Source organism: Streptomyces sp. NPDC053367, assembly GCF_044545925.1.
In the GTDB taxonomy this organism is placed as follows: Bacteria; Actinomycetota; Actinomycetes; order Streptomycetales; family Streptomycetaceae; genus Streptomyces.
Genome location: NZ_JBITYN010000001.1, coordinates 612460 through 666741, shown reverse-complemented (window position 1 = coordinate 666741; position 54282 = coordinate 612460). Strand labels below are relative to the sequence as shown.

At 72.1% G+C, this 54282-nt stretch carries 56 protein-coding genes and 1 tRNA gene (2 of these 57 cut by a window edge); 28 read left to right on the top strand and 29 right to left on the bottom strand.

Annotation, left to right across the window (positions count from 1 at the left end):
• Nucleotides 1-26 carry the 3' end of a DUF3145 domain-containing protein gene (locus ACIGXJ_RS03090; protein WP_399640862.1) on the top strand. It extends 469 nt beyond the left edge of the window, so 26 of the gene's 495 nt are visible here — the last part of the coding sequence; its start codon lies beyond the left edge, outside the window; the stop codon is at nucleotides 24-26.
• A gap of 158 nt (nucleotides 27-184) precedes the next feature.
• On the opposite strand, the gene fabF is transcribed toward ACIGXJ_RS03090, so the two are convergent.
• The 5 genes from fabF to fasR all read right to left on the bottom strand — a co-directional run bounded on the left by fabF (nucleotide 185) and on the right by fasR (nucleotide 5097).
• Nucleotides 185-1456, bottom strand: a complete 1272-nt coding sequence (fabF, locus tag ACIGXJ_RS03085) for a beta-ketoacyl-ACP synthase II (protein WP_399640859.1) — start codon at nucleotides 1454-1456, stop codon at nucleotides 185-187.
• 83 nt (nucleotides 1457-1539) lie between these two features.
• The gene (locus ACIGXJ_RS03080) at nucleotides 1540-1788 is read right to left on the bottom strand and encodes an acyl carrier protein (RefSeq protein ID WP_399640857.1); all 249 of its coding nucleotides are present in this window, start codon (nucleotides 1786-1788) and stop codon (nucleotides 1540-1542) included.
• A 61-nt stretch (nucleotides 1789-1849) separates the two neighbouring features.
• The gene (locus tag ACIGXJ_RS03075; RefSeq protein WP_399640855.1) at nucleotides 1850-2851 is read right to left on the bottom strand and encodes a ketoacyl-ACP synthase III; all 1002 of its coding nucleotides are present in this window, start codon (nucleotides 2849-2851) and stop codon (nucleotides 1850-1852) included.
• A gap of 39 nt (nucleotides 2852-2890) precedes the next feature.
• Entirely contained in the window at nucleotides 2891-3802 is a 912-nt protein-coding gene (locus tag ACIGXJ_RS03070; protein ID WP_399640851.1) for an ACP S-malonyltransferase, read from the bottom strand.
• 89 nt (nucleotides 3803-3891) lie between these two features.
• The gene (gene fasR, locus ACIGXJ_RS03065; protein ID WP_399640849.1) at nucleotides 3892-5097 is read right to left on the bottom strand and encodes a fatty acid biosynthesis transcriptional regulator FasR; all 1206 of its coding nucleotides are present in this window, start codon (nucleotides 5095-5097) and stop codon (nucleotides 3892-3894) included.
• A 62-nt stretch (nucleotides 5098-5159) separates the two neighbouring features.
• On the opposite strand from fasR, the gene ACIGXJ_RS03060 reads away from it, so the two are divergent.
• The gene (locus ACIGXJ_RS03060; protein ID WP_399640847.1) at nucleotides 5160-5828 is read left to right on the top strand and encodes a pirin family protein; all 669 of its coding nucleotides are present in this window, start codon (nucleotides 5160-5162) and stop codon (nucleotides 5826-5828) included.
• A gap of 17 nt (nucleotides 5829-5845) precedes the next feature.
• Here the strand turns inward: ACIGXJ_RS03060 and ACIGXJ_RS03055 are convergent, their stop codons facing one another.
• Together ACIGXJ_RS03055 and ACIGXJ_RS03050 are read right to left on the bottom strand one after the other, a co-directional pair.
• The gene (locus tag ACIGXJ_RS03055; RefSeq protein WP_399640845.1) at nucleotides 5846-6682 is read right to left on the bottom strand and encodes a serine hydrolase domain-containing protein; all 837 of its coding nucleotides are present in this window, start codon (nucleotides 6680-6682) and stop codon (nucleotides 5846-5848) included.
• Nucleotides 6683-6702: 20 nt separating this feature from the next.
• Nucleotides 6703-7176: a GNAT family N-acetyltransferase gene (locus tag ACIGXJ_RS03050; protein WP_399640843.1), complete on the bottom strand. Its 474-nt coding sequence runs from the start codon at nucleotides 7174-7176 to the stop codon at nucleotides 6703-6705.
• Between the two features lie 95 nt (nucleotides 7177-7271).
• Between ACIGXJ_RS03050 and ACIGXJ_RS03045 the strand changes: the two genes are divergently transcribed.
• The gene (locus tag ACIGXJ_RS03045; protein WP_399640840.1) at nucleotides 7272-7760 is read left to right on the top strand and encodes a MerR family transcriptional regulator; all 489 of its coding nucleotides are present in this window, start codon (nucleotides 7272-7274) and stop codon (nucleotides 7758-7760) included.
• Nucleotides 7761-7817: 57 nt separating this feature from the next.
• Here the strand turns inward: ACIGXJ_RS03045 and ACIGXJ_RS03040 are convergent, their stop codons facing one another.
• The 3 genes from ACIGXJ_RS03040 to ACIGXJ_RS03030 all read right to left on the bottom strand — a co-directional run bounded on the left by ACIGXJ_RS03040 (nucleotide 7818) and on the right by ACIGXJ_RS03030 (nucleotide 10652).
• On the bottom strand, nucleotides 7818-8669 hold the full coding sequence (locus ACIGXJ_RS03040; protein WP_399642132.1) for a DUF4429 domain-containing protein: 852 nt from the start codon (nucleotides 8667-8669) through the stop codon (nucleotides 7818-7820).
• 57 nt (nucleotides 8670-8726) lie between these two features.
• Complete coding sequence (locus ACIGXJ_RS03035; protein ID WP_399640837.1) at nucleotides 8727-9944, bottom strand: alpha/beta hydrolase; 1218 nt, start codon at nucleotides 9942-9944, stop codon at nucleotides 8727-8729.
• 81 nt (nucleotides 9945-10025) lie between these two features.
• Nucleotides 10026-10652 (bottom strand): TetR family transcriptional regulator, encoded by a 627-nt coding sequence (locus ACIGXJ_RS03030; RefSeq protein WP_399640834.1) that lies wholly within the window; start codon nucleotides 10650-10652, stop codon nucleotides 10026-10028.
• A 66-nt stretch (nucleotides 10653-10718) separates the two neighbouring features.
• Here ACIGXJ_RS03030 and ACIGXJ_RS03025 point away from each other — a divergent pair, with 66 nt between their 5' ends.
• Both ACIGXJ_RS03025 and ACIGXJ_RS03020 read left to right on the top strand, forming a co-directional pair.
• Nucleotides 10719-12338 carry an MFS transporter gene (locus tag ACIGXJ_RS03025; protein WP_399640832.1) on the top strand — a complete coding sequence of 540 codons (1620 nt, stop codon included), beginning with the start codon at nucleotides 10719-10721 and terminating at the stop codon, nucleotides 12336-12338.
• Between the two features lie 206 nt (nucleotides 12339-12544).
• Nucleotides 12545-12820 (top strand): small hydrophobic protein, encoded by a 276-nt coding sequence (locus ACIGXJ_RS03020; protein ID WP_399640830.1) that lies wholly within the window; start codon nucleotides 12545-12547, stop codon nucleotides 12818-12820.
• Nucleotides 12821-12881: 61 nt separating this feature from the next.
• Here the strand turns inward: ACIGXJ_RS03020 and ACIGXJ_RS03015 are convergent, their stop codons facing one another.
• Nucleotides 12882-13646 carry a potassium channel family protein gene (locus tag ACIGXJ_RS03015; RefSeq protein ID WP_399640828.1) on the bottom strand — a complete coding sequence of 255 codons (765 nt, stop codon included), beginning with the start codon at nucleotides 13644-13646 and terminating at the stop codon, nucleotides 12882-12884.
• Between the two features lie 24 nt (nucleotides 13647-13670).
• Nucleotides 13671-16418, bottom strand: a complete 2748-nt coding sequence (aceE, locus tag ACIGXJ_RS03010) for a pyruvate dehydrogenase (acetyl-transferring), homodimeric type (protein ID WP_399640826.1) — start codon at nucleotides 16416-16418, stop codon at nucleotides 13671-13673.
• A gap of 427 nt (nucleotides 16419-16845) precedes the next feature.
• Here aceE and ACIGXJ_RS03005 point away from each other — a divergent pair, with 427 nt between their 5' ends.
• The 6 genes from ACIGXJ_RS03005 (at nucleotide 16846) to ACIGXJ_RS02980 (ending at nucleotide 21304) form a co-directional block, all read left to right on the top strand.
• The gene (locus ACIGXJ_RS03005) at nucleotides 16846-17283 is read left to right on the top strand and encodes a DUF3052 domain-containing protein (RefSeq protein WP_399640824.1); all 438 of its coding nucleotides are present in this window, start codon (nucleotides 16846-16848) and stop codon (nucleotides 17281-17283) included.
• Nucleotides 17284-17446: 163 nt separating this feature from the next.
• Nucleotides 17447-17905: a peroxiredoxin gene (locus ACIGXJ_RS03000; protein ID WP_399640821.1), complete on the top strand. Its 459-nt coding sequence runs from the start codon at nucleotides 17447-17449 to the stop codon at nucleotides 17903-17905.
• A 111-nt stretch (nucleotides 17906-18016) separates the two neighbouring features.
• On the top strand, nucleotides 18017-18592 hold the full coding sequence (locus ACIGXJ_RS02995) for a calcium homeostasis/redox stress adaptation protein (RefSeq protein WP_399640818.1): 576 nt from the start codon (nucleotides 18017-18019) through the stop codon (nucleotides 18590-18592).
• Between the two features lie 102 nt (nucleotides 18593-18694).
• Nucleotides 18695-19270 carry a TerD family protein gene (locus ACIGXJ_RS02990; RefSeq protein WP_399640815.1) on the top strand — a complete coding sequence of 192 codons (576 nt, stop codon included), beginning with the start codon at nucleotides 18695-18697 and terminating at the stop codon, nucleotides 19268-19270.
• 50 nt (nucleotides 19271-19320) lie between these two features.
• Nucleotides 19321-20463: a DUF475 domain-containing protein gene (locus tag ACIGXJ_RS02985; protein WP_399640812.1), complete on the top strand. Its 1143-nt coding sequence runs from the start codon at nucleotides 19321-19323 to the stop codon at nucleotides 20461-20463.
• A gap of 103 nt (nucleotides 20464-20566) precedes the next feature.
• Nucleotides 20567-21304 (top strand): Tellurium resistance, encoded by a 738-nt coding sequence (locus tag ACIGXJ_RS02980; RefSeq protein ID WP_399640809.1) that lies wholly within the window; start codon nucleotides 20567-20569, stop codon nucleotides 21302-21304.
• A 164-nt stretch (nucleotides 21305-21468) separates the two neighbouring features.
• Here ACIGXJ_RS02980 and ACIGXJ_RS02975 read toward each other — a convergent pair whose 3' ends face one another.
• Nucleotides 21469-22227: a TerD family protein gene (locus tag ACIGXJ_RS02975; protein WP_399640807.1), complete on the bottom strand. Its 759-nt coding sequence runs from the start codon at nucleotides 22225-22227 to the stop codon at nucleotides 21469-21471.
• Nucleotides 22228-22414: 187 nt separating this feature from the next.
• Between ACIGXJ_RS02975 and ACIGXJ_RS02970 the strand changes: the two genes are divergently transcribed.
• From ACIGXJ_RS02970 to ACIGXJ_RS02960, 3 genes are read left to right on the top strand one after another with little or no spacing between them, the layout of a single operon-like run.
• Nucleotides 22415-23587, top strand: coding sequence for an HpcH/HpaI aldolase/citrate lyase family protein (locus ACIGXJ_RS02970; RefSeq protein WP_399640804.1), 1173 nt, complete (start codon nucleotides 22415-22417; stop codon nucleotides 23585-23587).
• A 14-nt stretch (nucleotides 23588-23601) separates the two neighbouring features.
• On the top strand, nucleotides 23602-26148 hold the full coding sequence (locus tag ACIGXJ_RS02965) for a phosphoribosyltransferase (protein WP_399640801.1): 2547 nt from the start codon (nucleotides 23602-23604) through the stop codon (nucleotides 26146-26148).
• Nucleotides 26148-26963, top strand: coding sequence for an HAD family hydrolase (locus ACIGXJ_RS02960; protein WP_399640798.1), 816 nt, complete (start codon nucleotides 26148-26150; stop codon nucleotides 26961-26963). The genes ACIGXJ_RS02965 and ACIGXJ_RS02960 overlap by 1 nt, the downstream gene beginning before the upstream one ends.
• Before the next feature lie 60 nt (nucleotides 26964-27023).
• Here ACIGXJ_RS02960 and ACIGXJ_RS02955 read toward each other — a convergent pair whose 3' ends face one another.
• The 4 genes from ACIGXJ_RS02955 to ACIGXJ_RS02940 all read right to left on the bottom strand — a co-directional run bounded on the left by ACIGXJ_RS02955 (nucleotide 27024) and on the right by ACIGXJ_RS02940 (nucleotide 30235).
• The gene (locus ACIGXJ_RS02955) at nucleotides 27024-27233 is read right to left on the bottom strand and encodes a zinc ribbon domain-containing protein (RefSeq protein ID WP_399640795.1); all 210 of its coding nucleotides are present in this window, start codon (nucleotides 27231-27233) and stop codon (nucleotides 27024-27026) included.
• 9 nt (nucleotides 27234-27242) lie between these two features.
• On the bottom strand, nucleotides 27243-27833 hold the full coding sequence (locus ACIGXJ_RS02950; protein ID WP_399640792.1) for a DUF4383 domain-containing protein: 591 nt from the start codon (nucleotides 27831-27833) through the stop codon (nucleotides 27243-27245).
• 118 nt (nucleotides 27834-27951) lie between these two features.
• Nucleotides 27952-29334 (bottom strand): hypothetical protein, encoded by a 1383-nt coding sequence (locus ACIGXJ_RS02945; protein WP_399640787.1) that lies wholly within the window; start codon nucleotides 29332-29334, stop codon nucleotides 27952-27954.
• Between the two features lie 133 nt (nucleotides 29335-29467).
• On the bottom strand, nucleotides 29468-30235 hold the full coding sequence (locus ACIGXJ_RS02940; protein WP_399640784.1) for a DUF4097 family beta strand repeat-containing protein: 768 nt from the start codon (nucleotides 30233-30235) through the stop codon (nucleotides 29468-29470).
• Nucleotides 30236-30495: 260 nt separating this feature from the next.
• On the opposite strand from ACIGXJ_RS02940, the gene ACIGXJ_RS02935 reads away from it, so the two are divergent.
• A tRNA-Val gene (locus tag ACIGXJ_RS02935) sits at nucleotides 30496-30567 on the top strand.
• A gap of 72 nt (nucleotides 30568-30639) precedes the next feature.
• Here the strand turns inward: ACIGXJ_RS02935 and ACIGXJ_RS02930 are convergent.
• The 3 genes from ACIGXJ_RS02930 to ACIGXJ_RS02920 form a co-directional block, all read right to left on the bottom strand.
• Nucleotides 30640-31557, bottom strand: a complete 918-nt coding sequence (locus ACIGXJ_RS02930) for an RNA polymerase sigma-70 factor (protein ID WP_399640782.1) — start codon at nucleotides 31555-31557, stop codon at nucleotides 30640-30642.
• An 80-nt stretch (nucleotides 31558-31637) separates the two neighbouring features.
• On the bottom strand, nucleotides 31638-31997 hold the full coding sequence (locus ACIGXJ_RS02925; RefSeq protein WP_399640779.1) for a hypothetical protein: 360 nt from the start codon (nucleotides 31995-31997) through the stop codon (nucleotides 31638-31640).
• Nucleotides 31998-32160: 163 nt separating this feature from the next.
• Nucleotides 32161-33063 (bottom strand): ketopantoate reductase family protein, encoded by a 903-nt coding sequence (locus tag ACIGXJ_RS02920; RefSeq protein WP_399640776.1) that lies wholly within the window; start codon nucleotides 33061-33063, stop codon nucleotides 32161-32163.
• A gap of 297 nt (nucleotides 33064-33360) precedes the next feature.
• Here ACIGXJ_RS02920 and ACIGXJ_RS02915 point away from each other — a divergent pair, with 297 nt between their 5' ends.
• Entirely contained in the window at nucleotides 33361-33597 is a 237-nt protein-coding gene (locus ACIGXJ_RS02915; protein ID WP_399640774.1) for a DUF2277 domain-containing protein, read from the top strand.
• Nucleotides 33598-33693: 96 nt separating this feature from the next.
• Here ACIGXJ_RS02915 and ACIGXJ_RS02910 read toward each other — a convergent pair whose 3' ends face one another.
• Nucleotides 33694-34335: a DedA family protein gene (locus ACIGXJ_RS02910; RefSeq protein WP_399640772.1), complete on the bottom strand. Its 642-nt coding sequence runs from the start codon at nucleotides 34333-34335 to the stop codon at nucleotides 33694-33696.
• Nucleotides 34336-34640: 305 nt separating this feature from the next.
• On the opposite strand from ACIGXJ_RS02910, the gene ACIGXJ_RS02905 reads away from it, so the two are divergent.
• Complete coding sequence (locus ACIGXJ_RS02905) at nucleotides 34641-35183, top strand: superoxide dismutase family protein (protein ID WP_399640769.1); 543 nt, start codon at nucleotides 34641-34643, stop codon at nucleotides 35181-35183.
• A gap of 73 nt (nucleotides 35184-35256) precedes the next feature.
• On the opposite strand, the gene ACIGXJ_RS02900 is transcribed toward ACIGXJ_RS02905, so the two are convergent.
• The 3 genes from ACIGXJ_RS02900 to ACIGXJ_RS02890 form a co-directional block, all read right to left on the bottom strand.
• The gene (locus ACIGXJ_RS02900; RefSeq protein WP_399640767.1) at nucleotides 35257-35697 is read right to left on the bottom strand and encodes a DoxX family protein; all 441 of its coding nucleotides are present in this window, start codon (nucleotides 35695-35697) and stop codon (nucleotides 35257-35259) included.
• A gap of 210 nt (nucleotides 35698-35907) precedes the next feature.
• Complete coding sequence (locus ACIGXJ_RS02895) at nucleotides 35908-37554, bottom strand: alkaline phosphatase D family protein (RefSeq protein ID WP_399640764.1); 1647 nt, start codon at nucleotides 37552-37554, stop codon at nucleotides 35908-35910.
• A 91-nt stretch (nucleotides 37555-37645) separates the two neighbouring features.
• Nucleotides 37646-38302 carry an HNH endonuclease family protein gene (locus ACIGXJ_RS02890; protein WP_399640761.1) on the bottom strand — a complete coding sequence of 219 codons (657 nt, stop codon included), beginning with the start codon at nucleotides 38300-38302 and terminating at the stop codon, nucleotides 37646-37648.
• Between the two features lie 390 nt (nucleotides 38303-38692).
• Between ACIGXJ_RS02890 and ACIGXJ_RS02885 the strand changes: the two genes are divergently transcribed.
• On the top strand, nucleotides 38693-39274 hold the full coding sequence (locus tag ACIGXJ_RS02885) for a TMEM165/GDT1 family protein (protein WP_399640758.1): 582 nt from the start codon (nucleotides 38693-38695) through the stop codon (nucleotides 39272-39274).
• A gap of 167 nt (nucleotides 39275-39441) precedes the next feature.
• On the top strand, nucleotides 39442-40110 hold the full coding sequence (locus ACIGXJ_RS02880; protein ID WP_399640756.1) for an HAD family hydrolase: 669 nt from the start codon (nucleotides 39442-39444) through the stop codon (nucleotides 40108-40110).
• 63 nt (nucleotides 40111-40173) lie between these two features.
• Here the strand turns inward: ACIGXJ_RS02880 and ACIGXJ_RS02875 are convergent, their stop codons facing one another.
• Nucleotides 40174-41256 (bottom strand): peptidoglycan-binding protein, encoded by a 1083-nt coding sequence (locus tag ACIGXJ_RS02875; RefSeq protein WP_399640753.1) that lies wholly within the window; start codon nucleotides 41254-41256, stop codon nucleotides 40174-40176.
• A 161-nt stretch (nucleotides 41257-41417) separates the two neighbouring features.
• On the opposite strand from ACIGXJ_RS02875, the gene ACIGXJ_RS02870 reads away from it, so the two are divergent.
• On the top strand, nucleotides 41418-43484 hold the full coding sequence (locus ACIGXJ_RS02870) for a DHA2 family efflux MFS transporter permease subunit (RefSeq protein ID WP_399640751.1): 2067 nt from the start codon (nucleotides 41418-41420) through the stop codon (nucleotides 43482-43484).
• Nucleotides 43485-43493: 9 nt separating this feature from the next.
• Here ACIGXJ_RS02870 and ACIGXJ_RS02865 read toward each other — a convergent pair whose 3' ends face one another.
• Entirely contained in the window at nucleotides 43494-44000 is a 507-nt protein-coding gene (locus tag ACIGXJ_RS02865; protein ID WP_399640747.1) for a GNAT family N-acetyltransferase, read from the bottom strand.
• 178 nt (nucleotides 44001-44178) lie between these two features.
• Between ACIGXJ_RS02865 and ACIGXJ_RS02860 the strand changes: the two genes are divergently transcribed.
• Together ACIGXJ_RS02860 and ACIGXJ_RS02855 are read left to right on the top strand one after the other, a co-directional pair.
• Complete coding sequence (locus ACIGXJ_RS02860; RefSeq protein WP_399640744.1) at nucleotides 44179-44775, top strand: hypothetical protein; 597 nt, start codon at nucleotides 44179-44181, stop codon at nucleotides 44773-44775.
• Nucleotides 44772-45524: a hypothetical protein gene (locus ACIGXJ_RS02855; protein WP_399640741.1), complete on the top strand. Its 753-nt coding sequence runs from the start codon at nucleotides 44772-44774 to the stop codon at nucleotides 45522-45524. The genes ACIGXJ_RS02860 and ACIGXJ_RS02855 overlap by 4 nt, the downstream gene beginning before the upstream one ends.
• A 237-nt stretch (nucleotides 45525-45761) precedes the next feature.
• On the opposite strand, the gene ACIGXJ_RS02850 is transcribed toward ACIGXJ_RS02855, so the two are convergent.
• The gene (locus tag ACIGXJ_RS02850) at nucleotides 45762-46190 is read right to left on the bottom strand and encodes a DUF1992 domain-containing protein (protein WP_399640739.1); all 429 of its coding nucleotides are present in this window, start codon (nucleotides 46188-46190) and stop codon (nucleotides 45762-45764) included.
• Between the two features lie 102 nt (nucleotides 46191-46292).
• Between ACIGXJ_RS02850 and ACIGXJ_RS02845 the strand changes: the two genes are divergently transcribed.
• A complete protein-coding gene (locus ACIGXJ_RS02845; protein WP_399640736.1) occupies nucleotides 46293-46685 on the top strand; it encodes a hypothetical protein in 393 nt (130 codons plus the stop codon).
• A gap of 22 nt (nucleotides 46686-46707) precedes the next feature.
• On the opposite strand, the gene ACIGXJ_RS02840 is transcribed toward ACIGXJ_RS02845, so the two are convergent.
• On the bottom strand, nucleotides 46708-47376 hold the full coding sequence (locus ACIGXJ_RS02840) for an O-methyltransferase (RefSeq protein WP_399640734.1): 669 nt from the start codon (nucleotides 47374-47376) through the stop codon (nucleotides 46708-46710).
• 33 nt (nucleotides 47377-47409) lie between these two features.
• Nucleotides 47410-48651: a DUF2330 domain-containing protein gene (locus ACIGXJ_RS02835; protein WP_399640731.1), complete on the bottom strand. Its 1242-nt coding sequence runs from the start codon at nucleotides 48649-48651 to the stop codon at nucleotides 47410-47412.
• A gap of 275 nt (nucleotides 48652-48926) precedes the next feature.
• On the opposite strand from ACIGXJ_RS02835, the gene ACIGXJ_RS02830 reads away from it, so the two are divergent.
• From ACIGXJ_RS02830 to ACIGXJ_RS02810, 5 genes are all read left to right on the top strand, one after another.
• Nucleotides 48927-50972, top strand: coding sequence for a bifunctional glycosyltransferase 87/phosphatase PAP2 family protein (locus tag ACIGXJ_RS02830; RefSeq protein WP_399640728.1), 2046 nt, complete (start codon nucleotides 48927-48929; stop codon nucleotides 50970-50972).
• 437 nt (nucleotides 50973-51409) lie between these two features.
• Entirely contained in the window at nucleotides 51410-52381 is a 972-nt protein-coding gene (locus ACIGXJ_RS02825; RefSeq protein WP_399640726.1) for a hypothetical protein, read from the top strand.
• The gene (locus tag ACIGXJ_RS02820; protein ID WP_399640723.1) at nucleotides 52374-53051 is read left to right on the top strand and encodes a hypothetical protein; all 678 of its coding nucleotides are present in this window, start codon (nucleotides 52374-52376) and stop codon (nucleotides 53049-53051) included. The genes ACIGXJ_RS02825 and ACIGXJ_RS02820 overlap by 8 nt, the downstream gene beginning before the upstream one ends.
• Entirely contained in the window at nucleotides 53051-53962 is a 912-nt protein-coding gene (locus ACIGXJ_RS02815) for a protein phosphatase 2C domain-containing protein (RefSeq protein WP_399640720.1), read from the top strand. The genes ACIGXJ_RS02820 and ACIGXJ_RS02815 overlap by 1 nt, the downstream gene beginning before the upstream one ends.
• Nucleotides 53959-54282 carry the 5' end (the start) of a hypothetical protein gene (locus ACIGXJ_RS02810; protein WP_399640718.1) on the top strand. The gene runs 717 nt beyond the window's last position, so only the first 324 of its 1041 coding nucleotides appear in the window; its start codon is at nucleotides 53959-53961; its stop codon lies beyond the right edge, outside the window. Before ACIGXJ_RS02815 ends, ACIGXJ_RS02810 begins: the two co-directional genes overlap by 4 nt.

Below are 54282 nucleotides of genomic sequence, written 5' to 3'. Positions count from 1 at the left end.
TCCGCTGGCTGCACCAGGTGGTCTGAAACGCCTTGAGGGGCAGCCCCCCGGGGGGGGCGCGAGGAACTGCGCGAGCAGCGACCACGGCCGGCACCCGGCAACACGCGGACGGCACAACGGCGAATGGCGAATGGCGAATGGCCCGCCCCCCGAGGGGGACGGGCCACTTTCACAACCGACGGAGTCAGACCGTACGGAACGCCAGCACCACGTTGTGCCCACCGAACCCGAACGAATCGTTCAGCGCGGCGATCCGGCCCTCGACGGGCAGCTTACGAGCCTCACCGCGGACGACGTCGGCGTTGGCCTCGGCCTCCGGGTCCAGGTTCTCGACGTTGATGGTCGGCGGGGCGACCCGGTGGTACAGGGCGAGCACGGTCGCGACGCTCTCCACACCGCCGGCTCCGCCCAGCAGGTGACCGGTCATCGACTTCGTCGCGGAGACCGCGAAGTGGTCCGCGTGGTCGCCGAACACCTTCCGCAGCGCCTTCAGCTCGGCGATGTCACCGGCCGGCGTCGACGTCGCGTGCGCGTTGACGTGCACGATCTCCGCCGGGTCCAGGTCGGTGTTGGCGAGCAGGTTCTGCAGCGCGTGCGAGATGCCGCGGCCCTCGGGCTCGGGCTGCACGATGTCGTGCGCGTCGGCGGAGATGCCCTGCCCGACCGCCTCCGCGTACACGCGGGCACCGCGCTGGGCGGCGTGCTCGGCGGACTCCAGGACGATCACGCCGGCGCCCTCACCGAGGACGAAGCCGTCGCGGGCGACGTCGTAGGGACGCGAGGCGCCCTGCGGGTCGTCGTTGTTCTTGGACATCGCCATCATGTTGCCGAACGCGGCGATGGGCAGCGGGTGGATCGCCGCCTCGGTGCCGCCCGCGACGACGACGTCGGCGCGGCCGGTGCGGATCATCTCGATGGCGTAGCCGATCGCCTCGGCGCCGGACGCGCACGCGGAGACCGGCGTGTGCACACCCGCGCGGGCGCCCACGGCCAGACCGACGTTCGCCGACGGGCTGTTCGGCATGAGCATGGGGACGGTGTGCGGGGAGACGCGGCGTACGCCCTTCTCCTTGAGCACGTCGTACTGGTCGAGGAGCGTCGTCACGCCGCCGATGCCGGAGGCGATGACCGCGCCGAGGCGGTCGGGGTCGATGCTCCCGTCCTCGCCGGCCTTGCCGGTGAACCCGGCGTCCTTCCAGGCCTCCTGGGCCGCGACCAGCGCGAACTGCGCCGAGCGGTCGAGGCGGCGGGCCTGCGGACGGGGGATGATCTCGGTCGGCTCCACGGCGACCGGAGCGGCGATCTTGACGGCCTGCTCGGCCGCCCAGTCCTGCTCGAGGGGCTTGACGCCGGACTTGCCGGCCACCAGGCCCTCCCAGGTAGAGGCTGCGTCGCCACCCAGCGGTGTGGTTGCGCCGATACCGGTGACGACCACGGTGCGATTGGTCGGGCTCACGGGAATTCTTTCTCCAAGGAATGGGGATCAGCGGCGCCACCGCCGGGTGGCGGGGCAGTCAGCCCAGGGGGTTGATCGGTAGATCAGGCCTGGTGCTTGAGGATGTAGTCGGTGGCGTCACCGACGGTCTTCAGGTTCTTGACGTCGTCGTCCGGGATCTTGACGTCGAAGCGCTCTTCGGCGGCGACGACGACCTCGACCATGGACAGCGAGTCGACGTCCAGGTCGTCGGTGAACGACTTGTCCAGCTCGACGTCCTCGACCGGGATGCCGGCGATCTCGTTCACGATCTCGGCGAGACCGGCGACGATCTCTTCCTGAGTGGCGGCCATGTCGGCGCTCCTTCGTAGATGTATCCAAGGGGTGTGGCGACCTGCGCGGCGGCAGGTTCGCCTAGGGGAGGGTAACGACCGTGGCGGCGTACACGAGACCCGCCCCGAAGCCGATGACGAGTGCGGTGTCGCCGCTCTTCGCCTCCCCGGTCGCCAGGAGCCGCTCCATCGCGAGCGGGATCGAGGCGGCCGAGGTGTTGCCGGTGGTGCGGACGTCACGGGCGACCGTGACGGACTCCGGCAGTTTGAGGGTCTTCACCATCGAGTCGATGATCCGCTCGTTCGCCTGGTGCGGGATGAAGACGTCCAGTTCTTCCGGCGAGACCCCGGCGGCGTCCAGCGCCTCCTTGGCGACCTTCGCCATCTCGAACACGGCCCAGCGGAAGACCGCCTGGCCCTCCTGGGTGATGGCCGGGAACCTCTCGACGGTGCCGTCGCGGTAGTCCGTCCACGGCACGGTCTGCTTGATGGTCTCCGACTTGTCGCCCTCGCTGCCCCACACCGTGGGGCCGATCGCGGGCACGTCCGAGGGGCCGACGACGACCGCTCCGGCGCCGTCGCCGAACAGGAAGGCCGTCGCGCGGTCCTCCAGGTCGGTCAGGTCGCTGAGCCGCTCCACGCCGATGACGAGGACGTACTCCGCGGAACCCTCGACGATCATGCCCTTGGCGAGGGTGAGGCCGTAGCCGAAGCCCGCGCAGCCGGCCGAGATGTCGAAGGCGGCGGCCTTGGCCGTGCCGAGCTTGTCGGCGATCTCGGTGGCGACGGCCGGGGTCTGCTTGAAGTGCGAGACGGTCGAGACGACGACCGCGCCGATCCGCTCGGCGTCGACGCCGGCGTCGGCGAGGGCCTTGCCGGACGCCTCGACCGACATCGCGGCGACGGTCTCCTGGTCGTTCGCCCAGTGCCGGGTCTGGATGCCGGAACGCGAACGGATCCACTCGTCGGAGGAGTCGATCTTCTCGAGGATCACCTCGTTGGGGACGACCCGCGTCGGGCGGTAGCCGCCCACACCCAGGATGCGCGCGTACGGGGCACCCTTGGCGGGCTTGATCTTCGACATGTTCGGTCGGCTCCTTCGGGGACGGACGTCGGGCGGGCTCTAGGCGTGCTGTGCGATGAGCTCGCGGGCCGCGTCGAGGTCGTCGGGGGTCTTCAGCGCCAGCGTCTGCACGCCCGGCAGGGCCCGCTTCGCCAGACCGGTGAGCGTACCGCCGGGGCACACCTCGATCAGAGCACCGATCCCGAGCTCCTTGAAGGTCTCCATGCACAGGTCCCAGCGGACCGGGTTGGCGACCTGGCCGACGAGGCGGTCCAGGACCTCCGTGCCGGTGGCGACGGTCCGCCCGTCCTTGTTGGAGACGTAGGTGACCTTCGGGTCGGCCGGGGTGAGCTCCTCGGCGGCCTTGGCGAGGGTGTCGACCGCGGGGGCCATGTGGTGCGTGTGGAACGCGCCGGCGACCTTCAGCGGAACGATCTTGCGGACGCCCTCGGGCTTGTCCTCGGCCAGCGCGGCGAGCTGCTCCAGCGTGCCCGCGGCGACGATCTGGCCGGCGCCGTTGACGTTCGCCGGGGTCAGGCCCAGCTTCTCCAGGTGCGCGACGGACACCTCGGGGTCGCCGCCGAGCAGCGCCGACATGCCGGTCTCGGTGACGGCGGCGGCCTCGGCCATGGCCAGGCCCCGCTTGCGCACCAGGGTCAGCGCGGCGGTGTCGTCCAGGACGCCGGCGAAGGCGGCGGCGGTGATCTCACCGACGCTGTGGCCCGCGACCGCGCCGGGAGTGATGTCACCCAGTGCCGCGGCGGACAGCAGACCGGCAGCGACCAGCAGCGGCTGCGCCACGGCCGTGTCGCGGATCTCGTCCGCGTCGGCCTTGGTGCCGTAGTGGGCGAGGTCGAGGCCGATGGCGTCCGACCAGCCGGCCAGCCGGTCGGCGGCGCCGGGCAGTTCGAGCCAGGGGGTCAGGAAGCCGGGCGTCTGAGCGCCCTGGCCGGGAGCGACGAGTACGAACACTCTCACACTCTCTCTTGTCGGAGGGCATGCCCGCCCGTGGGGACTAGGACGAAGAACGCGAGGGGGTTTTGTAGTCCCTCGACAAAACGCTACGAGGGAAGATCGCCGTCGGCGAGACGTCCCAGGATCAGCGCGATTCGCAGCGTGAACGCGGAGCGTACATCGGACGGTGACCATCCGGTGACGTCAGTCACACGTCGGAGCCGGTAGCGCACGGTGTTCGGGTGAACGAAAAGCATCCGAGCGGCCCCCTCCAGGCTGCTCGCCTGCTCCAGATAGACACTCAGAGTCTCCAGGAGCGCCGATCCGGCCTCCTCCAACGGTCTGTAGATCTCCTCCACCAACTGCTCGCGGGCGCTCGGGTCTCCGGCCATCGCGCGCTCCGGCAGCAGATCGTCCGCCAGCACCGGACGCGGCGCGTCCTGCCAGGCGGAGCACGCCTTCAGCCCGGCCGCGGCGGCCTGCGCGGACCGGGTCGCCGCCAGCAGGTCGGGCACCACGGGCCCGGCCACCACGGGGCCCGCGGCATAGGGGCCGATCAGCGACTTGGCCACGGCCAGCGGGTTGTCGCTGCCGCCCGCGATGACGACCAGCCGGTTGCCGAGCACACCCGTGAGGACCTGCAGCTTGGCGTGCCGGGCCGCGCGCCTGATGGCCTCCACGGTCAGCTCGGAGTCCCCGTCGGGTGCCGTGCCCAGCACCACGCAGACGTGCTCCGGCGAGTTCCAGCCGAGCGCCGCGGCCCGGGAGACCGCGCCCTCGTCGGCCTCGCCGCTCAGCACGGCGTTCACCACGAGCGACTCCAGGCGGGCGTCCCAGGCACCGCGTGCCTCGGCGGCCTGGGCGTAGACCTGCGCGGTGGCGAAGGCGATCTCGCGGGCGTACACCAGCAGCGCCTCGCGCAGCACGCTCTCGTCACCGGGGGCGGCGACCTCGTCGATCGCGCTCTCCATGACCTCGATGGTGGTGCGCACCATCTCCACGGTCTGGCGCAGCGTGATCGCCCGGGTCAGCTCGCGCGGGGCGGTGCCGAAGACGTCCGTGGAGATCGCCTGCGGGGCGTCCGGGCGCCGGAACCACTCGGTGAACGCGGCGATGCCCGCCTGGGCGACGAGCCCGATCCAGGAACGGTTCTCCGGGGGCATCGCCCGGTACCACGGCAGCGTCTCGTCCATCCGCGCGATGGCCTGGGCGGCGAGGGAGCCGGAGGATTTCTCCAGCCGCTTCAGCGTCGCCGTGTGCGGATGGACGGGGCGCGCTGCGGCTCGGTCGGTACGGGCTTCGGGTTCGGGCACGGGGACAAGACTGCCTTATCCGGACGGGAGCATGCGCTACGGGGTCTACGGTGGGGGCTGTGATGGACGTACGGCGCGCCGCTGAGCGCTACCGCGGCGGGGAGCCGCAAGCCGGGATCGAGTCCTGGCACGCCTTCTCCTTCGGCCCGCACTACGACCCCGACAACCTCCGCTTCGGCGCGCTGATCGCCTGCAACGAGGAGCGGCTCGCCCCCGGCGCCGGCTTCGACGAGCATCCGCACAGCCACACCGAGCTGGTCACCTGGGTCGTCGAGGGCGAGCTGACGCACCGCGACTCCACCGGCCGCGAGACCCGGGTGCGCCCCGGCGACGTCCAGCGCCTCAGCTCGGCGGCCGGGGTGCGGCACGTCGAGCGCAACGACGGGGACACCCCGCTGACGTTCGTGCAGATGTGGCTGGCGCCCCGCGACCCCGGCGGCGACCCGGTGTACGAGATCGTGCGCGGCATCGCCGACTCCACGCCGTACGCGGTCCCGGAGGCCGGCGCGATCCTGCACGTCCGGCGGCTGACGGCGGGGGAGCGGACCGCGGTGCCGGACGCGGCGTACGTCTACGTCCACGCCGTACGCGGCGACGTGCGGCTCGGCGGCGCCGGGCTGGGGCCGGGCGACGCGGCGCGGATCACGGACGCGCGGGACCTGGAGCTGGCCGCGGGGGGCGACGGCGCCGAGGTCCTGGTGTGGGAGATGGCCGCCCATTCAAACGGCTGACCGGCACTCGAACGCCGTCACCGGCGGTGCATTCCCTGGCGCAGCTCCGCCAGGACGGCGTCCGTGAACGCCGGCCACGCCTCGATCGCCCAGGGCCCGAAGTCACGGTCCGTCAGCGCCACGCAGGCCGCCCGCGCGTCCGGGTCGATCCACAGGAACGTCCCGGACTGGCCGAAGTGACCGAAGGTGCGCGGCGAGGACGAGCCGCCCGTCCAGTGCGGGGACTTGCCGTCGCGGATCTCGAAGCCGAGGCCCCAGTCGTTGGGGCTCTGGTGCCCGTAGCCGGGCAGCACGCCCTTGGTGCCCGGGTACTGCACGGTCATCGCGTCGGCGACGGTGCGCGGGTCCAGCAGCCGGGGTGCCTGCACCTCGGCGGCGAACCGCAGCAGGTCCTCCACCGTCGACACGCCGTCCTTGGCGGGCGAGCCCTCCAGGGAGGTGCCCGTCATGCCCAGCGGCTCCAGCACCGCCTGGCGCAGATACTCGGCGAACGGGATGTCCGTCGCCTTGGCGACATGGTCGCCGAGCTGCTCGAACCCGGCGTTGGAGTACAGCCTGCGCTCGCCCGGCGCGGACATCACGCGGTGCTCGTCGAAGGCCAGCCCCGAGGTGTGCGCGAGCAGGTGCCGGACCGTCGCACCGGTGGGCCCGGCCGGCTCGTCCAGCTCGATCGCGCCCTCCTCGTAGGCGACCAGCGCGGCGTACGCCGTGAGCGGCTTGGTCACCGACGCCAGGGGGAAGGGCCGCCCGGCCGGGCCGTGGACGCCCAGGACCGTGCCGTCGGCGCGCACCACACCAGCCGCGGCGGTGGGGACGGGCCAGTTCTCGATCAGCGCGAGGCTCTTCAGCGACATGCCGTCGAGCCTAGGCCCTGTCACAGCTGCAGCCGCATCGAGGGGTCCGGCTTGCGGACGAAGCCCAGGGACGCGTACAGCGGCTCCGCCTCGGCGGACGCGTTCAGGTCGACCTGGGCCACGCCGCGCTCGCGGAACCAGGCCAGCAGTTCCTCCATGCACGCGCGCGCGTACCCGCGGCGCCGGGCGTTGGGGTCGGTGGCCACGCTGAAGACGTGTCCGACCCGCCCGTGCGGATTGTCCGCCCGCCCGATCCGGTACTCGACCGTCCCGGCCGCCAGCGCGGCCAGCGCCCCCGGCCGCTGCGGGTGGTCCACGACGAAGGCCACGAAGCCGTCCTCGGCCGCCGCCAGCCGCGCCCGCAGCGTCGGCAGGGACGCGGAGTGCCAGCCGGTGTCGCCGGACACCCCCGCGAACACGGAGTCGATCATCACCTGACGCAGCCGCAGCACCTCGGCGGCGTCCCCGGGCTCAGCACGTCGTACGAGACTCATGACGGCAACCTAACGGTGAAGATCGCGCCAAGTCCCCTGGTTCACCCATGGTTTCCGCTTGCTTGGAGCGCACTCCAAGGCCATACGTTGGGGGCATGACGGTGACGCAGACCCCGGCCATGACCACCGAAGGAGCTCCGCGGACCCCGGCGGACATCTGTGCCGCGCCGCCCCGCCGGCACCCCCGCCCGGACGGCGAGGACCGCTACACCATCAGCGAGGTCGCCGCCTTCACCGGGCTCACCGCGCACACCCTGCGCTGGTACGAGCGGATCGGCCTGATGTCCCACATCGACCGCTCGCACACCGGCCAGCGCCGCTACACCAACCGCGACCTGGACTGGCTCGACCTCGTCGGAAAGCTGCGGCTGACCGGCATGCCGGTCGCGGACATGGTGCGCTACGCCGAGCTGGTGCGCGAGGGCGAGTCCACCTACGACGAGCGGCGCGAGCTGCTGGAGTCCACCCGCCGGGACGTACTGGCCCGGATCGCCGAGCTGCACGACACCCTCGCCGTGCTGGACCGCAAGATCAGTGTGTACGGCGGCGGGGAATGCGTACGCCGGACGGAGCCGAGCCGCTGAACGACGAGCCGCCGGGCGGCGCCGGCGTCCCGGACCGCGGACCGGCCGGGGCGCCGCTCACAGCTCCGCCAGCAGCTCCGCCTTCTTCACGGAGAACTCCTCGTCCGTGACCAGCCCCGCCCGGTGCAGCTCTCCCAGGTGCCGGATCCTGTCGGCGATGTCGGCCGGGTCCCGCCGGGGCACGGCCGACACCGCGGCCACGGGCCCCTTGCCCCGCACGGCGGCCAGCACGGCCGCGGCGAACGGCAGCGACTCGTGCACCGGCCCGTAACCGAGCCCGAACACCACCGCCGCGGGGTCCTGGTCGGCCTGCGCCGGCTGCGGGCCCCCGGTCAGCAGCCGCAGATGCCCCTCGAACAGTTCCGGCGACCGCCACTCCACCCCGCTGAGGTCCTCGACGGCGAAACTCTGGTCCCCGGCCTTCCACTTCGCCGACGACGCCCCGGTCCAGAACCACCGGAAGTTCACCTGGGACCCGTCGAAGGACGCCTTCGCGTCGTACGCCTTGAACCGCAGCGGCACCTCGGGCGCCGTCACCAGGAACCGCTCGCAGGGCCCGGTGTCCGCGTCCAGGCCGGCCCGCAGCTCGTCGGCGTAGTACTCGGCGAGCACCTCGCGCTCGGCCGGCAGCACCAGCCGGTAGGGATCGCTGTGCTCCTTCAGCTGCCCGGCCGCGGCCTCCAGGAGCGGATCGGCGCCCGGCCGCAGCTCGGCGCGCAGCACCACGGTCCCCCGCTTGCCCGGCGTCAGCGACACGCCCTGCACCGCCGACAGCGGCACCCGGCGCTCCCGCAGCGCCTGGAACAGCTTGGGTGTCCGAATCCCCCGTTCGTAGCGGATGAGCACGGAGTCGGACTCGAACTCCCAGGCGGCATGAAATCCGGCCAGTACGTCACCCATGCGGCTCATCGTATGCGGCATGAGCTCCTCCGTCCCCTCCCCGCGCAAACCGCAGTTTCTGCGCCTCTACGCGCGTCCGACCGGCGTCGTGGCGGACAAACCCGCCCGGCATGTGCCCAGATCGTCGGCGCAGTCCACCGAGCGGTACGCGCCAGTGCCGATCTCGGCGAAGTTGCGCAGGCTGTCCGTGCCGGGCACGAAGTAGCCCGCGTGGCCCTCGGCGTCGCGTGCCGACAGCACCCGCGCGCCGAAGTCGGCGGAGACCGGGTCGGCTCCGTGGCCGAAGCCGCCGAGCTCCAGATGGGGCACGTCCCCGATCCAGTCGTCGGCGTCCCGCATGGCCCACACGCGCGCGGTCGTGCCGAGCCCGGAGGCCTTCTCGGCGCGCATCCCGGGGCTGCCGGCCACCGCGATGTCGGCCACCCGTGAGGGCAGCCGGTGCGCGGCGACCCCGCACACCACGGAGCCGTAGCTGTGGCAGAACAGCGACACGGGCGCCCGGCCGGGCAGAGCCCGCACCAGGGCGTCCAGCCGGACCGCGCCGCCCTCGGCGCGCAGCGCGGTGGCCGCGTCCATGCCGATGCCGCTGGGCGCGGTGTAGTCGGCCCAGGCGATGACGGCCGTGCGGGTGTCCGGGCGGACCTCGCGCTCGGCGTCGTACAGGGAGCGGGCCATGCCGACGGGGGCGGAGTGGTAGCGGTAGGTGCGCTGGAAGGTGAGCAGGTCGGTGTCGACACCGGGGACGATCACGGAGATCCGCTCGGCCTCGGTGAGGTCGCCGAACACCTCGGCGACCCGGCCCGAGCCCTCCGGGTCGAAGGCGAGGATGTGCCGCCCGGGCTCGGCGAGCGCCTCCAGCCGGTGCATACGGCGGCCCGCCTGCTGCTGTCCCGCGGGGCTGAGGCGGCTGTCGTGCATCCGGGCCAGCTCGACCCGGCGGGCCTGTCCGAGCGCGACGCGGTTGGCGCGGTAGCGCAGCTCGACGGGCGCGCCGTTCATGTTGCCGACGGCGAGCGGGTAGCGGTGGGCGAGCGCCGTCTGCTGCCGGCCGGTCAGCGTGGCGAAGAAGCGGGCGAGCCGGGCGGGGGAGGCGTCCGGGTCGGGCAGCCGGCGGCCGGCGATGCTGCCGTCCTCCCAGGCGGAACGGGAGGCCTGCAGTTCTGTCACCGTGCGGTGGCCGTGCAGCGTGGTCCAGCCGGTGGTCGCCAGCATCACGAACACCACGGCCAGCGCGAGCAGCATGCGCCAGACGTTGAGTTGCGGGGAGGTGTCGAAGGAAGTCACTGGGAGGACACACTAGGAGAACGAGACGGTCTCGCGTGAACCGAGTGACACGGATCACGTTTGACGGATGGCGTCCCGATCTCAGGATGCGCGCCAGCTCTCCGCGAGCGCCGGCCCCACCTGATCGAGGTACACCGCGGTCAGCTCGCGGATCGCCTCCAGGTTGAGGTCCTCCCGCGCGCTCCACTGCCGCTCGGTGACCCGCATCACCGCGCCGAACACCGCCACCGCCACCCGTGGCCGCGGGTCGGCGTCCACGTCGAGCCCCTCGCGCTCGGCGATCAGCCGCGCGAAGCGCTCCTCGGTCTCGGCGGACCGCCGCAGATGCGCGGCGAGCAGCACCGGCGTCGACTCCACGACCCGGTACATCCGCAGGTAGAGGTCGACCGGTACGACGGACTCGATGACCCCGTTGATGGTGTCCCAGCCCTCCAGGACGGCCCGGCGCAGCGCCTCGAGCGGCGGCTCGTGCGGCGGACGGGCGCGGACGGCCTCGTAGAAGTGCTCCTCGGTGAGCCGCTGGACCGCGAGGGCGGCGTCCTCCTTGCCGGCGAAGTAGCGGAAGAAGGTGCGCTGGGAGACGTCGACGGCCTCGGCGATCTCGTCGACGGTGGTGCGGTCGTACCCCTGGGCGGTGAACAGCTCGAACGCGGCCCGCACCAGTGCGTCCCGGGTGCGCTGCTTCTTGCGCTCGCGCAGTGTTTCCATGGATGTCAGTTAGTGACGACTGAATTGCTTTGTCAAATGTCAGAGGCTGTCACTAGCCTCGACGACATGACTAGTCAGACCACCATCGACAAGACGGGGCCGGGGGACGGATCGCCACTCACCCCGTCGGGACCGGCCTCCGCCTCGGGCCTGCGCGGGCACCCGTGGTTCACCCTCCTCACCGTCGCCGTCGGCGTCATGATGGTGGCCCTGGACGGCACCATCGTGGCCATCGCCAACCCGGCGATCGGCGCGGACCTGAAGGCGAACCGCGCGGACCTGCAGTGGATCACCAACGGCTACTTCCTCGCCCTCGCCGTCACCCTGATCACCGCCGGCAAGCTCGGTGACCGCTTCGGCCACCGCCAAACCTTCCTCATAGGCGTGGTCGGCTTCGCGGCCGCCTCGGGCGCGATCGGTCTGTCCTCCTCGATCGGCGCGGTCATCGCCTTCCGCGTCCTGCAGGGCCTGTTCGGCGCGCTGCTGATGCCGGCCGCGCTGGGCCTGCTGCGGGCCGCCTTCCCGGCCGAGAAGCTCAACATGGCCATCGGCATCTGGGGCATGGTCATCGGCGCCTCCACCGCGGGCGGCCCGGTCCTCGGCGGCGTGCTCGTGGAGAACGTCAGCTGGCAGTCGGTGTTCTTCATCAACGTGCCCGTCGGCGTCCTCGCGCTCGTCCTCGGCGTGCTGATCCTGCTCGACCACCGCGCCGAGAACGCCCCGCGCTCCTTCGACCTGCTCGGCATCACCCTGCTGTCGGCCGCCATGTTCTGCCTGGTCTGGGCCGTGATCAAGGCCCCCGAGTGGGGCTGGGGCGACGGCCGGACGTGGTCGTTCATCGGCGTGTCCCTGCTCGGCTTCGCGCTGTTCGCGTTCTGGGAGCTGCGCGTGCGTGAGCCGCTGATCCCGCTGACGCTGTTCCGCTCGGTGGCGCTGTCCGCCGGTGTGGTCCTCATGGTCCTGATGGCCATCGCGTTCATGGGCGGCCTGTTCTTCGTGACGTTCTACCTCCAGAACGTGCACGGCATGGGCGCCATCGACGCGGGCCTGCACCTGCTGCCGCTCACCGGCATGATGATCGTCGGCTCCCCGCTCGCGGGCGCCCTCATCACCAAGCTCGGCCCGCGGGTGCCGCTCGCGGGCGGCATGGCCGTCACCGCCGTCGCCATGTACGGCATGTCCACCCTGGAGGCGGACACCGGCAGCGGCGTGATGTCCGTCTGGTTCGCCCTCCTCGGCCTCGGCCTCGCGCCGGTCATGGTCGGCGCCACCGAGGTCATCGTCGGCAACGCCCCCATGGAGCTGTCCGGTGTGGCCGGCGGTCTCCAGCAGGCGGCCATGCAGATCGGCGGCAGCCTCGGTACGGCCGTCCTGGGCGCCGTCATGGCCTCCAAGGTCGACAGCGAGCTCGCCGGCAACTGGGCCGACGCGGGTCTGCCGCCGCTCGCCCCCGAGCAGCTCGACCAGGCCTCCGAGGCCGTCCAGCTGGGCGTCGCCCCGATCACGCCGGGCACCCCCGAGCAGCTCGTCACCAAGATCACGGACGTCGCCCACGACACCTTCATCTCGGGCATGAGCCTGGCGTCCCTGGTCGCCGCCGGCGTCGCGGCCGTCGCGGTCCTCGTCGCCCTGCTCACCAAGAGGGGCGCGAACGCGGAGGCGGGCGCGGGAGCGGCCCACATCTGACGACACCCACGCGACGGCATTTCCCCTATCAGGGTGAGAGTGCTAAAGCTCCCTCCTCCTCGGCACGCGCCGCAGGTGACAGTGGGACACATGCGGCGCGCTGCAGGAGGGGGGCAGCGTGCCGCAAAAGGCGTGAATGAACCGCGCTACAGGGGTACCCGCCCGGCATCGGAGCACAACCGACCAGCAGGTCCAGGGAGTTGACGATGGCGAGCTTCGGAAACCGAACGCACGGGTACCCCCGCTCACGCGGCCGGACGTGGCAGCGGACCGGGCCGGACCGTGCGTCGCTCGCCATCACCGGAGCCATCTGCGCCGTGGCCGGCTTCTTCGTCCTGGGAATCCTCCTGGGCCCGGCGGCCATGGCCTTCGGCTGGCTCTCCCTGGACCGCTCCCGGAGGTCGCCCCGTAAGGTGCCGACCCTGATCGCACTGGTCCTGGGCACGATCGACACGGTGCTGGCTCTGGTGTGGCTCTTCTAGGGGCGCGGGGAACCGCGCGAGAAGCGGGAAGCACCCGCAGCCGCCACCCCCGCAGCCGCCACTAGACGGAACCCCGTTCCTCGGCAGGCGCGTTCACAGCGACCGCCCGGGACAGCGAAGCGACCTCGGCCCGAAGCGCCCGGACCTCCTCGGTCAGCGCCGCGATGGCCGCGGTCTGCCGCCGCTCCTCCGCGTCGTCCATCTCGAACCGCGCGATGAACCACGCGGCGATGTTCGCGGTGACCACACCCAGCAACGCGATCCCGGACAGCATCAGCCCCACGGCGAGGACGCGCCCCAGTCCGGTCGTCGGCGCGTGATCGCCGTATCCGACGGTCGTCATCGTGGTGAACGACCACCACACCGCGTCACCCAGTGTCCGGATGTTCCCGTTCGGCGCCTCGCGCTCGACCGACAGCACGGCGAGCGAGCCGAACATCAGCAGCCCGACCACGGCGCCGGCGACATACGTCGTCAGCCGGATCTGGGAGGCCATCCGGGCCCGCTTCCCGACCAGCAGCAGCGTCGAGACCACCCGCAGCAGGGCCAGCGGCCGCAGCAACGGCAGTACGACGGCGCACAGGTCGAGCCAGTGCCGGCGGATGAACTCCCACCGCCGGGGCGCCAGCGCCAGCCGGACCAGGTAGTCCAGGGCGAACGCACCCCACACCACCCACTCGGTCATCACGCACACGCGGGTGAGCTTGTGTCCCGCCGAGTAGTCCACGATCGGCACCGCGTAGGCGAGCGCGAAGACGACGGCGAGCGCCAGCAAGGGCCGTTGGGTGTACTGCTCCCAACGGCCCTGTGCGGTTTCGTCCTTCATGCACGCAATCGTAGGTCCGGGTGCCTACGCGTCCCCGCCCGCGGCCCCGGGGTCGGCGGCGGAGACGTCGAGCAGCTGGTACCGGTCGACGGCCTGCTTCAGCACCGACCGGTCGACCTTGCCCTCGCGCGCCAGCTCGGTGAGCACCGCCACCACGATCGACTGCGCGTCGATGTGGAAGAACCGCCGCGCGGCACCGCGCGTGTCGGCGAAGCCGAACCCGTCGGCGCCCAGGGACTGGTACGGCCCCGGCACCCAGCGCGCGATCTGGTCGGGAACCGACCGCATCCAGTCGGAGACGGCCACGAACGGCCCCTGCGCCCCGGTGAGCTTGCGCGTCACGTACGGCACCCGCTGCTCCTCCTCCGGGTGCAGCAGGTTGTGCTCCTCGCACTCCACGGCGTCGCGCCGCAGCTCGTTCCAGGAGGTCGCCGACCAGACGTCGGCGCGTACGTTCCACTCCTCGGCGAGGATCTTCTGCGCCTCCACCGCCCACGGCACGGCGACACCGGAGGCCAGGATCTGCGCCGGGATCACCCCGCCCGTGCCCTCGCTGAAGCGGTGGACGCCCTTGAGGATGCCCTCGACGTCGACGTTCTCGGGCTCGGCGGGGTGCTGGATGGGCTCGTTGTAGACGGTGAGGTAGTAGAAGACGTCCTCGCCGTGCGGGTGCTCCTCGCTGCCGCCGTACATCCGGCGCAGGCCGTCCTTGACGATGTGCGCGATCTCGAATCCGAAGGCGGGGTCGTACGCGACACAGCCCGGGTTGGTCGAGGCGAGCAGCTGGGAGTGGCCGTCGGCGTGCTGGAGGCCCTCACCGGTCAGGGTCGTGCGGCCGGCGGTCGCGCCCAGGACGAAACCACGCGCCAGCTGGTCGGACATCTGCCAGAACTGGTCGCCGGTGCGCTGGAAACCGAACATCGAGTAGAAGACGTACACCGGGATCAGCGGCTCGCCGTGCGTGGCGTACGCCGAGCCGGCCGCGATCAGCGACGCGGTGCAGCCCGCCTCGGAGATGCCGTCGTGCAGCATCTGACCGGTCGGGGACTCCTTGTAGGCGAGGAGCAGCTCGCGGTCCACGGACTCGTACTGCTGGCCGAGCGGGTTGTAGATCTTCGCGCTCGGGAAGAACGAGTCCATGCCGAACGTGCGGTACTCGTCCGGCGCGATCAGCACGAACCGCTTGCCGAGCTCCTTGTCCCGCATGAGGTCCTTCAGGAGCCGGACAAAGGCCATGGTCGTCGCGATGGACTGCTGGCCCGAGCCCTTCTTCACGGTCGCGTACGTCTTGTCGTCCGGCAGCGGGAGCGGCTTCGAGCGCACCACGCGCGTGGGGACGTACCCGCCGAGGCTCTTGCGGCGGTCGTGCATGTACTGGATCTCCTCGGAGTCCCGGCCGGGGTGGTAGTACGGCGGGAGCCCGCCCTCCAGGTCCTTGTCGGAGATCGGCAGGTGCAGCCGGTCGCGGAAGCGCTTGAGGTCGTCGACCGTCAGCTTCTTCATCTGGTGCGTGGCGTTGCGGCCCTCGAAGTTCGGGCCCAGCGTCCAGCCCTTGATCGTCTTGGCGAGGATGACCGTCGGCTGGCCCTTGTGCGCCTTGGCCGCGGAGAACGCCGCGAAGATCTTCTTGTGGTCGTGACCGCCGCGGCCCAGGTGCAGGATCTGGTCGTCGGTCATGCTCTCGACCATCGCGCGCAGCCGGTGGTCGTCACCGAAGAAGTGCTCGCGGATGTACGCGCCGGACTCGGTGGCGTAGGTCTGGAACTGCCCGTCCGGGGTGGTGTTCATCTTGTTGACCAGGATGCCGTCGCGGTCCTGGGCGAGCAGCGGGTCCCAGGTGCGGTCCCAGATGAGCTTGATCACGTTCCAGCCGGCGCCGCGGAACACCGACTCCAGTTCCTGGATGACCTTGCCGTTGCCGCGGACCGGGCCGTCCAGGCGCTGGAGGTTGCAGTTGACGACGAAGGTGAGGTTGTCCAGGCCCTCGCGCGCGGCGATGGTCAGCTGGCCCAGCGACTCGGGCTCGTCCATCTCGCCGTCGCCGAGGAACGCCCACACGTGCGACCCGGAGGTGTCGGCGATCCCGCGCGCGTGCATGTAGCGGTTCATCCGAGCCTGGTAGATCGCGCCGATCGGGCCGAGACCCATCGACACGGTCGGGAACTCCCAGAAGTCCGGCATCAGCCGCGGGTGCGGGTAGGAGGACAGCCCGTACGGCGCCCTGGACTTCTCCTGGCGGAACGCGTCAAGGTTCTGCTCGCCGAGCCGGTCCAGCAGGTACGCGCGCGCGTAGATGCCCGGGGAGGCGTGGCCCTGGAAGAAGACCTGGTCGCCGCCGTCGCCCTCGTCCTTGCCGCGGAAGAAGTGGTTGAAGCCGACGTCGTAGAGGGACGCGGAGGACGCGAAGGTGGCGATGTGGCCGCCGACGCCGATGCCGGGGCGCTGGGCGCGCGAGACCATCACGGCCGCGTTCCAGCGGGTGGCGTTGAGGATGCGGCGCTCGATCTCCTCGTTGCCGGGGAAGAACGGCTCGTCCTTGGTCGCGATGGTGTTGACGTAGTCCGTGCTGCGCATCTCGGGCACGGCCACGCGCTTCTCGCGGGCCCGCTCGATCAGGCGCAGCATGAGATAGCGGGCCCGCTCCCGCCCGCGCTCGTCGATGGCGGCGTCCAGGGAGTCGAGCCACTCCTGGGTTTCCTCGGGGTCGAAGTCAGGAACCTGACTGGGAAGGCCGCCAATGATGATCGGATTGCGATCGGATCCGGGAGCCACGCTGTTCCTTACCTGTCGGAGGGCCGTACTGCTGGGAGCTTCGCAAGGACTTCTCAAGGGTCTGCCGTCTGCCTGCACCGCTCCCCATCGTGTACCTCGGGGCGGCAAACGTCATCTCCGCCGTCGTCTCTACCGAGAGGTAACCAGAAGGAGCCGACAGACCCGGCATCTCGGTGCAACCACGTTCGAGTCTCGTACCCAGAGATGGTTCCCAAACGCCCAAACGGGGCAGAAAGGTGTGGTGTGCGTCACCTTCCGTCGGAAGGGCGTGCCTGGAGTTGCGGTGACAGCGCCAGGATCGTCACCGTTTCGGCGGTCTGGACGGCCGGGTACTTGCGCGATCCGCCCCGCCCGTGTGGACTACGGCCAATGCTTCGCGCACGCGCGTGGCTGAGATATTTCCCAAGACATGATCAGGAGGCACCCCGTGAGCGCGACCGCGGACCACGCGGAGGAGCGGACGAGCCCTGCCGTCAGGCTGGGGTTCCAGCCCGGGCAGGTGGTCCAGGAGATCGGCTACGACGACGACGTCGACCAGGAGCTCCGCGAGTCCATCGAGGAAGTCATCGGCAGCGACCTGGTGGACGAGGACTACGACGACGTGGCCGACGCCGCGGTGCTCTGGTTCCGCGATGACGACGGCGACCTGACGGATGCGCTGGTGGATGCCACCACGTACATCGAAGAAGGCGGCGCGATCCTGCTCCTCACCCCGAAGACCGGGCGTGCGGGCTATGTGGAGCCGAGCGACATCTCGGAAGCCGCGACGACGGCGGGGCTCTCGGCCTCCAAGAGCGTCAGCGTGGGCAAGGACTGGAGCGGCAGCCGGCTGGTGACGCCCAAGGCGGCCAAGTCGAAGAAGTGAAGTGACCCGGGCCGTCCCGAGGACCCTGCCCCGGACGAGGAGGACGGGCCGAGCCATCCGCTCGGCCCGTCCTTCGGCATGTGCAGGTCGCCTCGTCGGCGGTCGGCGCGCCCTCGTAGGGTGTTTCCCACCCGAACAGCCCCATCGAAGGGAATCATCCGAGATGACCGTCCAGGTCGGCGAAAAGGCTCCTGACTTCGAGCTCAAGGACAACCACGGCCGCACCGTGAAGCTCTCCGACTTCCGCGGTGACAAGAACGTCGTCGTGCTCTTCTACCCCTTCGCCTTCACCGGCGTGTGCACCGGCGAGCTGTGCGAGGTGCGCGACAACCTGCCGAGGTTCGCCGACCGGGACACGGCGGTGCTCGCCGTCTCCAACGACTCCATCCACACCCTGCGCGTCTTCGCCGAGCAGGAGGGCCTGGAGTACCCGCTGCTCAGCGATTTCTGGCCGCACGGCGAGGTCTCCCGCGCCTACGGCGTCTTCGACGAGGACAAGGGCTGCGCGGTGCGCGGCACCTTCGTCATCGACAAGGAGGGCGTGGTGCGCTGGACCGTCGTCAACGGCCTGCCGGACGCCCGTGACCTGAACGAGTACGTCAAGGCGCTCGACACCCTCTGATTCTTCCCCCCAGGGCCTGCGTGGCGCGGGAACCCGTCACTAGGATCGACTCGTTTGATCCGATACCAACGCACGACGGGGCACCCGCCCCTGGACACCAATGGAGGACTCGTGGGAGTCAGCCTCAGCAAGGGCGGCAACGTTTCGCTGACCAAGGAGGCCCCGGGCCTCACCGCGGTCATCGTCGGTCTGGGGTGGGACGTGCGCACCACGACCGGCACGGACTTCGACCTGGACGCGAGCGCGCTGCTGCTGAACAACACCGGCAAGGTCATCAGCGACGGCCACTTCGTCTTCTTCAACAACCTCAAGAGCCCCGACGGCTCGGTCGAGCACACCGGTGACAACCTCACCGGTGAGGGCGAGGGCGACGACGAGCAGATCAAGGTGAACCTCGCCACCGTCCCGGCGGACGTGGACAAGATCGTCTTCCCGGTCTCGATCTACGACGCCGAGAACCGCCAGCAGTCCTTCGGCCAGGTCCGCAACGCCTTCATCCGCGTCGTGAACCAGGCCGGCGGCGCCGAGATCGCCCGCTACGACCTCAGCGAGGACGCCTCCACCGAGACCGCCATGGTCTTCGGTGAGCTCTACCGGCACGGCGCGGAATGGAAGTTCCGCGCCATCGGCCAGGGATACGCCTCGGGCCTGCGCGGCATCGCCCAGGACTTCGGCGTCAACGTCTGAGAGTCCGACTGAAGGTCACCGTCCGGCGTCGCACGGTTTATGTGCGGCGCCGGACGTGCAGGACAGCCACGTAAGGCAACACCTCGGGGAGGGACCAGCATCATGGGCGTCACGCTCGCCAAGGGAGGAAATGTCTCCCTGTCCAAGGCCGCACCGAACCTCACGCAGGTGATGGTCGGGCTCGGCTGGGACGCGCGCTCCACCACCGGAGCCCCCTTCGACCTGGACGCCAGCGCGCTGGTGTGCAGCGGCGGGCGGGTCATGGGCGACGAGTGGTTCGTGTTCTACAACCAGCTCACCAGCCCGGACGGCTCGGTGCAGCACACCGGCGACAACCTCACCGGTGAGGGCGACGGCGACGACGAGTCCCTGATCATCGACCTGCCCAAGGTCCCCGCCCAGTGCGACAAGATCGTCTTTCCGGTCTCGATCCACATGGCCGACGAGCGCGGCCAGACCTTCGGCCAGGTCAGCAACGCCTTCATCCGCGTCGTCAACCAGGCCGACGGCCAGGAGCTCGCCCGCTACGACCTCAGCGAGGACGCGTCCACCGAAACCGCGATGATCTTCGGCGAGCTCTATCGCTACCAGGGCGAATGGAAGTTCCGGGCAGTGGGCCAGGGGTACGCGTCCGGACTGCGGGGCATCGCTCTAGACTTCGGAGTCAACGTTTCGTAAAGCCGAGTGCGGCGCGGGGGATTCCCGTACACGTATGGATTGGGTAGCCAGTGCTTCTGAAAACCTTCGGCTGGTCGTTCGCGGTCACCGCGCTCGGCCTGGTCGCGGCGGTCTTCTACGGGGGGTGGACCGCCTTCGGCGTCGTGGCGATCCTCTCCGTCCTTGAAATCTCGCTGTCGTTCGACAACGCGGTGGTCAACGCCGGAATCCTGAAGAAGATGAGTGCCTTCTGGCAGAAGATCTTCCTCACCGTCGGTGTGCTCATCGCCGTCTTCGGCATGCGGCTCGTCTTCCCCGTGGTGATCGTCGCCGTCAGTGCCCAGATGGGCCCCATCGAGGCCGTCGACCTCGCGCTGACCGACAAGGACCGCTACGAGCAGCTCGTCACCGACGCGCACCCGGCGATCGCCGCGTTCGGTGGCATGTTCCTGCTGATGATCTTCCTTGACTTCATCTTCGAGGACCGGGACATCAAGTGGCTGGGCTGGCTCGAGCGCCCCCTCGCCAAGCTCGGCAAGATCGACATGCTGTCGGTCTGCATCGCGCTGATCGTCCTGCTGGCCACCGCGATGACCTTCGCGACCCAGGCGCACCTGCACGCGGGCCACGCCGACAAGGCGGAAACCGTCCTGCTGTCCGGCGTCGCCGGCCTCATCACGTACATGATCGTCGGCGGTCTCTCCGGCTACTTCGAGGACAAGCTCGAAGAGGAGGAGGAACGCGAGCACGAGGCGGAGGAGGAGGCCGAACGCTCCGGCAAGCCGCGCTCCGCGGTCGTCCTGGCCGGCAAGGCCGCGTTCTTCATGTTCCTCTACCTCGAGGTCCTGGACGCGTCCTTCTCCTTCGACGGTGTGATCGGCGCCTTCGCCATCACCAACGACATCGTCCTGATGGCCCTCGGCCTCGGCATCGGCGCCATGTACGTCCGGTCGCTCACGGTCTACCTGGTCCGCCAGGGCACCCTGGACGACTACGTCTACCTGGAGCACGGCGCCCACTACGCCATCGGCGCCCTCGCCGTGATCCTGCTGGTCACCATCCAGTACCAGATCAGCGAGCTCATCACCGGCTCCATCGGCGTCATCCTGATCGGCTGGTCCTTCTGGTCCTCCGTCCGCCGCAACCGCGCGCTGGCGGCCGCCGAGGGAAACTCGGGCTCGGACGAGAAGACTGAGGTCTCGTCCGGGGTGTGACGGCCTCGCGGGTGAGGAACGCTTTCCGGCGGGGCGGCGAGAGAGGACAAGTCCTCCGACGCCGCCCCGCCGGTTTTTTTCTACGTCAATTGGGGGCGGGAAGATGGGCTTGCTGGACGGATTCTGGCGCGGGCGGGACGCCCAGTTCGACTCGGGCAGCGCGTCGAGCAACGCGATCGAACTGACCAAACGGCACAGCCAGGTCTCCCTCACCAAACAGGGCGCGGCCACCGGCAACCTCCGCGTCAACCTCTCCTGGCGGATGCGCACCTCCGACCTCGGCGGCCCCCAGCGCGAGAGCCTGCTGCGCCACCCCTTCAAGGCCCTGCGGCCTCCCGAGGTCATGGGCCACACCCAGAGCATGGTCAACGTCGACCTCGACCTCGGCTGCCTCTACGAGCTCCAGGACGGCACCAAGGGCGTCGTGCAGCCCCTCGGCGGCTACCTCGGCGACGTCAACGCCCCGCCCTACGTCAAGCTCAGCGGCGACGACCGCTTCGGCTCGGGCTCCGGCGAGACGATCTACGTCAACCTCGACCACCGCGACCAGATCAAGCGCCTGCTGGTCTTCGCCTACATCTACGACCAGACCCCGGCCTTCGACCGCACCCACGCCGTCGTCACCCTCTACCCGAGCAACGGCCCGAGGATCGAGATCAGCCTCGACGAACGGCACCCCCAGGCCCGCTCCTGCGCGGTCGTCCTCATCGAGAACGTCAAGGACGAGATCATGGTCCGCCGCGAGGTCAAGTTCGTCTACGGCTTCCAGGCCGAACTGGACCGGCTGTACGGCTGGGGGCTGCAGTGGGGGAGGGGCTACAAGACGAAGGCCGAGCGGTGACGTCCCTCGCACGGGGGCTACCGCCCGGCCTGCGGGGGCTACCGCCCGGCCTGCGGGTGCTATCGCCCGGCCTGCGGGTGCTATCGCCCGGCCTGCGGGTGCTATCGCCCGGCCTGCGGGTGCTATCGCCCGGCCTGCGGGTGCTACCGCCCGCCCGGCGGGGGCTACCGCCCGATGAACTGCGGCCCCTGCGGTGGCAGCTGGAACTCGCCCACGGGCTGCGGATAGCCGTAGGCGGGCTGACCGCTCGGCTGCGGATACCCGTAGGCCGGAGCCGGCTGCGGATAGCCGTACCCCGGCTGCTGCGGCACGGCGGTGGTGGGCGCCTCCGGGGGAAGCGGCCGGGACACCTCGGGCGCGGCCAGCGGAGCCTCGCCGTCCCCCTCGTCCACGGAGATGCCGTAGTCCGTGGCCAGGCCCTTCAGCCCGTCGGAGTAGCCCTCCCCGAGCGCCCGGAACTTCCACCCCTCCCCGCGCCGGTACAGCTCCCCGCAGATCAGCGCGGTCTCCTGCCCGGTCTCCGGATTGATGTCGAAGTACGCCAGCGGTTCACCCTCACCCGCCGCCGGGTCGTACAGCGAGATCCGCAGCGACCGTACGCGGTCGAACGTCACCCCATCGGCCGAAGCGACCAGCAGAATCCGGCCGACGCCGGACTCGACACCGGCCAGATCCGTCTGGATCGTGTCCGTCAGGCCCTCGGCGGTCCGCTTCTTGCCGAGCCGCCACACCTGCCCGGAGGGGTGCCGGGGCTGGTTGTAGAAGACGAAGTCCTCGTCGGAGCGCACACGACCGTCGAGGCCGAGGAGCAGCGCAGAGGCGTCGACGTCCGGAACACCCTGCCCGGGCGTCCAGCGCAGCACAGCGCGCACCGTGGTGGCTTCGACCGGGACGTTCGACCCCTTCAGCATCGCGTGCGTCATGCGGTCATCCTGCCTTCTCGGTCCTGGTCACGACAATGCGGGGGTGTCGTGGAGATGCGGACGGCCGTGCGCGCCCGCGTTACCGGAAATTCATGCCCGGGGGGAACCTCGGACATGGAGTCCTACGTACTATTACCGGCCACCCATCGTCACCTCATCGGCCAGACCGGCACCACGGGGGAGCTTTATGCGTCATTTCGGGCACATCGCCCCTGAGGTGCGGCAGCGCCTCTTCCACCAGGAGCCGTGCGAGTTCACCGCCGGCTCCCCCGCCCGGCTGCTGGCCGCGGCCCTGGGAGCCACGCTGTACAGCCCGGCGACCCGCCCCCGGCTCGCCGACGACATCGTCAAGCAGACGGCGCGCGGCGTGGTGTCGATGGTGCTGTGCCTGGAGGACTCGATCCACGACACCGAGGTGGCGGGCGGCGAGGAGAACCTCGTCCGCCAGTTCACCGAGCTCGCGGGCCGCGCCCCGCACGCCGCGGACCCCCCGCTGCTGTTCATCCGCGTCCGCGCCCCCGAGCAGATCCCCGACCTCGTACGCCGCCTGGGCCCCGCCGTCCGGCTGCTGTCCGGTTTCGTGCTGCCCAAGTTCACCGAGGAGCGCGGCATCCCCTTCCTGGAGGCGCTCGCCGCCGCCGAGGCCGCCAGCGGACAGCGGCTCTTCGCGATGCCCGTGCTGGAGTCGCCCGAGCTGCTCTACCGCGAGTCGCGCGTGGAGACCCTGGAGGGCATCTCCCGCGCGGTCGACAAGTACCGCGACCGCGTCCTCGCGCTGCGCCTCGGGGTGACCGACTTCTGCTCCTCGTACGGCCTGCGCCGCGCGCCCGACATGACGGCCTACGACGTCCAGATCGTGGCCTCCGTGATCGCCGACGTGGTGAACATGCTGGGCCGCGCCGACGGCACCGGCTTCACGGTGACCGGCCCGGTCTGGGAGTACTTCCGCGTGCAGGAGCGCATGTTCAAGCCCCAGCTGCGCCGCAGCCCCTTCCTGGAGGGCCAGGCCGAGGAACTGCGCGAGGCGCTGATCGAGCACGCCATGGACGGGCTGCTGCGCGAGATCACCCTCGACCAGGCCAACGGCCTGACCGGCAAGACCTGCATCCACCCCTCCCACGTCCTGCCGGTGCACGCGCTGTCCGTCGTCAGCCACGAGGAGTACAGCGACGCCCAGGACATCCTGCGGCCCGAGCGGCTCGGCGGGGGTGTACTGCGGTCGGCGTACACGAACAAAATGAATGAGGCGAAGCCGCACCGCGCCTGGGCCGAGCGGACCATGCTGCGCGCCGAGGTGTTCGGCGTGGCACGCGAGGACGTCGGTTTCGTGGAGCTGCTCGCCGCCGGTATCCCCGGCTGAAGACACAGGGACTCATGAAGCGTTCAGAGAGCAACGGCGTCCGGTCCGACAGCACCGGGGCCGGGTCCGACGGGGTCTGGTCCGGGGCCTGGGTCGCGGAGCGGCTCGGGGTCGGCCTGGAGGGCGACGACGGCCTGACGGCGCTGCTGGGCCTCGCCCTGCGCCGCAACCCCAAGCGGGCCCACCTGCTGGTGTCGAACGTGCTGGGCAAGCACGTGCCCCAGTCGCCGTCCGTCGTCCACGGCCACGGCGTCGCCCTCGGCCGCCGGGTCCGCGACCTCCTCGGCCAGGAGGAGGCCGCCCGCGCGGTCGTCCTCGGCTACGCCGAGACGGCGACCGGCCTCGGCCACTCCGTCGCCGACGGCCTCGGCCCCGCCCCGTGCCTCCACTCCACCCGCCGGCCCGTGCCCGGCGTGGCCCGCGCGGGCGGCTTCGAGGAGTCCCACTCCCACGCCACCTCCCACCTGCTCCTCCCTGAGGACCCGGACCTGCTGGCGGGCGACGGTCCGCTGGTCCTCGTCGACGACGAGTTCTCGACGGGGAACACCGTCCTGAACACCATCCGGGACCTGCACGCGCGCTACCCCAGGCGCCGGTACGTGGTGGTGGCCCTGGTCGACATGCGCTCGCCCGAGGACGCGGGCCGTCTGGACGCCTTCGCGCGGGAGATCGGCGCGCGGGTGGACCTGGTGGCGACGGCGTCGGGAACGGTACGCCTGCCGGAGGGGGTGCTGGAGAAGGGGCAGGACCTTGTGGACAGGTACTCGGGGGCGCGGGGCGGTGTCGGATCCGCGGCTGCCGCCGCGCGTCCGCGACCGGCCACCGACGACCCGCAGCCGCCGGGCTCAGGAATCACCCGCGTCGATCTGCGCTGGCCCCGCGGCCTCCCCGACGGCGGAAGGCACGGCTTCACCGCAGCCCACCGCGAGCGCCTGGACGCCGCCCTCCCCGACATGGCGGCCCGCCTGGCAGAGGCACTCCCGGCCAGGTCGCACAGCGTCCTCGTCCTCGGCAACGAGGAGCTGATGTACGCACCCCTCAGACTCGCCCAAGAGCTCGAAACCCTCCTGCCCTCGAAGCAGATACGGTTCTCCACCACGACCCGCTCCCCGGTCCTGGCCGTCGACGACCCGGGCTACGCCATCCGCACCCGCCTGGTCTTCCCGGCCCACGACAACCCCGCCGACGGCCCCGGCGACCGCTACGCCTACAACGTCGCCGGCGCCGGCTTCGACGCGGTCGTCGCGGTCGTCGACTCGGCCGGCGACACCCCCGAGCTGCACGCCCCCGACGGCCTGCTCGCCCAGCTCACGGCGCACACCCGGCAGGTCGTCCTCGCCGTGGTCCCGTCGTACGTCCCCGAAAGGCCCGCCATGCTCCCCGAGCCGCTCCGCGGCCCCGCCTTCTCGTCCTATGCGCCCGAGGAGGTCGGCTGGCTGCTCCAGGACCTCTCGGACGTCACGCTGGAGGCCCCCACCGAGGAGCGCGAGGAGGCCATCCAGAGCGGCGGCGCGCACTACGCGGAGTCGCTGCCGGTGGAGTACCAGCCCAGCGAGCAGTACCAGGCGCTCTTCCACACGGCTCTGGAGGAGTCGGCGGCCCGCCTCGCCCAGGCGGTCGGCACGGTCACCGAGCTGGTGCTCGCCGAGCTCCCCCTGCGCCGAAACCGCGGGGGGAGCTCCACGCCGCGCCCGGTGCTGGTGTCGCTGGCCCGCGCGGGCACCCCGGTCGGCGTGCTGATGCGCCGCTGGGCGCAGGCCCGGCACGACCTGGACCTGCCGCACTACGCCGTGTCGATCGTCCGCGGCCGCGGCATCGACGCCAACGCGCTGCGCTGGCTGGCCGCCCACCACGACCCGGCCGACGTCGTGTTCGTCGACGGCTGGACCGGCAAGGGCGCCATCACCCGCGAACTGGCCTCCGCCATCGAGGAGTTCGAGGCATCGGGCGGCCCGGCCGGCTTCGACCCGGAGATCGCCGTCCTCGCCGACCCCGGCTCCTGCGTCCGCACCTACGGCACCCGCGAGGACTTCCTCATACCCTCGGCCTGCCTCAACTCCACGGTCTCCGGCCTCATTTCGCGTACGGTGCTCAGGGCCGACCTGGTGGGCCCGCACGACTACCACGGCGCCAAGTACTACCGCGAACTCGCGGGCGCCGACGTGTCGGTGGCCTTCCTGGACGCGGTGTCCGCCCGCTTCACCGAGGTCGAGGACGCCGTGGACGCGACGGTGAAGGAACTGCAGTCCGGCGACCGCGAGCCCACCTGGGAGGGCTGGGCTGCGGTCGAGCGGATCAGCGAGGAGTACGGCATCCACGACGTCAACCTCGTCAAGCCGGGCGTCGGCGAGACCACCCGGGTGCTGCTGCGCCGGGTGCCCTGGAAGATCCTGGCCCGAACCGGGGCGGGCGCGGACCTCGACCACGTCCGGCTGCTCGCCGAGCAGCGCGGTGTGCCCGTCGAGGAGGTCGACGGCCTGCCCTACACCTGTGTGGGCCTGATCCATCCCCAGTACACACGCGGCGCCACGGGCGCCGACGGAAAGGCGGTGGCGCTCTGATGCCGGTGCTCGTGGCGAGCGACCTGGACCGGACGTTGATCTACTCCTCGGCGGCCCTCGCGCTGACCATGCCGGACGCGCGGGCACCCCGGCTGCTGTGCGTCGAGGTCCACGAGAGCAAGCCGCTGTCGTACCTCACGGAGACCGCGGGGCGGCTGCTGACGGAGCTGGGAGACGCGGCGGTCTTCGTGCCGACCACGACCCGCACCCGCAAGCAGTACCAGCGCATCAACCTGCCGGGCCCGGTCCCCAAGTACGCGATCTGCGCCAACGGCGGCCACCTCCTGGTCGACGGCGTCTCCGACCCGGACTGGCAGGCGTCCGTCACGGCCCGGCTCGCCGACGAGTGCGCCCCGCTCGACGAGGTCCGCGACCACCTCATGGCCACCGCCGACCCGGTCTGGGTCCGCAAGCACCGGGTCGCCGAGGACCTCTTCGCCTACCTGGTCGTCGAGCGCGAGCTGCTGCCCGAGGAGTGGGTGAAGGAACTCGGGGTCTGGGCGGAGAACCGCGGCTGGACGGTGTCCCTGCAGGGCCGCAAGATCTACGCCGTCCCCAAGCCGCTCACCAAGAGCGCCGCCGTACGGGAGGTGGCGAGGCGCACCGGAGCGGACCTGACCCTCACCGCCGGCGACTCCCTCCTGGACGCCGACCTCCTCCTGGTCGCCGACCAGGGCTGGCGGCCGGGCCACGGCGAACTGGCCGAAGCGAACTGGACGGCCCCGGCGATCACGGCCTTGCCTGAACGGGGCGTGCTGGCGGGGGAGCGGATCCTGCGGGAGTTCCTGAGGGTGACACGCGGGGAGGCCGCCTAGGGGCGCGGGGAACGGCGCGAGCAACCCCGACCGGCCCGCGGCCGACGACAAGCAGGTGGGCTAACCGCAGCATCCTCCACCACAGCACCCACCCCCGCCCGCCCGCTGCGCGGGCGCGGAGGCAGTCCCACCCACGGCCACGGTCGACAACAGCTTGACCGTGTCGTCGTGCCCGGAGGGACACACGGCGGGGTCGGAGGACTCCGCCATGGGCCGACTCATCTCGAACGTGTCGCCGCAGGTACGGCACCGGTACTCATAGCGAGGCATGCGCACAGATTAACCGGCGTCCTTCGGGGCGTCCTCCGACTGCTGCAGGGAGGCGTGCGTGCGCTGCCCGGCCGACATGTCCGGCGCCCGCCGCTCGGCCTCGGCCTGGCCCGGGTGGCGCGCCTGCCAGTACGGGTTGTCGTGCGGCAGCGCCGACCCGACCCGCCCGTACATCCCGAAGGTCATCAGCAGGATGCCGACGACAAAGCTGAACAGGCAGTTCTGGATCTCGAAGGCGAGGAAGTTGTACTCGGTGTCCAGCAGGCCCAGGTTCAGCAGGCCGTTGATGATGAACAGCACGCCGAGCACCATGTTCAGCGTGGACGCGAAGTTCCCGCCGATCACCATGCCGACGAACAGCAGCACGCCGATGACGATCGACAGCACGCTGAGCGCGCCGTTGGTGTTCAGGCCGGCGACCTGGTCCCCGCCGGTGTCGAAGAAGCCGATGTTGTTGGTGAGCCCGAGGATGCCGAAGGCCAGCAGCACCAGGCCCATCAGGCCGGCTCCGACCCGGTAGACCCTGCTCAGCCGGTGATCGACGGGCAGGTGTTCGTCCAGCTTCGTCCGCCGACCGGAGTGCAGCGCGTGTGTGGCCATGTCCGCCTCCCTGGGGTGCGGTGCTCGCGACAGGCCTACTGCGTACCCCCAATATCCGCCCGGCCCGCGCGCGGCGCAAATGGCGTGCACATGGCCGTGCACGGGCCACGGGAGAGGCTCAGTGACCGGCGCCGCGCTCCTCGCGGATCTGCGTCACCACCCGCGCCACGGCCTGCCGGACGCCCTCCGTCTCGGTCAGGAAGTGCCAGTAGTCCGGGTGCCGGCCCTCCAGCGTGCCGATGGCCCGCTCCAGGCGTGCCACCGAGTCGTCCAGCGGGCGGGCGTGCCGGGGATCGGGGGTGCTGCGCCCGGCCATGGCAAGCCGCTGGGCGTCCCGGATCGCGAACCGGGTCCGCTCGATCTCCTGCTGCGGGTCCTTCTGCACGGCGTTCAGCCGCCTGAGCCGGTCGCCGGCCGCCGAGACGGCCTCGTCGGTGCTGTTCAGCAGCGCCCGCACGGTCGACAGCAGGGCCGTGGCGTCGGCCCACCGCTGCTCGTCGCGTGCGGTACGCGCCTCGGCCAGCTTCGCCTCGGCCTGCCGTACGTGCTCCTCCGCCTGCTCCGGGACGTGCTGGAGATCCTGCCAGCAGGCGACGGTGAACCGCCGGCGCAGCTCGCTGAGCACCGGCTCGACCTGCTCGGCGCGGGTGGTGAGCGCCTGGGCGCGGGTGCGCAGCGACACCAGCCGGTGGTCGATCTCGGCGGCCCGCTCCGGCAGCCGCTCGGCCTCAGCGCGGATCGCCTCGGCCTCCCGGGACACCCGCTCGGCCCGCTCCAGGGTCCCCGGCACCCCGTGCTGCCCGGCGCCCTGGTTGAGCCGGGTCAGCTCGGGGGCGAGGGCCGCGAGCCGGGCGGCGAGGTCGTCCGCGCGCAGCCCCGAGGCGCGCACCGCGTCCAGCGCGTCGGACGCGGCCAGCAGCGCCTGGCGGGCCCGCTCCACGGCGGGTGCGAGCCGTGCCAGCTGGGTCTCGGCCTTGCCCAGCAGCGGGCCGAGGCTCTGCGCGAACCGGTCCAGGTCCGCCTTGACCCGGCCCAGCTCGTCCTTGGCCGCGGTCAGCTCGGTGCGGGCGCGGGCGGCCGCCGACGCCTCCAGGTCGTCGCGGTCCAGGTCGTGGGCGTCCACGGCATGGATGTAGCGCTGACTGGCCTCGTCGATGCGGCGGCCCAGGTCCGCGAAGTCGGCGGCGGCCCGCCGGGCGGCGGGGGAGTCGTCGACGGCCGCGATCGTCTCGATCGAGATCCGCAGATCCCGCTGGGCGGTGTCCAGTTCGTAGAACGCGGCCGCCGCGTCGTCCTTCGCCGCCTGCGCCTCAGCGCGCTGACTGTCCGCCCGCCCGCCGAACCAGCGCCGGGTGCCGCCGCCGGCGAACGCGGCGGGCAGCGCCAGGCCGATGACCAGCGGCAGCGCGGCGAGCGTGAGGGCGTCCCGGAGCGCGTGCCGCACGGGGCGGCGGGCGCGCCGCGTCGACGGCGAATACGGCTGCCGTGGTGTCGCCGTCACATCCCTCTCCCCGTGCTGTCGCGCCCTGCCGGTGCCATTCTCCCACCGGTTGAGGACGAACACACGGGCCTGTCAGTTCGCGGAGCGTGCGGCGAGTTTCGGGAGCGCCCGGGTCATCTGGCCGGGGCGGCGTTCATCCGGCGGTGTCGACCGTGATGCCTCCGTCGCCCGTCCGGGCGGATATGACGTGGCTGCTGGAGTCGTCGCGGGGCACGTCCACATGGACGGAGCCGTCACCGGACCGGGCCGTCACGCGGTAGGTGGCGCGGGGAAGTTCGAGGTGGACCGAGCCGTCGCCGGTGCGGGTCTCCACGAGGTCCGGCACGGCGCCCAGGTCGAGGTGGATGGAGCCGTCGCCGGTCTGGGCGTTGATCTGCCGGGCGGTCGCCTCGGCGCGGATGGAGCCGTCCCCGGTGCGCAGGTCCAGCGGGCCGGTGCTGTCGCTGACACGGACCGAGCCGTCGCCGGTCCGGATGCTGAGCGCGTCGTGGAAGCCGCTGGCCTCGACGCTGCCGTCCCCCTCCTCGACCTCGACCGCGATGCCGCGCGGCACCTCGATGCGGTGCCTGGCCTCGCAGTCGGCGATAAACCCCGAGCAGTCCACCCGGAGCTTCAACCGGTCGTCCGTCATCTCCCAGCTGATGCCGGGGCTGTCGCCGATCACCACCCTGCCGTCGAACCACCGGGTGACCTCGACGCGGTCCCGCTGCCCCCCGTCCACGGCGACGATCTCCAGGGCCGAGTCCTCGGAGTCGACGGTGAGGGTGCGCCCCTCCAGCGCGAAGGAGCGGCTCTCCGGTTTCTTGTCGTCCCCCGAGGAGGCGCATCCGGCGAGTCCGCCGACGACGAGTGCGACGGCACCGGCGATGACGGCCGTGCGCGCGATGACGGAGCTGCCCATGACGATTTCCCCCTGGTCTTCCCGGAAGACGACGGCGCCGGACCCGACGGCCGGCGCGACACTCTTCGACCGTACGGTCCGCCCGGGTGCCGGGGGATCCGGGCCGCTCCCGGATTCGTGGTGGGGTTATCCCCAGCAATGTGTCGGGGGCGCACTCAGGGGCGCGGCGCCGGCGGTCGTCCGGGCTCGGGGCCGGGCCTGCCCCCGATACGGGTTTGCGGGGCACCACCCCGGGCGATGTAGGCTGTCGACTCGTTCACGGGTGCGTAGCTCAGGGGTAGAGCGCCTGCCTTACAAGCAGGATGTCGGCGGTTCGAAACCGTCCGCGCCCACCTCGACGGCCCCTCGGAGTGATCTCCGGGGGGCCGTTCTCGTGCCCCGCCCGTCACCGTGCGGGGCGGTCGTCAGGAGCGGCGGGCCTGCCGGACCTCGCGGTCGGCGGCCCAGGCGTCCCCGACCGGCCCGAGGTGGGCGAGTTTGTCAGGGTTGATCACCGTACGGATGGCGCCGATACGGCCGTCGAGGACGTCCAGGGCGAGGACGTGCAGGACGCGGCCGTCGCGGTCGCGGAAGATCGCGCCGGGCTGGCCGTTGACCCGGTGCGGCTCGAAGGTGATGTCCACCCGGGCCAGCAGGGGGAAGACGGCGCCCAGCAGCCGGGCCACGTTGTCCGCTCCGACGACGGCCCTGGCCAGCTGCGGGGCCTTGCCGCCGCCGTCGCCGACGAACCGGACGTCGGCGGCCAGCAGGTTCCGCAGTCCGCCCACGTCGCCGTCCCGCAGCGCGTCGAAGAACCGGGTCGCCAGCTCCTGCCGCTCCTCTTCGTCCGCGGTGAACCGGGGCCGGCCGGCCTCCATGTGCCGGCGGGCCCGCACCAGCAGTTGCCGGCACGCCGACTCCGAGCGGCCCACCGCCGAGGCGATGTCGTCGAACCCGAAGGCGAACACCTCCCGCAGCACGAACACCGACCGCTCCAGCGGGCTGAGTCGCTCCAGGAGCAGCAGGGCCGCCATGGAGACGGAGTCGGCCAGTTCGGCCGACCGCGCGGGGTCCTCGTACGGGTCGTTCAGCAGCGGCTCGGGGAACCAGGGGCCGACGTACTCCTCACGTCGCACCCGCGCGGAACGCAGTACGTCGATGCAGATCCGGGTCACCGTGGCCGACAGGAACGACTTCGTGGACCTCGGCACGGTCGCCGTGTCGGCGTACCGCAGCCAGGTCTCCTGCACGGCGTCCTCCGCCTCGGCCACACTGCCGAGCATTCGGTAGGCGATCGAGAACAGCAGCGGCCGCAGCTCCTCGAACTCCTCGACCTTGCTCACGCCGTCATCCCCCTGAAGCCCTTGTCGTGAACACCATGATCACCGGCGGGCCAGCTTAACGCCCGCCGTTCCGGGGGCGGTTACTCCTGCTCGGTCTCGTGGGCGGCGTCATGGGCGGATTCATGGGCGTGCTTCAGCTGGGAGCGGGCCGTCACCCGGTCCGGGCCGGAGATCTCCGACCAGAAGCGGTGGGTGGTGATGAACACCGCGAGTTCGTGCTCGCGGCGGCGGAGCTTCTCCACCTCGGCCTGTTCGTCCTCGGTCCACCCCGGGGAGGCGGGGCGCTCCACCTTGCGCCAGCCACCGCTGTCGCTGAAGCCGTCCAGGGGTTCGACCGACCAGGGAAGACGTTTCAGCAGGGCCGACAGCTCGGCCCGGACCTGATGCAGCTCCTCCTGACCGGCTAGCAGGTCGCTCGGGAAGTCATAGGTCGTTGCCACGGCGGCAATGCTACGCCTGTTCGATTTTGAGGTGCGAGCCGCTTCCGCCGGTTCACGCGAACGGCGTACCGGCGGGTGAATGCGTGTTCGATACGGCTGTACACGGCTGGGGCGCGGGCGCCCCGGGCGTGCGTCCGCCCAGGGCACCCGTCACGGGCAGGGCTCAGCCGGCCTGCGCCGTCAGCTCGTCCACCAGCCGCGTCGCCACCGGCACCGGCACCCCGTGAAGCTCCGCCGCACGCAGCAACGCGCCCCCGATGGCGTCCAGTTCGAGCGGCCGGCCGGCCTCGGCGTCGCGCTGCATCGAGGACTTCGTGGCGGCCGGGAACGCGTCGTAGCGGGCGAGCGCCTGGGCCGGGTCGGCCGGCCCGCCGGCGGCGCCGCTGACCGCGGCGGTCTCCTCGACCAGCGCCGTCAGCTCCGCGCGGTGCGCCGTGCGTACGTCGCCCAGCGGGAGTCCGAGCCGGGTGGTGAGCAGCGCGAAGGGGGCGAGGAACGACATCTTCGCCCACAGCGCCGCCGCCTCGTCCGGCACGACCCTGGTCTTCGGGCCGGCCGCGGTGAGGGCCGCCGCGAGGGCGTCCAGGCGCTCGTCCGGCACCGGGTCCCCGGCGAGGTCGATCTCCGCGAACGGGCTGCCGTGCTCGATCCCCCCGGGCGCCACGCGCGTGGACTCCACCCGGATCACCGCGGGCGCGACCCGGTCGGCGGGGTAGCGCTTCCGCAGGGCGGCCGGGTGCTCGACGCCGTTGAGGAACGGCACCAGCAGCCCGTCCCCCAGCGTCTCGGCCGGTACGCGCCCGAGCGCCTCGTCGAGATTCGTCTGCTTCACGGTGACCAGGCAGGCGTCGACCGGCTCGCGCAGCTCGGTGTCCGCCTCCACGCGCGCGGTGAAGTCCCCGAAGACACCGCTGCGGACGCTGATCCCGGAGCCGCGCAGGGTGCCGGCCGTCCGCTCGCCCGCCAGGCAGATCACGCGGTGGCCCGCACGCGACAGCAGCGCCGCGAGCAGTCCGCCCACGCCACCGGGTCCGAGCACGGCGAAGCTGAGGTTCTTGTGCGCCATGTAAGTGGCTCCTTGTCATCGGTCGACCCCGTTGCGGTGGCCGCCTCGCTCTCGATCATGGCAGAGGCGTCAGGGGCACGAGAACGCCGGGGCGCGACGGGCGGGACCCGTCCCCTCCGAACAAGGAGAGGCCCGACCGGAGGTATTTCCTCCGGTCCTGAGGGCCGGGGGTGCCGGGGTGCCGTGGGTGCCGGGGGTGCTGAGGTGCCTTGCCGGCGGGCGACCCCCGGCACGCTCAGGAGTCCCCGGGACCGGCATTCGCCTGCGTCACCCTTTCCGGGGCGTGAGACTGGAGGCATGTGCCGCAGCATCAAGACCCTTCGTCCGCCCGCGCTGCCCGAGGAGGCCACCGAGGCCGACATCCGGGCCGCCGCGCTTCAGTACGTCCGCAAGGTCTCCGGCTTCCGGGCGCCGGCCGCGCACAATCGCGAGGTCTTCGACCAGGCCGTGGACGCCGTGGCCGAGGCGACGGCCGCGCTGCTGGCCGGGCTGGAGGTGCGGGGGCGGCAGACGGCGACCAGCAGGGCGAGCTAGGACCGACGCGGAGCCGCCGTTCTTCTCGCGAGGCCCGCCGGACGGCAGACACGCTTGCCCGCCGCGTCGCCCGTCTCGCCCCGAGCCGCCTTGCGCCTACGCCGCCCCGGCCTCCGCCGGCTCCGTGCCCTGGCGAGGTCTCCGCATCAGGTACGCCGCCAACGACCCCGCTCCGACGAGGGCCAGGATCGACACGCCCGTGGCGAGCCAGCCCGCGCCGAGCCAGTGGGTGCCGAAGTAGCCGAGGGCCACGCTGTAGGCCGCCCAGGAGATGCCGGCGAGCGCGGACCAGGGCAGGAAGTCGCGGGCGCGGCTGTGGGCGGCGCCCGCGCCGAGCGAGACGACCGAGCGGCCGGCCGGGGCGAACCGGGCCAGGACCACCAGCGCGCCACCGCCCTGCGCGAGGGCCGCACCGAGACGTTCCTGTGCCAGGGCCAGCCGCGGTGAACGGGCGATCGCGCGGGCCAGCCGCGTGCCGTCGCGCCAGGCCAGCCGGTACGCCACGAGGTCGCCCAGGACCGACGCCGTGGCGGCGCACAGGGTCAGGGCCAGGATGTCGGGTACGTCGTGCGGGACCCGGCCCGTCGCCGCCTCGCTCCCCGCGGCCGCCGCGGTGGCCCCCATGATCACCAGCACTCCGCTGGGCAGCACCGGCAGAAAGACGTCGAGCAGGACGGAAACGCCCACCAGGGCATAGATCCATGGACTGCCGGCCAACGCGCCGAGACTCTCGAACACAACCACTCCCCGTACGACCCCCCGTGGCCCGGCCTGCCGCGATGGCGCGCGGGGAGCGGCAAGAGGGGCCTTGACAGCCATACAGCGTACGCCGGGGCTGTGACAGAAGGTTCACAGGGGGCTCGTGTGCCGGGCGCCGGGCCTTCACCACAGCGCCACCTCACCCGTCCGCCACGGCCGGCGGGCGCCCCGGGCCGGTCTCCCGTAGCAACAGGAGCAGGCCCCCGGCCGATGAAGCACAAAAGCACTGAGCACGCACGCACCACGAACGCCCCACCCACGCACCACGACGAACGGGACAGATCATGGTCGGAGCCATCAGCGCCGCAGCCGTCGCGGCGGTCGTGCTCGCAGCAGGGCCGGGCGGGCACGCGGACGGCTACTGGATGCACACCGAGGCGCGGTTCGCCCCGCCCACGGCCTTCGTCCCGTCGGTGGCGATCACGTACGACATGGACCTCGTCCCGGCGGCCGCCCGGATCCGGGTCTCCCAGCACACCGGCCCCCAGGGCGCCACGACCGTACGGCTGCGGGTGGAGGGGATGAAGCCGGGCCACCCCTACGGCGCCCAGGTGCACCGGGAGCCCTGCGGCGCGGACCCGGCGGCGGCCGGTGGGCGCTATCAGCACGAGCCCGGCCTCGACGCGGAGCACGTCAGCGCCGAGAACGAGGTATGGCTTGATTTCACCCCTGGAGCCGCTGGTTCCGCCGAGGTGACGGCGCGTCACGACTGGGGCTTCCGGAGGGGCGAGGCGTCCTCCGTCGTCATCCGGGAGGACGCCGGCGGCAAGGGAGACCGCGTGGGCTGCTTCACCGTGCCCTTCGGCTGGGTCGCGGGCGCGGCCTGACCGGAAGACGCGAACGGCGCCCTCCCGAAGGGGAAGGGCGCCGTCGAGCGGCAGGCCGTCGAGCGGCAGTGGGTCAGGCGGTGACCGGCGCCGGTTCCGGCTGCGCGGCGGAGCGGCGGGCGATCAGCCGGTCCAGGCCGAAGGCGCCGGAGCCGGTGAAGACGAGCAGGAAGAAGGCCCAGCAGAACATCGCCGAGGCCTCGCCGCCGTTCTGCAGCGGCCACAGGGCCGAGCCCTGGTGCACGTCGAAGTAGGCGTACGCCATCGAGCCGGAGGCCAGGAAGGCGGCGGCGCGGGTGCCGAGGCCCAGCAGGACCAGGCCGCCGCAGGCCAGCTGGATGACGGCCGCGTACCAGCCGGGCCAGGTACCCGAGGGGACGGTGCCGCCGGTGCCGGCGGCCCCACCGAGGACGCCGAAGAGCGAGGCGGCGCCGTGGCAAGCGAAGAGCAGGCCGACGACCACGCGGAACAGGCCTATGACATAGGGCTGGGCGGAGTTGAGCCGGTCGTTCATCTGGGGAGTCTCCTTCGGTCTGACCGGTCCGGGGCGGACCGGCCGGGGACGGTGCCGAGCGGTGACCGAAAGGTTAGGCTGACCTCACCAGTGCTTGCAACTTCAACATTTAGCCACTGTCGACACTTCGACACCACCGAAGCCTCGCCGGTTCACACCGGTCTCACGCCTCGTCTCCCATCCGCCTCCGCCCGGTCTCCCACCCGTCTCTCACCGGTCTCCCGCCCGCGTGATCCGCACCTCCTCGACCGTCACCAGCCGTGCCCCGCCCCCGGGTTCGGCCCGGGCCTGCTCCAGCCGCAGCTCCGCCGCCCGTCCCCGCAGGGTCAGCGTCATCAGCTGGTTGCCGAACCACGGCCCGCCGGTCCTGTGCCAGTCGATCGAGGGCCGCGGCACCTTGCCGTGCCCGGCGACGGCGCGTCCCACCACCTGGGCGAGGCGGCTCCAGCCGAAGCGGAAGCCGAGCCGCATCGACCGCGGCACGGAGTTGTGCACCGGGGAGCAGGTCAGCTGGAGCGCCCGCGCGTCGGGCCCCGAACCGGCGGGCCAGGACGGCTCGGCGACGTAGGCGTGGTGGACGTCCCCCGAGAGCACCAGCACGCTCGCGGGCGCCCCGGGGCCCGAGCCCGCCTCGGCGATCAGGTCCGTCAGCGCCTCGAAGGAGCGCGGGAAGGCAGCCCAGTGCTCCAGGTCCGCCCCTCGCCGCAGCCGCTCCCCGATCCGCGCCCAGCGCGGCCCCTTCTCGCCCCGGCACAGCGCCGCGCTCCAGCCCTCGGCGTCGTGCACCAGGTGCGGCAGCAGCCACGGCAGCGACGTACCGATCAGGAGGTGGTCGCAGGAGTCCGGCGCGTCCAGCGCCTGCGTGCGCAGCCACCGGGCCTCGCCCGGGTCGAGCATCGCGCGCTCGTCCTCCGCCAGCACCCGCGCGGCCCGGCTGTCCACCATCAGCACGCGGACCCGCCCGAAGTCCCTGCGGTAACTCCAGCGCACCGAGGCCGGTTCGGCGTCCGCCCGGCAGGCGAAGGCACGCAACGCGTCGGTGCCGTCGGGGACTTCGCGTACGGCGGCGTAGAGCGGGTCGGCGGCCAGTTCGGCCGGGCTGAGATTGCCGAGGTGCTGGTGGACCCAGTACGACATCAGCCCGCTCAGCACCCGCTCGCGCCACCAGGGCGTGGCCCGCATGTCGGCGAGCCAGGAGGCGGAGGTGTTCCAGTCGTCGATGACGTCGTGGTCGTCGAAGATCATCAGACTCGGCACGGTCGACAGCAGCCAGCGCACCTCCGGGTCGAGCCAGGACTCGTGGTAGAGCCAGGTGTACTCCTCGTAGTCCGCGACCTCGCTGCCCGGCGGTTCCTCCGGGTCGCGGCGGGCGGCCAGCCGGCGCTGCGTCGCGGGCGAGGTCTCGTCGGCGTACACCTGGTCGCCGAGCAGCAGCAGGACGTCCGGCCGCTCGGCCGCCGGGTCGGCGGCGAGGCGGGCGGCGAGGGTGTCCAGGGCGTCGGGGCCGGCCGGGTCCTGCCCGTCCGCCGGGGGCGCGGCCCAGCGGCAGGAGCCGAAGGCCACGCGGAGCGGCTGCTCCCCGCCGGGCAGGCGGATCTCGGAGGCGGGGGAGCCGGGTGGCGGCCACACGCGTGTGTCGTCCAGGAGCACCTCGTACGCCGTCGAGGTGCCGGCGGTCAGGCCGGTCACCTCGACCAGGGCGTAGTGGTGCCCCGCGATCTGGAAGGTGGCCGTGGTGCCGGCCGCGCCGTCGGCGCAGCGCACCTCGGCCGTGCAGGGGCGGCTCGTCTCGACCCAGACGGTCGCGGACGAGCCGCCGGTGTACCTGAGCAGTGGGCCGAGCCGGAGTTCCACCAAGGGATGCCCTCCTTCGTCGCTCCGCGCGGTAGGGAACGACCCGTACGGTACGGAACGACGGGGCCCGACGGGGAGATTCCGGCGCGTGGGATCAGGCGCAGTTCGCCAGACGGCTCTGCAGGGCGCTCTTCTCGGCCGAGTCGACGGACAGGCCGTAGTAGTACTTCACCTGCACCCAGGCGCGGACGTAGGTGCAGTGGTAGGCGGACCGGGAGGGCATCCACTCGGCCGGGTCCTTGTCGCCCTTGGCCTGGTTGACGTCGTCGGTGACGGCGATGAGCTGCGGGCGGGTCAGGTCGTTGGCGAAGGACTGGCGGCGGGAGGTGGTCCAGCTGTCGGCACCGGAGTCCCAGGCCTCGGCGAGCGGGACGAGATGGTCGATGTCGAGGTCGGAGGCGGCGTACCAGGTGGCGCCGTCGTAGGGGGAGTACCAGCTGCCGCTGGTGGCGTAGCAGGAGGAGTCGGTGACGACGTTCGAGCCGTCGCGCTTGAGGACCGTCTCGCGGGTGTTGCAGGTGCCGGAGACGGTGATCCAGTGCGGGAAGAGGTCCCGGCTGTAGCCGGTGCGGTCCTCGGGGGCGACGGTGAGGGCGGCGAGGTAGCTGCGGGCCGTGGCGCCGCTGACGGGGGTGGGGAGGGCGGCGGAGGCGGCCGGGCCGTTGAGGAGGGCGACGGAGGCTATGAGGCCGGTGAGGGCCGCGAGTGTGCTCAGCCGTCGACGCGCGTAGAACCTGGGCGTACGGGACATGCGGACTCCCTTGCGGGGTGGGGGTGTTGGCGTGCGAGCGAGGGAATGCTCGCGGTGGCGCGTTGCGCACAGGTGTGCGCACGGTAAGAAGCTAATGACGTGCGCATGACACGACAAGGTTTCGGACAAGGTTCGGTTTTGAACTTGTCCTCGCGTACGATGGGCGGCGCAGAAGGGGAGTAGCTCTTCGCCGGACCGTCGACATACTGCTCAGCTCAGCTGGGCCGGCGCCCGGAGCCGGGTCCTCACCGGGACCGGCCAGCGAGACCTTCGGCAAGCAGTGCCCGCCCGCGCCCCCCGGCGCGGGTGACGTGTGCTGCCCTTGCCGAGGTCGCGTCCGAAGGGTTCACGCACTCTCGGTGGGGGCAGCCCCCGACCGATTGAGGAACCTTGATCAGCCTGTCCGTCACGGCGCTCGTCTTCGGCGTCGTCTTCCTCGCCGAAGTGCCCGACAAGACCGCGCTCGCCGGCCTCGTCCTCGGCACCCGCTACCGCGCCTCCTACGTCTTCGCGGGCGTCGCCGCCGCCTTCGCGCTGCATGTGGCGCTCGCCGTCGCGGCCGGCAGCGTGCTCACCCTGCTGCCCCAGCAGATCGTGCACGCGCTGACCGGCGTGCTCTTCCTGGGCGGTGCGGCCGTGCTGCTGATGAAGAAGGGCGAGGACGAGGAGGAGGTCCGCCGGCCGGAGAACCAGTCCTTCCTCAAGGTCGCCGGGGCCGGGTTCATGCTCATCCTGGTCGCCGAGTTCGGTGACCTGACCCAGATCATGACCGCCAACCTCGCCGCCCGTTACGACGACCCGCTGTCCGTCGGCCTCGGTGCGGTGCTGGCCCTGTGGGCGGTCGCCGGGCTGGGCATCGTCGGCGGAAAGGCCCTGATGAAGCGGGTTCCGCTGGTGCTCATCACCAAGGTCGCCGCGCTGCTGATGCTGGGCCTCGGGCTGTGGAGCCTGTGGGAGGCCGTGGCCGGGTGAGGCGGCGGGCCTTCCCACGGATCTCCGCCGAGGGTGGCGTACTGCCGGACATGTTTTGTACCGTAGAGAAACAAAGTGGCTCCCGCCCGTTCTCCCTGACCGGCGGGCGGGGCCGCCTTGTCCCCAGGGGACCGTCCGGACCCCCTGACCCGCTTGGAGTCCTGCCGATGACGGCCACCACCGTGCTCACCGCCCGCGCCCTCCTGCTCGACATGGACGGCACCCTCGTCAACTCCGACGCCGTCGTCGAACGCATCTGGCGGCGCTGGGCCGAGCGGCACGGCCTCGACGGCGACGAGGTCATGAAGGTCGTCCACGGCCGCCAGGGCCACGCCTCCATGGCCGTGCTGCTGCCGCACCGGCCCATGGAGCAGAACCTCGCCGACAACGCGCGCATGCTCGCCGAGGAGACCGCCGACATGGACGGCGTCGTCCCCGTGCCCGGCGCGCCCGCCTTCCTCGCCGCCCTGCGCGGCCTGCCGCACGCGCTCGTGACCTCCGCCGACGTCGGCCTGTCCACCGCGCGCATGGCCGCCGCCGGGCTCCCGCTGCCCGACGTCCGGGTCACCGCCGAGTCCGTCGGCGCCAGCAAGCCGGACCCCGAGGGCTTCCTCAAGGGCGCCGCCGAACTCGGCGTCTCCCCCGCCGACTGCGTCGTCTTCGAGGACTCCGGCGCCGGCATCCAGGCCGGCCGCGCGGCCGGCATGCGCGTCGTCGGCATCGGCCCGCGCGCCGGCTTCCACCGCCCGGACGTCCTCGTCCGCGACCTCACCCAGGTGCGGGTGGAGACGGGGCCGGGCGGAGAGATCCGGCTGCACGTCGACCCGGCGGCGTAGCGCCGCCACCGCCTCCGCCCGGGCCACTGGGCCGTACGCCCCCTGGGCCGGCCGTGGCTTCGGCTAGGGCTCGCTCGTCTCCGACTCCAGCATCGTCCGGGTCGGCTGGTCGTACACGCCCAGCTCGGACCCGTCCGCCAGGCCGCGGGCCCACTGGTAGTTGCGCAGGGCGTCCTCCACGGGCGGGGTGAAGTTGCCGTTGATCTCGCCGTTGTAGAGGTACAGCTGCCGCAGCCGCTGCTGGAGCTCGGTGACCTCCGGGCCGTAGTCGCCGCGGCGCAGCACCGGGCCGCCGTCCGGGCTGTCGACCGGCTCCGCGGAGGCCGTCGTGGGCGTCGGGGACGGCGACGACGGCGTGGCCGAGGGTGTGGGCGTGGGTGAGGCGCTCGGCTCGGACGGCGAGGGCGACGGGCTCTCGCTGGGGCTCGGCGACGCCGACTCCGAGGGCGACGGGGACGCGGACCCCGGGCTCGCCGACGTGCCGGAGGGGGCGGGGGCCGGGCTCTGGGCCTCGCTCGTGCGCACCTCGGGCGCCGCCTCGCGGACGTCGCTCGGCAGCGCGGTGTCCCGGGAGGGCGTGTCGTAGGAGAACATCCCGCTCGCCAGCCCCGCCGCGGCCACGACCGCCACGACGGCCCCGCCCGCCGCGAGCAGCACCGTACGGCCCCGGCGGCCCCGGTGCGACGCGCCCCGGCCGGCCGCCGACGGGCCCGGCTCGGCGGCGGCCGTCTCGAACAGCCGCAGGTCCTGGTCGCTGGGCGGGACCGCGGAGGGCACCAGCGGGGTCGGCAGGGCGGTGGTGGCGGCCTCGGGTGCCTCCGGCGCGGTCGGCGCGGTCGGCGGCACGGCGGGCAGGGCCTGGGTCGGCTCGTCGTCCGGGTGCGCGGGGCCGGACCCGGGGCCGGCCGCCTCCGGGCCGGCGTGGGCACGCTGCCCCGGCCCCGCCCCCGCCGAGGAGCCGGCCGCGTCCAGGTCGACGTACGGGCGGATGCGCAGGGGGTCGAAGTCCTCCGCCGCGGCGGCCTCCGCCGTGCGGGCCTCCCGCAGCGCCTCGGCCGCGCGCAGGCCGCATCCGCAGGACGGGGTGTGGTCAGGCCCCGGCAGCGCCCCGCACTCCGGGCACGGACGCCCCTGTGTGTCGGTCATGTGTTCGGTCCTCCCCCTAGCGAACACAGGTGATTATGCAGACACCGGCGCCCCCATCCCCCCGAAGCCCCCGGAATTCCGGCGTCCGACAGGACTCGACAGGCCATAACAGGACACACCCACCACGATGGAGTTGTCGACGAGAGCCTCGGGAGGTCTTCATGGCCCACGACGCGCAGGGGAACACCGGACAGGCGCTGCGGGCGCCCGGCGCACAGGGCGCCGATCAGGAGCACGTCCCCGGCAACGTCCTCGTCTCCATCGGCGCCCTGCTCCTCGGGATGCTGCTGGCCGCCCTCGACCAGACCATCGTCTCCACCGCCCTGCCGACCATCGTCAGCGACCTCGGCGGCCTGGACCACCTGTCCTGGGTCGTCACCGCCTACATGCTGGCCGCCACCGCCGCCACCCCGCTGTGGGGCAAGCTCGGCGACCAGTACGGACGCAAGCGGCTCTTCCAGACGGCCATCGTGATCTTCCTGGTCGGTTCCGCGCTGTGCGGACTCGCGCAGGACATGCCGCAGCTGATCGCCTTCCGCGCGGTGCAGGGGCTGGGCGGCGGCGGGCTGATGGTGCTGTCGATGGCGATCGTCGGTGATCTCGTCCCGCCCCGCGACCGCGGCCGCTACCAGGGCCTGTTCGGCGCGGTCTTCGGCGCCACCAGCGTCCTCGGCCCGCTGCTCGGCGGTCTGTTCACCGAGCATCTGAGCTGGCGCTGGGTGTTCTACGTCAACCTGCCCGTCGGCGCCGTCGCGCTCGTCGTCATCGCGGCCGTACTGCGGCTGCCGCCGAAGTCGACCCGGCACACCATCGACTACCTCGGCACGTTCCTCATCGCCTCGGTCGCCACCTGCCTGGTCCTGGTCGCCTCCCTCGGCGGCACCACCTGGGACTGGGACTCGGCGCAGATCATCGGGCTCGCGGTGCTCGGCGTGCTGCTCGCGGTGGCGTTCGTCGCGGTCGAGCGGCGGGCCGCCGAACCGGTGCTGCCGCTGAAGCTGTTCCGCATCCGCACCTTCACCCTGTCCGCCGTCATCAGCTTCATCGTCGGCTTCGCCATGTTCGGCGCGATGACCTATCTGCCGACCTTCCTCCAGGTCGTGCACGGCATCAGCCCGACCATGTCCGGTGTGCACATGCTGCCGATGGTGTTCGGGCTGCTGCTGTCCTCGACCGTCTCCGGCCAGATCGTCAGCCGCACCGGCCGCTGGAAGGTCTTCCCCCTCGCCGGCACCGCCGTCACCACCCTCGGCCTGCTCCTGCTGCACCAGCTCGACGAGCACAGCTCCACCGGCGAGATGAGCGCGTACTTCTTCGTCTTCGGCCTCGGACTGGGCCTCGTCATGCAGGTCCTGGTGCTGATCGTGCAGAACGCCGTCGGCTACGAGGACCTCGGTGTGGCCACCTCCGGCGCCACCTTCTTCCGCTCCATCGGCGCCTCCTTCGGCGTCGCCGTGTTCGGTACGGTCTTCGCGGGCCGGCTCGGCGACAAGCTCGCGGACGCCTTCCGCGGCGTGCGGCTCCCGTCCGGCGTCTCGGCCGACTCGCTCGCCTCCGACCCGCGCGGCATCGGCTCACTGCCGCCGCGGCTGCGCCCGGCCGCGCTGCACGCGTACGCGTCCGCCATCACCGACGTCTTCCTGTACGCCGCCCCGGTCGCGCTCCTCGGCTTCGTCCTCGCGTGGTTCCTGCGGGAGGACCGGCTGCGGGCCTCGGTGACCGCGCCGGACGTCACCGAGACGCTGGCCAGCAACCCGGTCGAGCGGTCTTCCCACGACGAGGTGTGCCGGGCGCTGTCGGCGCTGGGCACACGCGAGGGGCGGCGCGAGGTGTACCGGAGGATCACCGCCCGCGCCGGGTACGACCTGCTGCCGGCGTCGAGCTGGCTGCTGCTGCGGATCAAGCGGTACGGGAGCGTCGAGCCGGCCGTGCTGGCCGAGCGCAGCCCGGTGCCGCTGTCCGTGATCATCGAGTCGGCCCGTCAGGTCGAGGAGCGGGGGCTGGCCCGGCGTGACGGGATCGACCTGGTGCTGACCGAACCGGGCCGCGCGGTCGCCGAGCGGCTGGCGCAGGCACGGGAGGAGTCCCTGGCGGAGATGCTCGGCGACTGGTGGGGCCCCGACCGGCCCACCGACCTCGTCCAGCTGGTCAAGGAACTCAACGGCGAACTGTGCGGCTCGGAGCGGGAGGAGCCGCACGACGGCAGGCCGGCGGTGCGGCTGAGGTGACGAGCGGGGTCACAGCAGGTCCTTGGTGAACCAGTGCTCCGCGTACGGCTCGTCGTTGTGCCGCTCCGTCTCCCGGTAGCCGAGCCGGGCGTACAGGGTGCGCGCCTCGATGAGGTCGCCGCGGGTGTCGAGGATCATCCGCTGGGCGCCGAGCTCGCGGGCCGTGTCCTCGGCGGCGGACACCAGCAGGGCCGCGCCGCCCTTGCCGCGCATGCCCTCCCTGAGGAACACCCGCTTCAGCTCGGCCGTGCCGGCGCCGGCCAGCCGGACGCCCGCCATGCCGGCCGGCTCACCGTCGCAGAGCGCCAGGAGCAGCCGCCCCGCGGGCGGCACCAGCCCGTCGACCGCCCCGGCCGCGATCTCCCGCTCCAGCTCGTCCGGGTCGGTACGACGGCCCTGGTGCAGCAGGTACCAGCGGTCGCTGACCTCGGTGTAGTACGCCCGCCACAGCGCGGTGGCGACCGGCGAGTCGACGGGCTCGGGGGCGATGGTCCAGGTGGTCACGCGGTCATTCATGCGGTCATTCTCCGGAGCGGGCGGGCGGCCCGCGCAAACGATTAACTCCGCAGCCGTCGGCCGGAACACGCCGGTCAGCACCGGCCGCGGCAGTTTCAGGCCGGTCTGCCGGGCAACCCGTCCCTCGGAACCGGCCCAATGAAGGGGCCGGCGGGGATCGAGAACCCGGAAGGCTTTCATGTCCACAGGACTGATCATCGCTTTGATCGTGATCGGGGCGGTCCTGGTCATCGCCGTCGCCGCCTTCTTCGCACTGCGGGCCCGCCGCCCGCACGGCGGACAGGACCTGCGGCGGCGCTTCGGACCCGAGTACGACCGTGCCGTGGCACGGCACGACGGGGACACCCAGGCCGCGGAACGCGAACTCGCCCAGCGCCTCGAACGTCACGGCGACCTGCACCCGGAGCCGCTCGACCCGGCCCGGCGCGAGCGTTTCGAGGCCCGCTGGGCCGCCGCGCAGGAGCTGTTCGTCGACGCGCCGCGCGCGGCCGTGTCCGAGGCGGACCATCTGCTCGCCGAGGCCGCGGAGGCCCGCGGCTTCCCCGACAGCGCGCACTACGACGACCAGCTGTCGGCCCTCTCCGTGCACCACGCCCACCATGTGCAGGGCTACCGGCATGTCCACCGCCTCGCCCACGCGCCCGACGGACAGGGCGCGGAGCGGACGGCCACCGAGGAGATGCGCGAGGCCATGATCGAGGCGCGCGAGCTGTTCGAGGACCTGGTGGGGGCGGGAGCCGGGAGCGCGGACAAGAAGGGGAGTCGAGGCATATGACCCAGGTGACAGGTCCGGCGGGCGGCCATGCCGCCCCGCTGCTGGCACGTGAGGACTGCGACCGGTTCGAACAGCGGCTCCAGCACGCCGTGGCCGAGTTCGTGGACGAACCGCGGCACGCCGTCGAGGAGGCCGACCGCACGCTGGAGGAGATCGCGGCGCGCTTCACCGACGCCGTCACCCGGCGCCGGCGCACCCTGCGAATGTCCTGGCAGTCCGGCGACGCGCCGGGCAGCACGGCGGACGACACCGAGCGACTCCGCCTCGCCCTGCGCGACTACCGCGAGCTGGCGGAGCTGCTCCTGCACGAGGGCGGCGGCGACGGCCACGACGGCGGCCCCCGCAACGGCTCCCGCGCGTCCGCCATGGGCGCCGCCGGGGCGACGGGTACCGCGGGCACGGTCTCGGGTCCGGGTGAGGGCATGGCCCACGGACCCGGTGGAGGAGGCCGGGGTACGGCACCCGGTGCCGGTCAGCCCACGGGCCCCGGCTCCGGCGACTACCTGACCCCGGGCACCGGGCAGGGCATGCGCCCCGGCACCGGCGGCGACCTGGGCCCGGCCCCCGGCCAGGGCATGGACCCGACCCCCGGACACGGCATGGACCCCGGGGCCCCGCCGCCCCCGCCCCCGGCCACCGAGGCCCAGCGCAACGCCATGGCGAAGCCGCAGGAGGACTCGCCGACGGTGGCGCCGACGCCGCGGTCGGCGGAGCACCCCGGCCGGACGGAACGCGGCGACATCGCCTGAGGACCCTCCGGACCACCGGCACCCCGAAGAGCGGAGCACCGAGCACCCGGACTAGGGCCTGTCGTTTGGATCAGGTCGGCCGATAGGGACTGTGTCTTTCGGCCGGGTCGAGCGGGGTCTGGTGCGTGCAGCTGCAAGGCGGAGGAGGGAGTCGACGCGGAGCGTCGGCGAGTGACGACAACGCCGCAGATGTGCGTGCCAGACCCCGCGACGCCGACATGATCCAAACGACAGGCCCTAGCCGTCCGGGTGCTCTTCGTCCGCCGCCGACCGGGCCGCGCGCCAGTGCCGTACGACCTCGTCGACGTCGTACGGCTTCAGGCCCAGGGGCGGGCCGGGCGGCGGGCGGAACATCATGTCGCGGATCTTGGGGTTGACCGCCTCGATGATGCGGCGGGCGGCGCCCTCGGACGGGGCGCGCAGCGCGGCCGCGAGGGCGTCCTCGGCCTCCTTGCGCAGGGCGAGGGTCGGCGGCAGGACCGTGAGGCCCTCGCGGGCCATCTTGCGCTTGACCCACCACAGTTCGTCGTAGGGCTGCTCGACGTCGGCGGGAAGGGGCTTGCCCGCGCCCGGGAGTCGGGCGAAGTCGCCGCGGGCCTCGGCGTCGCGGATCTGTTTGTCGGTCCAGGACTCGAAGCTGACGCCAGGTGGCTTTCGCTCGGTCATGAACCCATTGTGCCGGACGGGACCCCGCCGGGCGTTTTAGTATGCGGCGGCGGCGGGACGACCGGGCCGCTGTCGTTCGAGGACCTTCCAAGGGGAGCGCACGTGCTGGAACTGACCATGGCCACCGTCTCCGGGACGGACGCGGGTGCCACGGCCGGAATGCTCATGGCGGACGCGCCCAGCGAGCCCGGCGCCGTGCTGCGGGTGGGCCGGGACAAGTCGGTGTGCCGGCTGGTGACGCCGGAGGACTGGCTGTTCGTGTCCCGGGCGCACCTGGAGTTCGCGTGCGGCCCCGACGGGGTGTGGCAGGTGACCTGGCTGCGGGGTTCGCAGGCCGAGCCGTCCTCCGAGGTGCGCCTCGCGATCGGCGAGTACGCCCAGACCATCGCGTACGGCGGCACGGTGCGGCTGCCGCGCGGCGGCAACGGCGAGATCGTCGTCCAGGACCGCACCGCGCCCCGCAGCGTCAACGTCGGCTTCTACCACGAGGCCTGACCGGGCCCCTACGGCCCCGGCCTCACAGCACCCGGGCCAGCGCGAAGCCGTCCCAGCCCTTGGCGCCGACGGTCTGGACCGCCGTGGCCGTCAGCCTCGGGTGCGCCGCGAAGAGTTCGAGCGCGGCGCGGGTGCCCTGGACGTCCGGGGCGGTGCTGTCGGCGTCCAGGACGCGGCCGCCGCGGACGACGTTGTCGAGGACGATCAGACTGCCCGCGCGGGTGAGCTTCAGGGCCCACTCCACGTAGTGCGGGTTGTTGCCCTTGTCGGCGTCGATGAAGACGAGGTCGAAGGGCGGAGGGTTCTCGTCGGCGAGGCGCGGCAGGGAATCCAGGGCCGCGCCGACCCGGACCTCGGCGATCTTGTCGAGGCCCGCGCGGGCGAGGTTGCGGGTGGCGACCTCCGCGTGCCGGGCGTCGTACTCGAGGGAGATCAGCCGGCCGTCCTCCGGGAGGGCGCGGGCCAGCCAGATGGTGCTGTAGCCGCCGAGGGTGCCGATCTCCAGGACGGTGCGGGCGCCCTGCACCTGGGCGAGGAGGTGGAGCAGCTTGCCCTGCGGCGCGGAGACGGCGATGGGCGGGAGGCCGGCGGCCTCGCTGTCGCGCAGCGCGGCCTGCAGGGCGTCGTCGTCCTGCGCGAGGAGGTCGGTGAAGTAGTCGTCGACTGCGTCCCAGGACTCTGACTGGCTCATGTCCGCGTGCCTTTCATATCTTCGTTAGAAGTGCTAACTAGTTGCCCTAACGAATGTAGCCGCCCGACGCCTCCCGCGGGCGCGGAACACGACAACTGCCGTTCCCGTGGCCAGAACCAGTCCTGTGCCGACCGTCAGCAGCCAGACCGGGACGCCCCCGACCGTCAGCAGCCGGTCGTCGTGGATCACCTGCCGGTAGGGGGTGTCCGCGGCCGCGCGGGTCAGCTCGTGGTCGCCGGAGATCCGGGACGGCTCGGGGAACTCCTGCGTGATCGCCGTCAGATACGGCGTCCCCTGCGCGAGTCGCGCCAGCGGGCCCGGGCCGGCCGGGTCCAGCCGCCCCGCGAAGGTCACCCGCGGCCGCTCCCCGCCGATCCGCGAGCGCGGCTCCATGCGGTGGCCGGCCAGGACGTACAGCGCCAGCGACTGCGGGGCCGCCGCCAGCCGCGACAGCCGCATCGGGTACACCGGCTCCTCGGCGGCGAAGCTGATGTGCAGCGGATCGAGCGCCCCGCCCAGCACACCGCCGGAGGGGGCCCCGTACGGCGACGGCGGCGAGGGGGCGGGAGAGGGCGAGGCGGACGGCGTTCCCGTCACCTCCGGTGCCAGCCGGATCGCCACGTACTCCCAGCCCAGCTCGACGTACGGGCGCAGCGCCACCCGCAGCCGGTCCGGGAGGCTGAAGCCGTTCTCGCGCAGCCAGCCCTCCAGGGCGTCCGGGTCCGTCGCCGTCAGCCGGGCCACGTCGAAGGGGCCGAGGCGCTGGCGGCCGACCACGCCGACGCCGGGCGCGGCGGCGTCCGCGCGGGGCGGCGCTCCGGCCGTGTCGCCGCTGGTCGGCGAGTCGAAGGGCCAGTCGCCCTCCCGCGGCCAGAAGTAGTGCCGGTCGCGGTGCACGGGCGCGGTCGCGGACGCCAGCTCGTCGAAGATGCCGGGGTCGCCGAGACGTACGGTCGCGCGGTGCGGCACCGGCATGATCCACGCGGCGCGCCGGGCGTCGCCGCCGACGGTCAGCCGCATCAGGATCTGCTCCCGGCCCCCGGCACCCTCCCGGTCCCCGTCCCCGGCTGCCTCCCCGTCCCAGCGGACCACGGACTCCTCGCGGTCCACCTGCACCCGCTGTCCCGCGTCCGGCAGCATCGCGCCGCAGCCACAGGCGTACGCGGGTGCCACCAGCTGTGCGCCGAGCTGGACGCCGAGGAGCGCCAGCAGGACGGTCGGCACCCGCAGGTGTCCACGCGCGCGTGTCCGTTCGAACCGCAAGAAACCGGCCATTCCCCCGAGCCCTCCCAAGATCCGACCACGAACTTGCGACGACCGTGCGGAAGCTGCGGTTCCCGATCCCACCTGCGGCGATCCGCGCCCCCGCGGCGGACGGCCGGCCAAGACCGGCCCGACCGTCGCCATCCGGACAAAACGAGTTCGGACGTCAGGTGGACCGGGGGCCGCTCGCGTCCTACTCCTATGGGTGCGAACCCCCATAGGGTTCGCAGAAGCACCTCACGTATCACAGGACGGACGGGACGGACGGGGCGGGAGGCCGACGAGGCGTGGCGAATGCGGAGCACAGCGGGCGACCCGCGAAGGCCCTCGGAGCGACGGCCGTCGGCGCGGCCCGGACCCGGCTGCGCGCGGCCCGGCTCGCCGTGTGGCTGGCCGCCCTGGTCCTCGCCGTTCGGCAGATGGCCGCCGTCCTCGGCTCGCCGCGCGGCGAGCGGCTGACCGACCTGGAGACCTGGGTGGGCCCGGACGGCGTGCTGCACGTGGAGGGCTCGCTGTACGACTCCTCCCGCTTCACGGGCACGCCGTTCGGAGGTCTGGTCCTCAAGCCCCTCACTCGTTCGGCTGAACAAGCCCTCGGCTGGGGCTGGACGTTCGGCACGCTGCTGCTGGTGGTCGCGCTCGGCCTGGTCGCCGCCCGTGCCCTGCCGCAGCCGGCCGGGCGGCGCACCTCGCTGTTCGCCGCCCCGGTGGCGATCTGCCTGCTCATGCTGTCGCTGCCGGTGCGCAACACCCTCTGGCTCGGCCAGACGAGCATCATCCCGGTGCTGCTGGTCCTGCTGGGCTGCTTCGCCGTACGCGGACAGCGGGCCGGCGGGGTGCTGATCGGCCTGGCGGCGGCCCTGCAGCCGACGCTGCTGCTGTTCGCGCCGCTGCTGTGGTTCACCGAGAGACGCCGGGCCGCCCGGGCCGCCGTGGCCACCTTCGCCGCCGCCACCGGGCTCGCCTGGGCGGCGATGCCGCACGACTCGGCCACCTACTGGGTCCACCACCTGGCGGGCACCGGCCTCGGCGGCGCGGCCGACGCGGTCGGCAACCAGTCCCTGCACGGCGCCCTGCTGCGGCTCGGCCTGTCCGGCCCGCCGGAGGTCGCCCTGTTCCTGACGCTGGGCGCCGCCGTCGCCGTCCTCGGCCTGCGCCGGGCGGTGCGCTACGCCCGGGACGGCCAGCTGCTGCTCGCCGTAGCCGTCACGGGCTGCACGGCGATCGTGGTCGCGCCGACGGCGTGGCAGCACCAGCTGCTGTGGGTGCTGCTCGCGGTGGTCGGCCGGGTCGGCAGGCGGGCCTCGGACCGGTTCGTGTGGCCGGTCGCGGTGGTGCTGGTGATGATCCTGCCGGCGAAGATGATGCTGCCGAACATGGCGGCGCTGTACCCGCTGCGGGACAACGGCGTGCTGCTGGCGGCGCTGCTGGCCGCGACCGCGCTGCCCTTCCTCTCCCGGACCTCGCCCTACTTCCAGGAGCCGGTGCCCACCCGCTACGCCCCGCAGGTCCCGGCCCGCTTCCGGCACATCCCGCTGCTGCCGTTCCTGCGCAGGGTGCTGACCCGCCCGAACCTCCTCCTGGAGCTGCTGCTCATCCGGGTCACGTACGCCGCCTACCAGCAGGTCCGCCTCGCGGCGACCGGCGGCAGCAACTCGGCGGGCCGGGCGCGGGCCGAGGAGCACGGCGAGCAGATCCTGTCCCTGGAACGCTTCCTGCACATCGACATCGAGCACGCGGTCAACCACGCCGTGGTGCAGATCGACTGGCTGCGGGAGTTCTTCGACTTCTACTACACGTCGTTCCACTTCGTGGTCCCGCTGACCGTGCTCGCCGTCCTCTACCGGCGCCGCCCCGTCGACTACCGCTGGGCGCGTTCCAGCCTCGGCCTGACCACCCTGCTCGCCCTGGCCGGCTTCTGGCTCTACCCCCTCGCCCCGCCCCGGCTGATGCCTGCCCTCGGCGTCGTCGACACCGTCCACGGCGTCCAGGACTTCACCAAGCCCGACTACGGCACCCTGACCGCACTGACGAACCAGTACGCCGCGATGCCGTCCCTCCACTTCGGCTGGTCCCTGTGGTGCGGCCTGGTCATCGCCGTCGTCGCCCCGAAGCCCTGGATGAAGGCGCTCGGACTGCTGCACCCCCTGTTCACCGTCTCGGCCATCGTCGCGACCGGCAACCACTGGATCCTCGACGCGGCCGGCGGCGCCGCCGTCGTCGCCGCCGGCTTCGGGCTGGCGTACGTCTTCCAGGGCCCGAGGGCACGGGTGGCCGTCGCGGCGGCGGAGCAGGCGCGGGGGGAGGAGGAGCGGGTGGCGGTGCGGAACTAGGCGGCCGGCGTCCGCCGGGCCCGTGTCTGGGCCCGGCGGACCGTGACGCCACCTGTTCGCGGCTCAGCGCAGCAGTGCTGCGACCGCGGCCACCACCGTCCCGAGCATGACCAGCGCCTGGAACATCAGGCGGATCCACCACTCGTGCCGCTGGAACCATACGGGTCCCTTCGAAGGGTCCATCGACTCACCTCTCCATGTCCCCTGCCGCCCGGTCGCCCGGGTTGCAGAGCCGTACCTGAGACCGCCCCTGCGACGGTTGCGGAAAGCCTGCGCGGGCCATCTGGCTACTAGTGCCAACTGCTCGTAGACGGCCGGCAAGTGGCGGTAGTCTCAACGCCGTTGACGGCAAGTCGGCTGGTTGACACGGCGTGACGGGCGCGGTGGCCGGTCCTTGACAACGCTTGACACCATTCGGCGCTTCGGGGGAGGAGCGTGTGCTGACCGAAGACAACCTCCCGGCCGGTGCGCACGGCGAGTTGGTGCAGGCACTACGTCAACTGCACGACGAAGCCGGTAAACCGTCGCTGCGCAAGGTCGCCGATCAGATCACCAAGCGGCACGGAATCGAGCTGGGCGTCAGTTACGAGACGGTCCGTAAGATGCTGAACGGCATCGGCACCGTGCCGAAGTGGGAGAAGTGGCAGGTCGTAGTCGGCCACTTGTGCCTCGCGGCGCGCCATGACGACCCCGACACCGCGGAGCGCCGGTTCCTGGAGCTCTGGCGCAAGGCCAAGGCCGTCGTCGACGCCGCCCCGGTGACGGACCGCGCTCCCCCTCCTGACTCCGTGGCCGCCCGCAACGCCGCTGCCGAGGAAATGGTGGCCGCCATGTACGCCGCCGCACACGCCGACGCCGAACGCATCCGTGCCGCCGCCCGCAGTGAGGCGGCGGCTGTCAAGGCGGACGGCGGCCCGCGCCGCGCGCCTGCCGGGAAGTGGCGTCAGCCCCTGGGAGTCCTCGGCGTCCATGGGCTGTTCGGCCTGCTGCTCGGCCTGGTGGTCGGTCTGCTCGTGAACAGCGCGGTCCTGCCGCTCACCGAGTCGCCCTTCCACGGCGCGGTCGGCGCGATCGTGGGGCTGGCCGTCGGCATGTTCACCGGCACCGTGATCGCGAGCATGGGTGGCGCCGACGTCGGGCGGATCTTTCTGATCCGCGACGCGCTGGCCGGTCTGGCCGGCTGCGGTGGGCTGCTCGGGCTCGCGCTGGGCGTGGGCGCCGGGATCCAGCACGGCGGGGCGGTCGGCGTCGCGTTATGGACGGCTGCCGGGGGAAGCCTGCTGGGCTGCCTGATCGGTGCGATGGTGTACGGAGTACGGCTGCTGCACGCCGGTGCACGGACGACAGCGCAGGGGGAGGCCATGGAACGCTGGGGAAGTCGGGACAGGACAGGTGATCACCGTGCCTGACCGTGGCCGCGGTCCTGTGCTGCCGGTGTACGTCGCGGCGGACGAGTCAGCCTCCATGCTGCCGTACACAGAAGATCTCAACGCCGGCCTCGCCGCCTTCCACGCGGCGCTGCTGGGTGAACCGATGGCGGCCTCGAAGGTACGGCTGGCGGTGCTGGGATTTTCGGACGAGGCCGTACTGCGGCTGCCGCTCACCGACCTCCGCGATCTCGTCCCGGACCGCTTCCCCTGGCTCCAGCCCTCCGGACAGACCTGCTACGGGGCGCTTTTCCGGACGCTCGCCGAGCAGATCCCCCTCGACGTGGCCGCGCTGAAGGCGACCGGCCATCTGGTGCACCGGCCGGTGCTGTTCTTCATGACGGACGGGATGCCGACCGACGACTGGACGGACTCCTACGCTGCGCTGACTGACCGTCGGGTGACTGCCGCCGCACCGAACATCATCGCCTGCGGAATCGGCGCGGCCGACGCGTCGGTGGTGGCGGCCATCGCCAGCCGGCCGGAGTTCGCCTTCGTCACCCAGGACATGGACCTCTCGGGCGCCGCGCGCGAGTTCTTCGCCTCGCTCACCAGAAGCGTGATCGTCTCGGGCAGCCGGATCGGGGCTGGGACACCCGAACTCGTCGTGGAACGCCCTGAGGGCTTCCGCCTGGCGATCGACGAGATCTGATGGCCGACCCCACCCCGCGCCCGGACGGCACCGAGGGCCCCGCCCGGCAGCAGCCACTGGTGATCGGAACTCCGGTGAGCCTGACGGAGCCCCGCCCCCCGTCGGTCGGCCCCTACCGTCCGGACACCGTCTGCGACGGCTGGTCGCTTTCCGGTCTGACCCTCCGGCTGGCCTCGGTGCGGGGCCACGGGCACCGCCACCACGGAGAGCCGCGGCAGGACGACGTCGCCGTGCGCGCCCACCCGCACACCAACGCGCTCGCCTTTGCCGTGGCCGACGGGGTCTCGGCCGCCGAGGAGGCACATGTCGGCGCCGTCCTCGCCTGCCGGACCGCGGTCGACGACATCATGAGCCAACTGGACACCGACGCCGGCGACATCGATCTGCGGCGAGCCGCCCACCACGCGGCCTGGCAGCTCGTGATGCGCGTCACCGGAGGCGCGGAGCCCGACGACAGGGCCCGCGCAGAGGCGGAACGACGTCTCGCCACGACCCTGATCACCGGTGTCGTGCTGCCCGCCGGCGACGGCTCGATCACCGCGTCCCTGGTGCGCGTAGGCGACTCAGGTGCCTGGCTGCTGAACCGGCGGCGCTACACCCGGCTCTTCCCGCGCCGCGACGTGGCCGTGGACGAGCCGGACACAGCGGAGGTGGTCGCGCTGCCGAGGATTCCGTCGGCCCTGGAGCCGGTCCGAGTGACAGTGCCCCCGCAGGGCGTGCTCCTGGTAGGCACGGACGGGTTCGCGGACGCCCTCGGGGACGGAACCGGTGCTGTGGGGCGCATCTTCGGTCGTGAACTGGCCGCGCCCGTGCCGGCTGTCGCGCTCGGGTACCTGCTCGACTTCTCCTGGGACACCTTCGACGACGACCGCAGTCTGCTGGCTGTATGGCCGAAGGATGGTGAGCGATGAGCGGCGGCGTCGAGACGCCCCGGATGTCGAAGGAGCACATCCTCCTGGGCGAGATGCTCGGCGACGGCGGGCAGGGGAGGGTGTACGCCGTCCAGAGGCTCCGCATCAACGGCTCGTGGCCGGTCGTCTACAAGCAGTACCGGCAGCGGACCCCGGTCGATGGGGACGTGCTCAAGGACATGGCCTCCCTTTTTTCCGGCATCGACTACGACCGCGGACAGTGGCTCGGCGAACACATGGCCTGGCCCGCCGCTGTGGTGGAGGAGCAGGGACGCGCCGTCGGCTTCCTCATGCGGGCCGCTCCTGAGGAGTTCTACATC

Excerpts from the sequence above, each read along its gene's own strand:
- ACIGXJ_RS03080 (WP_399640857.1), bottom strand. The coding sequence starts at position 1,788 with ATGGCCGCCACTCAGGAAGAGATCGTCGCCGGTCTCGCCGAGATCGTG.
- ACIGXJ_RS03075 (WP_399640855.1), bottom strand. The coding sequence starts at position 2,851 with ATGTCGAAGATCAAGCCCGCCAAGGGTGCCCCGTACGCGCGCATCCTG.
- ACIGXJ_RS03060 (WP_399640847.1), top strand. The coding sequence starts at position 5,160 with ATGGACGTACGGCGCGCCGCTGAGCGCTACCGCGGCGGGGAGCCGCAA.
- ACIGXJ_RS03055 (WP_399640845.1), bottom strand. The coding sequence starts at position 6,682 with ATGTCGCTGAAGAGCCTCGCGCTGATCGAGAACTGGCCCGTCCCCACC.
- ACIGXJ_RS03050 (WP_399640843.1), bottom strand. The coding sequence starts at position 7,176 with ATGAGTCTCGTACGACGTGCTGAGCCCGGGGACGCCGCCGAGGTGCTG.
- ACIGXJ_RS03045 (WP_399640840.1), top strand. The coding sequence starts at position 7,272 with ATGACGGTGACGCAGACCCCGGCCATGACCACCGAAGGAGCTCCGCGG.
- ACIGXJ_RS03040 (WP_399642132.1), bottom strand. The coding sequence starts at position 8,669 with ATGAGCCGCATGGGTGACGTACTGGCCGGATTTCATGCCGCCTGGGAG.
- ACIGXJ_RS03030 (WP_399640834.1), bottom strand. The coding sequence starts at position 10,652 with ATGGAAACACTGCGCGAGCGCAAGAAGCAGCGCACCCGGGACGCACTG.
- ACIGXJ_RS03025 (WP_399640832.1), top strand. The coding sequence starts at position 10,719 with ATGACTAGTCAGACCACCATCGACAAGACGGGGCCGGGGGACGGATCG.
- ACIGXJ_RS03020 (WP_399640830.1), top strand. The coding sequence starts at position 12,545 with ATGGCGAGCTTCGGAAACCGAACGCACGGGTACCCCCGCTCACGCGGC.
- ACIGXJ_RS03015 (WP_399640828.1), bottom strand. The coding sequence starts at position 13,646 with ATGAAGGACGAAACCGCACAGGGCCGTTGGGAGCAGTACACCCAACGG.
- ACIGXJ_RS03000 (WP_399640821.1), top strand. The coding sequence starts at position 17,447 with ATGACCGTCCAGGTCGGCGAAAAGGCTCCTGACTTCGAGCTCAAGGAC.
- ACIGXJ_RS02990 (WP_399640815.1), top strand. The coding sequence starts at position 18,695 with ATGGGCGTCACGCTCGCCAAGGGAGGAAATGTCTCCCTGTCCAAGGCC.
- ACIGXJ_RS02980 (WP_399640809.1), top strand. The coding sequence starts at position 20,567 with ATGGGCTTGCTGGACGGATTCTGGCGCGGGCGGGACGCCCAGTTCGAC.
- ACIGXJ_RS02975 (WP_399640807.1), bottom strand. The coding sequence starts at position 22,227 with ATGACGCACGCGATGCTGAAGGGGTCGAACGTCCCGGTCGAAGCCACC.
- ACIGXJ_RS02970 (WP_399640804.1), top strand. The coding sequence starts at position 22,415 with ATGCGTCATTTCGGGCACATCGCCCCTGAGGTGCGGCAGCGCCTCTTC.
- ACIGXJ_RS02965 (WP_399640801.1), top strand. The coding sequence starts at position 23,602 with ATGAAGCGTTCAGAGAGCAACGGCGTCCGGTCCGACAGCACCGGGGCC.
- ACIGXJ_RS02960 (WP_399640798.1), top strand. The coding sequence starts at position 26,148 with ATGCCGGTGCTCGTGGCGAGCGACCTGGACCGGACGTTGATCTACTCC.
- ACIGXJ_RS02955 (WP_399640795.1), bottom strand. The coding sequence starts at position 27,233 with ATGCCTCGCTATGAGTACCGGTGCCGTACCTGCGGCGACACGTTCGAG.
- ACIGXJ_RS02950 (WP_399640792.1), bottom strand. The coding sequence starts at position 27,833 with ATGGCCACACACGCGCTGCACTCCGGTCGGCGGACGAAGCTGGACGAA.
- ACIGXJ_RS02940 (WP_399640784.1), bottom strand. The coding sequence starts at position 30,235 with ATGGGCAGCTCCGTCATCGCGCGCACGGCCGTCATCGCCGGTGCCGTC.
- ACIGXJ_RS02920 (WP_399640776.1), bottom strand. The coding sequence starts at position 33,063 with ATGGCGCACAAGAACCTCAGCTTCGCCGTGCTCGGACCCGGTGGCGTG.
- ACIGXJ_RS02915 (WP_399640774.1), top strand. The coding sequence starts at position 33,361 with ATGTGCCGCAGCATCAAGACCCTTCGTCCGCCCGCGCTGCCCGAGGAG.
- ACIGXJ_RS02905 (WP_399640769.1), top strand. The coding sequence starts at position 34,641 with ATGGTCGGAGCCATCAGCGCCGCAGCCGTCGCGGCGGTCGTGCTCGCA.
- ACIGXJ_RS02900 (WP_399640767.1), bottom strand. The coding sequence starts at position 35,697 with ATGAACGACCGGCTCAACTCCGCCCAGCCCTATGTCATAGGCCTGTTC.
- ACIGXJ_RS02890 (WP_399640761.1), bottom strand. The coding sequence starts at position 38,302 with ATGTCCCGTACGCCCAGGTTCTACGCGCGTCGACGGCTGAGCACACTC.
- ACIGXJ_RS02880 (WP_399640756.1), top strand. The coding sequence starts at position 39,442 with ATGACGGCCACCACCGTGCTCACCGCCCGCGCCCTCCTGCTCGACATG.
- ACIGXJ_RS02875 (WP_399640753.1), bottom strand. The coding sequence starts at position 41,256 with ATGACCGACACACAGGGGCGTCCGTGCCCGGAGTGCGGGGCGCTGCCG.
- ACIGXJ_RS02870 (WP_399640751.1), top strand. The coding sequence starts at position 41,418 with ATGGCCCACGACGCGCAGGGGAACACCGGACAGGCGCTGCGGGCGCCC.
- ACIGXJ_RS02865 (WP_399640747.1), bottom strand. The coding sequence starts at position 44,000 with ATGAATGACCGCGTGACCACCTGGACCATCGCCCCCGAGCCCGTCGAC.
- ACIGXJ_RS02860 (WP_399640744.1), top strand. The coding sequence starts at position 44,179 with ATGTCCACAGGACTGATCATCGCTTTGATCGTGATCGGGGCGGTCCTG.
- ACIGXJ_RS02855 (WP_399640741.1), top strand. The coding sequence starts at position 44,772 with ATGACCCAGGTGACAGGTCCGGCGGGCGGCCATGCCGCCCCGCTGCTG.
- ACIGXJ_RS02850 (WP_399640739.1), bottom strand. The coding sequence starts at position 46,190 with ATGACCGAGCGAAAGCCACCTGGCGTCAGCTTCGAGTCCTGGACCGAC.
- ACIGXJ_RS02840 (WP_399640734.1), bottom strand. The coding sequence starts at position 47,376 with ATGAGCCAGTCAGAGTCCTGGGACGCAGTCGACGACTACTTCACCGAC.
- ACIGXJ_RS02835 (WP_399640731.1), bottom strand. The coding sequence starts at position 48,651 with ATGGCCGGTTTCTTGCGGTTCGAACGGACACGCGCGCGTGGACACCTG.
- ACIGXJ_RS02815 (WP_399640720.1), top strand. The coding sequence starts at position 53,051 with ATGGCCGACCCCACCCCGCGCCCGGACGGCACCGAGGGCCCCGCCCGG.